At 69.7% G+C, this 57,010-nt stretch carries 49 protein-coding genes and 1 pseudogene (1 of these 50 cut by a window edge); 27 read left to right on the top strand and 23 right to left on the bottom strand.

The features are described 5' to 3' along the window. A pseudogene (locus AX750_RS08230) lies at positions 1–198 on the bottom strand (hypothetical protein); the annotation flags it as partial. Then, entirely contained in the window at positions 198–974 is a 777-nt protein-coding gene (locus tag AX750_RS08235) for an ABC transporter permease (RefSeq protein ID WP_066722346.1), read from the bottom strand. The gene AX750_RS08235 and the pseudogene AX750_RS08230, both read right to left, overlap by 1 nt. A 164-nt stretch (positions 975–1,138) precedes the next feature. Here AX750_RS08235 and AX750_RS08240 point away from each other — a divergent pair, with 164 nt between their 5' ends. Then, entirely contained in the window at positions 1,139–2,152 is a 1,014-nt protein-coding gene (locus AX750_RS08240; RefSeq protein WP_197426655.1) for a substrate-binding domain-containing protein, read from the top strand. Positions 2,153–2,214: 62 nt separating this feature from the next. Here AX750_RS08240 and AX750_RS08245 read toward each other — a convergent pair whose 3' ends face one another. The 5 genes from AX750_RS08245 to AX750_RS08265 all read right to left on the bottom strand — a co-directional run bounded on the left by AX750_RS08245 (position 2,215) and on the right by AX750_RS08265 (position 9,036). Then, on the bottom strand, positions 2,215–3,252 hold the full coding sequence (locus AX750_RS08245; protein ID WP_066722342.1) for a TRAP transporter substrate-binding protein: 1,038 nt from the start codon (positions 3,250–3,252) through the stop codon (positions 2,215–2,217). Positions 3,253–3,289: 37 nt separating this feature from the next. Further along, positions 3,290–4,594 carry a TRAP transporter large permease gene (locus AX750_RS08250; RefSeq protein ID WP_066722340.1) on the bottom strand — a complete coding sequence of 435 codons (1,305 nt, stop codon included), beginning with the start codon at positions 4,592–4,594 and terminating at the stop codon, positions 3,290–3,292. Further along, positions 4,591–5,205, bottom strand: coding sequence for a TRAP transporter small permease (locus tag AX750_RS08255; protein ID WP_066722338.1), 615 nt, complete (start codon positions 5,203–5,205; stop codon positions 4,591–4,593). The genes AX750_RS08250 and AX750_RS08255 overlap by 4 nt, the downstream gene beginning before the upstream one ends. Before the next feature lie 133 nt (positions 5,206–5,338). Further along, positions 5,339–6,982, bottom strand: a complete 1,644-nt coding sequence (locus AX750_RS08260; RefSeq protein WP_066722336.1) for a hydantoinase B/oxoprolinase family protein — start codon at positions 6,980–6,982, stop codon at positions 5,339–5,341. Continuing rightward, positions 6,979–9,036: a hydantoinase/oxoprolinase family protein gene (locus AX750_RS08265; protein ID WP_066722334.1), complete on the bottom strand. Its 2,058-nt coding sequence runs from the start codon at positions 9,034–9,036 to the stop codon at positions 6,979–6,981. Before AX750_RS08265 ends, AX750_RS08260 begins: the two co-directional genes overlap by 4 nt. Positions 9,037–9,391: 355 nt before the next feature. Between AX750_RS08265 and paoA the strand changes: the two genes are divergently transcribed. The 5 genes from paoA to AX750_RS08290 all read left to right on the top strand — a co-directional run bounded on the left by paoA (position 9,392) and on the right by AX750_RS08290 (position 15,996). Then, positions 9,392–10,039 (top strand): aldehyde dehydrogenase iron-sulfur subunit PaoA, encoded by a 648-nt coding sequence (paoA, locus tag AX750_RS08270; protein WP_197426654.1) that lies wholly within the window; start codon positions 9,392–9,394, stop codon positions 10,037–10,039. Continuing rightward, positions 10,036–10,986, top strand: a complete 951-nt coding sequence (locus tag AX750_RS08275) for a xanthine dehydrogenase family protein subunit M (RefSeq protein ID WP_066722329.1) — start codon at positions 10,036–10,038, stop codon at positions 10,984–10,986. Before paoA ends, AX750_RS08275 begins: the two co-directional genes overlap by 4 nt. Positions 10,987–10,990: 4 nt before the next feature. Continuing rightward, the gene (paoC, locus tag AX750_RS08280; protein ID WP_066722327.1) at positions 10,991–13,198 is read left to right on the top strand and encodes an aldehyde oxidoreductase molybdenum-binding subunit PaoC; all 2,208 of its coding nucleotides are present in this window, start codon (positions 10,991–10,993) and stop codon (positions 13,196–13,198) included. Positions 13,199–13,420: 222 nt separating this feature from the next. Further along, positions 13,421–14,071 carry a response regulator transcription factor gene (locus tag AX750_RS08285; protein WP_066722325.1) on the top strand — a complete coding sequence of 217 codons (651 nt, stop codon included), beginning with the start codon at positions 13,421–13,423 and terminating at the stop codon, positions 14,069–14,071. Positions 14,072–14,118: 47 nt separating this feature from the next. Continuing rightward, positions 14,119–15,996 (top strand): ATP-binding protein, encoded by a 1,878-nt coding sequence (locus tag AX750_RS08290; protein WP_066722365.1) that lies wholly within the window; start codon positions 14,119–14,121, stop codon positions 15,994–15,996. Positions 15,997–16,002: 6 nt separating this feature from the next. Here AX750_RS08290 and AX750_RS08295 read toward each other — a convergent pair whose 3' ends face one another. Continuing rightward, positions 16,003–16,296 carry a hypothetical protein gene (locus AX750_RS08295; RefSeq protein ID WP_066722319.1) on the bottom strand — a complete coding sequence of 98 codons (294 nt, stop codon included), beginning with the start codon at positions 16,294–16,296 and terminating at the stop codon, positions 16,003–16,005. A 194-nt stretch (positions 16,297–16,490) separates the two neighbouring features. Here AX750_RS08295 and AX750_RS08300 point away from each other — a divergent pair, with 194 nt between their 5' ends. From AX750_RS08300 to AX750_RS08320, 5 genes are all read left to right on the top strand, one after another. Then, positions 16,491–18,410 (top strand): mechanosensitive ion channel domain-containing protein, encoded by a 1,920-nt coding sequence (locus AX750_RS08300; RefSeq protein WP_066722317.1) that lies wholly within the window; start codon positions 16,491–16,493, stop codon positions 18,408–18,410. 121 nt (positions 18,411–18,531) lie between these two features. Further along, positions 18,532–18,759, top strand: coding sequence for a hypothetical protein (locus tag AX750_RS08305; RefSeq protein ID WP_066722315.1), 228 nt, complete (start codon positions 18,532–18,534; stop codon positions 18,757–18,759). Between the two features lie 66 nt (positions 18,760–18,825). Continuing rightward, entirely contained in the window at positions 18,826–19,932 is a 1,107-nt protein-coding gene (locus AX750_RS08310; RefSeq protein WP_066722313.1) for an alpha/beta hydrolase, read from the top strand. After that, positions 19,929–21,086 (top strand): efflux RND transporter periplasmic adaptor subunit, encoded by a 1,158-nt coding sequence (locus tag AX750_RS08315; RefSeq protein WP_066722312.1) that lies wholly within the window; start codon positions 19,929–19,931, stop codon positions 21,084–21,086. The genes AX750_RS08310 and AX750_RS08315 overlap by 4 nt, the downstream gene beginning before the upstream one ends. Then, positions 21,083–24,247 carry an efflux RND transporter permease subunit gene (locus AX750_RS08320; protein ID WP_066722311.1) on the top strand — a complete coding sequence of 1,055 codons (3,165 nt, stop codon included), beginning with the start codon at positions 21,083–21,085 and terminating at the stop codon, positions 24,245–24,247. Before AX750_RS08315 ends, AX750_RS08320 begins: the two co-directional genes overlap by 4 nt. A gap of 23 nt (positions 24,248–24,270) precedes the next feature. Here the strand turns inward: AX750_RS08320 and AX750_RS08325 are convergent, their stop codons facing one another. Then, complete coding sequence (locus tag AX750_RS08325; protein ID WP_066722310.1) at positions 24,271–25,020, bottom strand: SDR family oxidoreductase; 750 nt, start codon at positions 25,018–25,020, stop codon at positions 24,271–24,273. Between the two features lie 183 nt (positions 25,021–25,203). On the opposite strand from AX750_RS08325, the gene AX750_RS08330 reads away from it, so the two are divergent. The 3 genes from AX750_RS08330 to AX750_RS08340 all read left to right on the top strand — a co-directional run bounded on the left by AX750_RS08330 (position 25,204) and on the right by AX750_RS08340 (position 28,398). After that, positions 25,204–26,733 (top strand): bifunctional aminoglycoside phosphotransferase/ATP-binding protein, encoded by a 1,530-nt coding sequence (locus AX750_RS08330; RefSeq protein ID WP_066722363.1) that lies wholly within the window; start codon positions 25,204–25,206, stop codon positions 26,731–26,733. 61 nt (positions 26,734–26,794) lie between these two features. Further along, complete coding sequence (gene adhP, locus AX750_RS08335; protein WP_066722308.1) at positions 26,795–27,868, top strand: alcohol dehydrogenase AdhP; 1,074 nt, start codon at positions 26,795–26,797, stop codon at positions 27,866–27,868. Between the two features lie 38 nt (positions 27,869–27,906). Next, complete coding sequence (locus AX750_RS08340) at positions 27,907–28,398, top strand: hypothetical protein (protein ID WP_156446582.1); 492 nt, start codon at positions 27,907–27,909, stop codon at positions 28,396–28,398. On the opposite strand, the gene AX750_RS08345 is transcribed toward AX750_RS08340, so the two are convergent. Further along, a complete protein-coding gene (locus AX750_RS08345; RefSeq protein WP_066722304.1) occupies positions 28,374–29,096 on the bottom strand; it encodes a response regulator in 723 nt (240 codons plus the stop codon). The two genes, AX750_RS08340 and AX750_RS08345, sit on opposite strands and share 25 nt — an antisense overlap. A 138-nt stretch (positions 29,097–29,234) precedes the next feature. Here AX750_RS08345 and AX750_RS08350 point away from each other — a divergent pair, with 138 nt between their 5' ends. From AX750_RS08350 to AX750_RS08390, 9 genes are all read left to right on the top strand, one after another. Next, entirely contained in the window at positions 29,235–29,990 is a 756-nt protein-coding gene (locus tag AX750_RS08350) for a helix-turn-helix domain-containing protein (RefSeq protein ID WP_082737633.1), read from the top strand. 20 nt (positions 29,991–30,010) lie between these two features. Beyond that, positions 30,011–31,924, top strand: a complete 1,914-nt coding sequence (locus AX750_RS08355; protein WP_066722303.1) for a PAS domain-containing sensor histidine kinase — start codon at positions 30,011–30,013, stop codon at positions 31,922–31,924. A 215-nt stretch (positions 31,925–32,139) separates the two neighbouring features. Beyond that, positions 32,140–33,201, top strand: coding sequence for a tonB-system energizer ExbB (gene exbB / locus AX750_RS08360; RefSeq protein ID WP_082737635.1), 1,062 nt, complete (start codon positions 32,140–32,142; stop codon positions 33,199–33,201). Positions 33,202–33,204: 3 nt separating this feature from the next. Continuing rightward, positions 33,205–33,657 carry a TonB system transport protein ExbD gene (gene exbD, locus AX750_RS08365; protein ID WP_066722301.1) on the top strand — a complete coding sequence of 151 codons (453 nt, stop codon included), beginning with the start codon at positions 33,205–33,207 and terminating at the stop codon, positions 33,655–33,657. Next, positions 33,654–34,532: an energy transducer TonB gene (locus tag AX750_RS08370; protein ID WP_245282346.1), complete on the top strand. Its 879-nt coding sequence runs from the start codon at positions 33,654–33,656 to the stop codon at positions 34,530–34,532. Before exbD ends, AX750_RS08370 begins: the two co-directional genes overlap by 4 nt. Before the next feature lie 481 nt (positions 34,533–35,013). Beyond that, complete coding sequence (locus tag AX750_RS08375; RefSeq protein WP_245282352.1) at positions 35,014–36,225, top strand: ABC transporter substrate-binding protein; 1,212 nt, start codon at positions 35,014–35,016, stop codon at positions 36,223–36,225. A 152-nt stretch (positions 36,226–36,377) separates the two neighbouring features. Beyond that, entirely contained in the window at positions 36,378–38,267 is a 1,890-nt protein-coding gene (locus AX750_RS08380; RefSeq protein ID WP_066722297.1) for an ABC transporter permease, read from the top strand. Further along, complete coding sequence (locus AX750_RS08385; protein ID WP_066722296.1) at positions 38,264–39,070, top strand: ABC transporter ATP-binding protein; 807 nt, start codon at positions 38,264–38,266, stop codon at positions 39,068–39,070. Before AX750_RS08380 ends, AX750_RS08385 begins: the two co-directional genes overlap by 4 nt. A gap of 1 nt (position 39,071) precedes the next feature. Beyond that, positions 39,072–39,782, top strand: a complete 711-nt coding sequence (locus tag AX750_RS08390) for an ABC transporter ATP-binding protein (RefSeq protein ID WP_066722294.1) — start codon at positions 39,072–39,074, stop codon at positions 39,780–39,782. A 104-nt stretch (positions 39,783–39,886) separates the two neighbouring features. Here AX750_RS08390 and AX750_RS08395 read toward each other — a convergent pair whose 3' ends face one another. The 5 genes from AX750_RS08395 to AX750_RS08415 all read right to left on the bottom strand — a co-directional run bounded on the left by AX750_RS08395 (position 39,887) and on the right by AX750_RS08415 (position 46,640). Beyond that, positions 39,887–40,756 carry a hypothetical protein gene (locus AX750_RS08395; protein ID WP_066722292.1) on the bottom strand — a complete coding sequence of 290 codons (870 nt, stop codon included), beginning with the start codon at positions 40,754–40,756 and terminating at the stop codon, positions 39,887–39,889. Positions 40,757–40,860: 104 nt separating this feature from the next. Continuing rightward, a complete protein-coding gene (locus AX750_RS08400; RefSeq protein WP_066722357.1) occupies positions 40,861–42,369 on the bottom strand; it encodes a 6-hydroxynicotinate reductase in 1,509 nt (502 codons plus the stop codon). Positions 42,370–42,383: 14 nt separating this feature from the next. After that, the gene (locus AX750_RS08405) at positions 42,384–45,173 is read right to left on the bottom strand and encodes a molybdopterin cofactor-binding domain-containing protein (RefSeq protein ID WP_245282347.1); all 2,790 of its coding nucleotides are present in this window, start codon (positions 45,171–45,173) and stop codon (positions 42,384–42,386) included. After that, on the bottom strand, positions 45,170–46,048 hold the full coding sequence (locus AX750_RS08410; protein WP_066722291.1) for a xanthine dehydrogenase family protein subunit M: 879 nt from the start codon (positions 46,046–46,048) through the stop codon (positions 45,170–45,172). Before AX750_RS08410 ends, AX750_RS08405 begins: the two co-directional genes overlap by 4 nt. 97 nt (positions 46,049–46,145) lie before the next feature. Further along, a complete protein-coding gene (locus tag AX750_RS08415) occupies positions 46,146–46,640 on the bottom strand; it encodes a MarR family transcriptional regulator (RefSeq protein WP_066722289.1) in 495 nt (164 codons plus the stop codon). A gap of 157 nt (positions 46,641–46,797) precedes the next feature. On the opposite strand from AX750_RS08415, the gene AX750_RS08420 reads away from it, so the two are divergent. The 4 genes from AX750_RS08420 (at position 46,798) to AX750_RS08435 (ending at position 50,019) form a co-directional block, all read left to right on the top strand. Continuing rightward, a complete protein-coding gene (locus AX750_RS08420; RefSeq protein WP_066722288.1) occupies positions 46,798–47,988 on the top strand; it encodes an amidohydrolase family protein in 1,191 nt (396 codons plus the stop codon). Between the two features lie 10 nt (positions 47,989–47,998). Beyond that, the gene (locus AX750_RS08425) at positions 47,999–48,586 is read left to right on the top strand and encodes an amino acid synthesis family protein (protein ID WP_066722286.1); all 588 of its coding nucleotides are present in this window, start codon (positions 47,999–48,001) and stop codon (positions 48,584–48,586) included. A 150-nt stretch (positions 48,587–48,736) separates the two neighbouring features. After that, the gene (locus AX750_RS08430; protein ID WP_066722280.1) at positions 48,737–49,321 is read left to right on the top strand and encodes an amino acid synthesis family protein; all 585 of its coding nucleotides are present in this window, start codon (positions 48,737–48,739) and stop codon (positions 49,319–49,321) included. Between the two features lie 98 nt (positions 49,322–49,419). Further along, positions 49,420–50,019 carry a hypothetical protein gene (locus AX750_RS08435; protein ID WP_066722279.1) on the top strand — a complete coding sequence of 200 codons (600 nt, stop codon included), beginning with the start codon at positions 49,420–49,422 and terminating at the stop codon, positions 50,017–50,019. Positions 50,020–50,054: 35 nt separating this feature from the next. On the opposite strand, the gene AX750_RS08440 is transcribed toward AX750_RS08435, so the two are convergent. The 8 genes from AX750_RS08440 to AX750_RS08475 all read right to left on the bottom strand — a co-directional run. Beyond that, entirely contained in the window at positions 50,055–51,476 is a 1,422-nt protein-coding gene (locus AX750_RS08440) for a M20 family metallopeptidase (protein WP_066722278.1), read from the bottom strand. 117 nt (positions 51,477–51,593) lie between these two features. After that, positions 51,594–51,998 carry a Cu(I)-responsive transcriptional regulator gene (cueR, locus tag AX750_RS08445; RefSeq protein ID WP_066722276.1) on the bottom strand — a complete coding sequence of 135 codons (405 nt, stop codon included), beginning with the start codon at positions 51,996–51,998 and terminating at the stop codon, positions 51,594–51,596. Continuing rightward, the gene (locus AX750_RS08450) at positions 51,995–52,411 is read right to left on the bottom strand and encodes a LysR family transcriptional regulator (RefSeq protein WP_066722348.1); all 417 of its coding nucleotides are present in this window, start codon (positions 52,409–52,411) and stop codon (positions 51,995–51,997) included. Before AX750_RS08450 ends, cueR begins: the two co-directional genes overlap by 4 nt. A gap of 76 nt (positions 52,412–52,487) precedes the next feature. Next, on the bottom strand, positions 52,488–53,582 hold the full coding sequence (gene modC / locus AX750_RS08455; protein WP_066722274.1) for a molybdenum ABC transporter ATP-binding protein: 1,095 nt from the start codon (positions 53,580–53,582) through the stop codon (positions 52,488–52,490). Beyond that, positions 53,579–54,277 carry a molybdate ABC transporter permease subunit gene (modB, locus tag AX750_RS26820; protein ID WP_066722273.1) on the bottom strand — a complete coding sequence of 233 codons (699 nt, stop codon included), beginning with the start codon at positions 54,275–54,277 and terminating at the stop codon, positions 53,579–53,581. Before modB ends, modC begins: the two co-directional genes overlap by 4 nt. Further along, positions 54,274–55,056 (bottom strand): molybdate ABC transporter substrate-binding protein, encoded by a 783-nt coding sequence (modA, locus tag AX750_RS26825; protein WP_245282348.1) that lies wholly within the window; start codon positions 55,054–55,056, stop codon positions 54,274–54,276. The genes modB and modA overlap by 4 nt, the downstream gene beginning before the upstream one ends. A gap of 140 nt (positions 55,057–55,196) precedes the next feature. Then, the gene (locus tag AX750_RS08470) at positions 55,197–55,715 is read right to left on the bottom strand and encodes a cupin domain-containing protein (RefSeq protein WP_066722269.1); all 519 of its coding nucleotides are present in this window, start codon (positions 55,713–55,715) and stop codon (positions 55,197–55,199) included. A 60-nt stretch (positions 55,716–55,775) separates the two neighbouring features. Further along, a protein-coding gene (locus AX750_RS08475; RefSeq protein WP_245282349.1) for an MFS transporter crosses the window boundary here: on the bottom strand, positions 55,776–57,010 show its 3' portion. Its footprint extends 310 nt past the window's final position; 1,235 of the gene's 1,545 nt are visible here — the last part of the coding sequence; its start codon lies beyond the right edge, outside the window — the gene reads right to left on this strand; its stop codon occupies positions 55,776–55,778.

Below are 57,010 nucleotides of genomic sequence, written 5' to 3' on the forward strand. Positions count from 1 at the left end.
GAACAGTGGCCGGTTAATTATTGGATTACCCGGCCGGTCGCGTCGGAATCTGCAGGTCAGGACATCGAGCGGCGAGGGCAGGAACTGGCGCGGCACGATGCCGAAGGCCGACAGCGCCGCCCAGAGCCCGAGAAAGCCGACGAGGCCGAGAGCCCCCCAGGCGCACTTCTCGCTCAGGCGCAGGGGAGACGACTGCATCAATCTCTCCCCGCGACGTTCCAGGCCAGCGCACGGCGCTCAGCCAGGCCAAGCGCGTAGGTCGTCGCCCAGCCGAGCACGCCGACCGTCACCATCCCGACGAGGATCATCCCCGGATAGATGTCCTGCTGGGCCATGTTGAGCACGAAGCCGATGCCGGCGAGCGCGCCGACGAGTTCGGCCGCGACAAGTGTCGTCCAGGAGGCCTGGAGCGACAGGCGCAGGCCGGTGAAGATCATCGGGGCGGCGGCCGGCGCGATCACCTCCGTGACCATCCGCCCGCGCGGCGTGCCCAGCATCTGCGCGGCCTCGATGATCGGTCGATCGATGTTGCGAACGCCGGCGAAAGAGTTGATCACCGAGGGTACGAAGGCGGCAAACCAGATCACCATGATCTTGGCGCCATCACCGAGGCCGAGCCAGAGGATCGCGAGCGGAATCCAGGCCAAAGGCGGGATCGGCCGGATGATCAGGAAGATCGGGTTGATCGCGGCCTCGGCCCTTCGGTCCCAGCCCATCCACAGGCCGAGCGGAACACCGGTCGCGATGGCGACGAGGAAGCCCATCACGACGAGCTTCACGCTCTGCAGCGCATGGGCTGCAAGTGCGCCGCCGGCATAGCCGCGGGTCGCGATCTGGTTCAGCGAAGCCCAGAAGTCGGCCGGCGAGGGGAAGCGACCGGGGGACACGAAGCCCGTGACCGTGGTCAGGCCGAACCACAGCAGCAGCACAGCCGCCACCGAGCCCAGGCCGATCCATCCCCGTCTTCCGATCATGGCGTTTCCCGGCGCGCTCTTCTGATGAAAGCGCTTTCAGTTAACGTTCCAGACTCTCGAAGATGTGTCAACCATAGCGAAATTGGCCGCAATATTGGTTGGTCGGCTTGCGAGCCCTGCGATGATGCAGCTATAAGCATGAAAGAAATTTCATGGGGGCGCCGGTGAGCGCTGCGCGCGTCAAGCTGAGCGATGTGGCCCGGGATGCCGGCGTATCCGCTGCCACGGTGTCGCGTGCCATCGCCCAGCCCGAGCTGCTCTCGCCTGACACGCTCGCCCGGGTCAGGGCCAGTGCCCAGCGCCTCGGCTATTTGCCCGATGGTGCGGCGAGGGCGCTCGCCTCGGGCCGATCCATGACGATCGGCGCGATTGTCCCCACTCTCGACAGCGCCATCTTCGCGCGTGCCCTCCAAGCGATGCAGGCAACGCTGGCCCAGTCGGGTTATCTGCTGCTCGTCGCCTCGCACGAGGCCAGCCCAGCGGCCGAGACGCAGGCGGTGCGCGCTCTGCTCGGACGCGGTGTCGACGGCCTGATGTTGGTCGGGGCCGAACGGGCGCCGGAGACGACGGCTCTGCTGCGCAGCTCTCGCCTTCCTGTGGTCCTGACCTGGTGCGGCGACGGTCATTTTACCGCCGTCACCATCGACAACGCGATGGCGGGCCGTTTGGCGGCGGAGCATCTGATCAGCCTCGGACACCGCCGCATCGGCATGATCGTCGGCCATACACAGTTCAACGATCGCCAGAGGGCCCGGCTCGCCGGTGCTCGGCAGGCGCTGGAAGAGGCTGGCCTTTCGCTGCCGGACCCCCTCGTCGTCGAGCAGTCGCTGACCCTCGCCGGCGGGCGGGCCGGATGTGCGATGCTGCTCGACCTCGAGGATCGCCCCACCGCGCTGATCGGCGGCATCGACGTTTTCGCGATCGGCTGCCTCGAGGAAGCCCACGCTCGCGGGATGGCGGTTCCCGAGGACCTCAGCGTCATCGGCATCGATGGGCTGGACATGTCCGCCCATGTCTCGCCGGGCCTGACGACCGTCCATGTTCCCACGGGCCGGATCGGCAACCTCGCGGCGAGGACGTTGATGGCTATGGTTGCGGGTCAGCCGGTGGAGCCGCAGCAGCTCCTGCCGGTCGAACTGGTCGTCCGTCGCTCGTGCCGACGGCTCGCGGCATCCTGAACCGATCCTGCGATAGGCACCATGCACCGCCCTTGGGCAAGCGGTGCATGGCGGTCTCTCGACTAGATCTTGATCTTCAGGAAGGCGCCGATCGTCCCGTTCCAGGTGGTGACGCAGTCCGCGCCGCAGCGACCGGCGAAGGCTGGCAGGATGACCTTGGTCAGCGCGTCCTTGCGCAGCGCCTCGTCCTCCGGCGTCACCGGCACGAGTTTCATATTGGCGGGCGTGCCCTCGCTGCAGGCCTTGCCGGTGTTGCAGTCGAGACCGGTCTGGGTCTCGGTCTTAGCCTGGTCGAAGATCGAATCCTCCAGCTTGCGCAGATGGGTGGTCAGGAAGGCCTGCACCTTCGGATCGAGCGTGTTCCACCACTTCAGATTGGCGAGCTGGGCGGAGAGGCCGAAATTGATCGGCATCGGCGAGATGAACTTCGCGCTCTCATGCCATTTGGAACGATAGCCGGAAAGCGCGCCGGTGATGGCGCAGTCGATCACGCCGCTGGCAAGCGCCGGCTGGACTTCGGCGAAAGCGAGGTTGATCGGCGAGCCGCCGATATGGCTGACGAAGGCCTGCTGCGAGGCGCCCGAGGCGCGGATCTTGCGGCCCTTGAGGTCGGCCACCTTGGTGAAGGCGTCGCGGCAATAGATCACCTGCGCCTGATAGGTGCCGAAGCCGAGCAGCTTGAGGCCGTGCTTCTCCTCGAGGAACTTGGCGTAGGTCGGGCGGAAGACGTCGACGACCTTCTGCAGCTCCTCGACCGAGCCGACGAGACCGACCAAATCGGTGGCCTCGTTCATCGGGACCTCGCCCGAATTGTAGTTCAGCACCGTGGTGGCGAACTGCAGCGTACCGGCCGAGACGAGGCGGAAGATCTCGGGCCCCTTGAAGCCGAGCTCGGTGAAGGGCTTGACCTGCACCTTGATGGCGCCGCCGGATTCCTTCGGCACCGTCTCGTTCCAGAACGGCACCTCGCGGTTGGTGTACATCGACAGATTGCCGATGCTGCCGACGACGTTGAAGCTCGTCGCAGGCAGGCCCTGGGCGTGCGCGGCGCCGCAGAGGAGGGTGCCGGCCAAGGCGGCGATCGGGATCAGGCGTTTCATCGCAAGCTTCTCCTTCTTCGGGCGGGTTCTGGCGGCCTCAGCCGCCGGCTTTCGGGTTCAGGATGGTCGGTAGCCAGAGCGCCAGCTGCGGGAAAGTGATCAGGATCGCGATCATCGCCAGCATTGCCAGGACGAAGGGCAGCGCGCCGATGCACAGATCCATGAAGTTGCCTTTGCCGCGCACGGCCTGGACGACATAGAGGTTGAGCCCGACCGGGGGCGTGATCAGCGCCGCCTCCATCAGGATCACGAAGATGATGCCCCACCACACGGGGCTGTAGCCGAGCGCCGTGATCACGGGGACGACGACCGGCGTCGTCGCGATCATCATCGACAGCGTCTCCATGAAGCAGCCGAGGATCAGATAGAACACGACGATCGCGATCAGCATGCCGAGCGGCGGCCAGCCCAGCGCCAAGACGAGATCGGTGATCGCCTTCACCAGCCCGATCGAGACCATCACGAAGTTGAGGAAGAAAGCTGCGATGACGATCAGCATCACCATGCAGGTCGTCCGCACCGTGCCCTCGAAGGCGCGCAGCAGCACTGGCAAGGTCAGCTGGCGGTTGGCGGCGACGAGGCCGAGCGTCGCCATCAGGCCGAGCGCGGCGGCCTCCGTCGGCGTCGCAATGCCGGCATAGATCGAGCCGACGACCACGAGGAACAGCCCCAGCGGCGGGATGAGATGGCGCAGGCCCGAGACGCGCTGGCGCCAGAGATCAGCACTGTCGACTTTCGGGCCGGCCCATTCCGGCCTGTAAAGCGCCAGGCCCAGCACCATCAGCGAGAACAGCCCGGCGAGTAGGAAGCCGGGAATGAAGCCCGCCGCGTAGAGATCGGCCACCGAGGTGTCGGTCAGCACCGCATAGATGATCATGTTGATCGAGGGCGGGATCAGGATGCCGAGCGTGCCGCCGGCCGCGATCGAGCCCAAAAATAGAGGCCGGTTGTAGCCACCCTTGTCCATATTGGGGATCGCGACCGTGCCGATCGTGGCGGCAGTGGCCACCGACGAGCCCGAGGTCGCCGCGAAGATCGCGCTCGCGGCGATGTTGGTATGGATCAGCCGGCCGGGAACGCGGGCGAACCAGGGCGAGAGCGCGCTGAACAGGCGCTCGCTCATGCCTGAGCGGTGCATCAGCTCGCCCATCATGATGAACATCGGCGCGGCGATCAGGATGAAGTCGTTGGAGGAGTTCCAGGCCAGTTCGCCCACGGCGCCGGTCATCGGGAAGAAGGCGTAGTTGGCCTGCAGCACATAGGCCATCAGGGCGAGGGCGGCGGCGACGGGGATGCTCAGCGCGACCAGCGCGACGAGCAGGGACAGTGCAGTCCCGATCACGAGCGCGACTCCGCGCCGGCGGCCGGGTTCTCGACGCCGGACTGCTCGATCTCCTCGGTCACCCGCAGCGAACCGATCAGCGCGTCGAAGCCGGCCCGGTCATGCGCAATCAGACGGGCGATCGCCTGGATCGGGATCAGCACCGCCATGCAGGCGAACCAGACCAGGCCGACGCACCAGATGCCCTGCGGGATCACCATCGGCGTCTGCAGCTGCGACACCGATTTGGCATTCAGGGCCCAGGATTGCGCCAGCGTGCCCCAGGCGAACCAGGCCAGCGCCGCGGCGATCAGCGCCAGCGCCAGCGAGGCGATGATGTCGCAGACGATCCGGACCTTGCCGGGCAGCACGTCGAGCAGGATGTCGACACGGATATTGGCCTTGGAGGTCACGGTGAAGGCCAGCCCGAGCCCGATGCAGGCCGCCAGCGCATAGCCCGAGATCTCGAAGCTCTCGACCATTCCGCGCTTGAACAGGAAGCGCGTGATCACGTCGATGGTGATGAGGAAGCTGCAGCCGACGAGAACGATCGCGCCCGCGGCCCAAGCCAGGATGCGCGAGATGCGCTGCGGCAGCGGCTCGTCGGGCAGCAGGCGGACGAGGTCGCTCATGGACGCGCCGGGCTGCGCGGGCGGGTGGTCGTCGTCATCAAGGCCGGTCTCCGGTGCGCCCGCTGCGCGTCACGACGCATGTGACCACGCGTCAGGCCTGCCATGCAATAGTCCCGCCACCCGGGCGCGCCGGTCACGACACGTACCCGTCGGCCCTGTCGGCGGCGATGGCCGCGGGATCGCGCTCGCGGGGGTCGCCATGGCCGCCGCCGCCCGGCGTCTCCATGCGGACGATGTCGCCGGTCTTCAGCACGCAGCCGATCGTTTTGGCCGCCAGTTCCGTGACCTGTCCGTCGCGGATCAGGCTGAGGCGCCCGCCGCGCCCGGGCTCGCCGCCGGCCAGCCCGTAAGGCTGCGAGGCGAAGGCGTCGAAGGAGGCGTTGAGCAGGCCGTGCTCGGCGATGAAGCGCCATTCTCTGACCAGCCCGAGGCCGCCGCGCATCTTCCCAGCACCACCCGAACCAGGCAGGAAGCCGTAATGGGTGAAACGGAGCGGGAAGATCGCCTCGATCATCTCGATCGGCGTGTTCTGGCCGTTGTGGAAGCCGGCCGAGAGACCCGAGGGGCCGTCAGCTTCGGGATGGCCGCCCCAGCCGCCGATCTCGGCGTCGAAATAGACCTGCCGGCGGCCATCGGCATGGCGGATATTGACCGCGTGATTGAAGGTCACGCCGTAATAGGAGGCGGGAATGCGCTCGGGGATCGCCTGCGCGAAGGCCTTCAGCACCGCGGTCGCGATCCGGTGGCCGGTCAGCATGCGCATCGAGACCGGCGCGGGAAACTGGGCGCTGACGAGCAGCCCATCGGGCGCGCTGACGGTGATCGGCCGGTAGCAGCCGGAATTGGCGGTCGCCTCGATGCCCGACGCCGCGATCACGGCGTAGTAGACCGCCGAGCGGGTCGTCGCCATCGTCGCATTGATAGGCCCGCGCGCCTGGGGCGAGGAGCCCTCGAAATCGACCGTCAGGCTGTCGCCCGCGATCGTCAGCGTCACCGCAATGCGCTTCTGCCCGGCCTCCATGCCGTCGCCATCGACGAAGTCCTCCGCCTGGTAGATCCCGTCGGGCAGCGCGGTCAGCGCGGCGCGCATCGCCGTCTCGGAATGGTCGAGCAGGGCCTGCCCGACCTGGCGCAGCGTGTCGACGCCATAGCGCGCCGCGAGCTGTCGCATCGCCCTGGCGCCGACCTCGAGCGCTGCGATCTGGCTGAGGAAATCGCCGCGGAAGGTCTCGGGCTCGCGGACATTCTGCAGGATGGTGGCGAAGAGATCGTCCTGCATTTCGCCTTTGCGGACGATCTTCACCGGCGGCAGCCGCAGGCCCTCCTGGAAGATCTCGACGGCATGGGCGTTGTAGCCGCCGGCCGCGCCACCGCCGACATCGACATGGTGGATCAGCACGCAGGTGATGGCGATGCGCCGCCCCTCGACGAACACCGGCTTGAAGGCGAGGAAATCCGGCAGATGCTGGCCGCCGCAATAGGGATCGTTGGTGACGACGACATCGCCCTCGCGCCAGCGCTCCAGCGGCAGATGCCGGGTGATGATCTCCTGCAGGCAGAGCTCCATCGAATTGAGATGGACCGGCATGCGCGCCGCCTGGGCGATGTTGCGGCCTTCGCCGTCGAACACCGCCGTCGAATAGTCGAGCAATTCGCGCACCGTCGTCGAGCGGCTTGTGCGCCAGACCGTGATCGACATCTCCTCGGCCGCCGAGACCAGCGCATGCGAGACGATCTCGAGGAGGACGGGATCAACCTTCGAAACGGCCTGGCTCATGACTGCGTCTCCCGGGTCGCGACCAGGTCGCCCGATGGCCGCACGGTGACCCGCCACCCGCTCGGGATGATCAGGGTCGTATAGGCCTGTTCCACGATGGCCGGCCCATCGAGTTCGGCGCCGGATCCGAGCCGCCCTTGCTCGAAGACCGGGGCGGTCGTCCAGGCTCCGTCGAGATGGACCGCGCGCTCGCGGAGGGGCGCCGCGACGCCGGAAGCGGGCGCCCGGGCTGCCGCCACACCGCCGAGCCGGCCGATCGCGGCCAGCCGCAGCGTCACCAGTTCGACTGTCTCGTTCTGGTCATCGAAGGAGAAGCGCTGCCGATGCGCCTCGTGGAAGCGCCCGCAGAGCCGCGCGAGCGCGGCGTCGTCCTGCGGGACCTCGTCCAGCGGCACCAGAAGCTCGAAGGCCTGGCCGCGATAGCGCAGATCGGCCGCGAGTTCGAGACGGCGCTGCTCCATGGGCAAGCCGTCTGCCGCCAGAAGCGCCTCGCCCTCGCGCAACAGCTCGCCGGCAAGCGCGGCGAAAGCCGGCGCGGCGCCGGCCTTCAGCTGCAGCACGCGGGTTCGCGCGAGATCGTGGACGATGTCGGATTGCAGGATGCCATGGGCCGAGAAGGTCGAGGGGTCCTTCGGGAAGATCACCGTGGTCATGCCGAGTTCCTCGGCGACCTCGACGGCATGGAGTCCGCCGGCCCCGCCGAAGGACATCAGCGCGAAGTCGCGCGGATCGAGCCCGCGCTCGAACAGCGACAGCTTGATCGCCCCGGCGAGCTTGGCGACGACGACGGCGAGGATGCCGGCTGCCGCGCGGTCGCGGTCGAGCCCGAGCGGGCCGGCGATGCGAGTGTCCAGCGCCGCGCGGGCCCCGTCGAGATCGAGCGCGAATTCGCCGCCGAGGAAGGTCACGGGGTCGAGCCGACCGAGGATCAGGTTGACGTCGGTGACGGTCGGCTCGGTGCCGCCGCGGCCATAGCAGACCGGGCCCGGCCTCGCGCCGGCGCTGCGCGGCCCGACCTGGAGGCGGCCTGACGCGTCGAGCGAGGCGATCGAGCCACCCCCGGCCCCGATGGTGCGCATGTCGACCATGGGCACGCGCACCGGCAGGCCATCGATGTCGCCCTGCGCGACGACGGCTCGGCGGCCCTCGCGGATGACGGCGACGTCGTAACTCGTGCCGCCCATGTCGACGCCCACGACATTGGGGAAACCGAGCTGGCGCGCGACGCCCTCGGCCGCCAGCACGCCGCCGGACGGGCCCGAGAGCAGGAGCTTGACCGGCGCCTCGCCGGCCGCGCGCGGCGTGGTCGCCCCGCCATTGGACTGCACGAGATAGAGCGGCGCGGTCAGCCCCTCGGCCGCGATGCGCGCCAGCAGCGCGTCGATATAACGTCGCACCACCGGGATCAGCAGCGCGTTCAGGACCGTCGTCGAGGTCCGCTCGAACTCGCGAATCTCCGGCGAGACCTCATGAGAGCAGGACACCGCCAGATCCGGCAGCCGCGCCAGCAGCCGGTTGCGGATCGCGATCTCATGGGCGGGGTTGGTGAAGCCGTTGAGCAGCGCGATGGCGCAGACGCTCGTGCCCGAGGCCGCGACGCGGTCGATCGCCGCCTCGACGCTGGCCTCGTCGAGAGCGGTCAGCACCTCGCCGGCGGGCCCGATCCGCTCGACCACGCCGAAGCGCCGCCGCCGCGGCACCAGCACGGCCGGCGGCTCGGGCTTGAGGCGGTAGATCTCCTTGCGGGCGTGACGGCCGATCTCGAGCACGTCCTCGAAGCCGGCCGTCGTGATCAGCGCGCCTTCGGGCAGGTTGCGCGTCAGCACCGCATTCGTGGCGATCGTCGTGCCATGCATCAGGAAGGCGACATCGGAGAGCGCAAAGCCCCAGCGCGACGCAGCCCCATGAATCGCATCCATCAACCCCCGCGACGGGTCGTCGGGCGTTGTGGCGGCCTTGAAGCTGTGGGTCTCGCCGCTCGCTTCGTCGTAGAATTCCAGATCCGTGAAGGTGCCGCCGATATCGACCGCGATGCGGATCCGTCCTGGGGTCATGGCGATCTAACGTCCGAATCAGCGTGGGGTGCGGTGCTGCTCCTGCAAGATGCAGACCTCCCGACGCTCGCGATACTCCCGCAGGGCATACGCCCATGCTGTTGTCGAGCGCGCCGGGCAGCGGCGGCCGGTGGCTTGGCGTCGGCTTGCGGTCGGCGAAGCGGCTGGCAGCCTCTCGGACGGCGGCGGTGCAGGAGGGCGACGCCCAAACCGGTTCCTGCGTCGGGTGAGGCGTGCGCTCTGACGAACTCGTGTGCGGCGCAGCGACGCAACACAATGAACCAGCCGCGATCTCGGTGGTTCACCTTCGCGAACGACACCGCCGTCAGACCCTTCCCACCGTTCTTGACCGACATTGGAGCCGGATATGCCCACTCCGGGAGACATCACATTGAACAGGCGCGACCTCATGGTCGTGGCCGGCGCCTGCGCGGCACTCCCCGCGACGACCGGGCCGACGCGGGCGCAACCCGCTCCGCGTGGAGAGCCCGTTACCGCCGCGGTGTCGCTGCGGGTCAACGGCGAGCAGCGCTCTCTTTCCGTCGATACGCGCACGACCCTGCTGGACCTGCTGCGGGAGCAGTTGAAGCTGACCGGCACCAAGAAGGGCTGCGACCATGGCCAGTGCGGTGCCTGCACGGTGATCGTCGACGGGCAGCGGATCAATTCCTGCCTGACGCTCGCGATCATGAACCAGGGCGCCGAGGTCACCACGATCGAGGGGCTCGGCAGCGTCGATGCGCTGCACCCGATGCAGGCCGCCTTCGTGAAACATGACGGGTTCCAGTGCGGCTATTGCACGCCCGGGCAGATCTGCTCCGGCGTCGCCGTGCTCGACGAGATCAAGGCCGGTATCCCGAGCCATGTCACCACCGACCTGACCGCGGCGCCGGCCGTGACGGAACTCGAGATCCGCGAACGCATGAGCGGCAACATCTGCCGTTGTGGCGCCTATTCCAACATCGTCGAGGCCATGACCGACGTGGCGGGGAGGCGGGCATGAAGGCCTTCAGCTACGAGAAGGCGACGTCGCCGGCCGAGGCCGCGACCGCAGCTGCGAGCAAGCCTCACGCGCGCTTCATTGCGGGCGGCACCAATCTGCTTGACCTGATGAAGCTTCAGATCGAGACGCCGGACCATCTGATCGACGTCAACGGACTCGGCCTCGACACCATCGAGCCGACGCCGGAGGGCGGGTTGCGGATCGGCGCGCTGGTGCGCAACACGGCCCTGGCAGCCGATGAGCGGGTGAGGCGCGACTACGGCGTGCTGTCGCGGGCGCTGCTGGCGGGAGCGTCCGGCCAATTGCGCAACCGCGCAACCACGGCTGGAAACCTGCTGCAGCGGACGCGCTGCCCCTATTTCTACGACACAGCCCAGCCCTGCAACAAGCGCGAGCCCGGCAGCGGCTGCTCGGCGATCGGCGGCTTCACGCGCCAGCTCGGCGTCGTGGGGACCAGTGACGCCTGCATCGCGACGCATCCCTCCGACATGGCCGTGGCGATGCGGGTTCTGGACGCGCAGGTCGAGACGGTGAAGCCGGATCGCTCGACCCGCTCCGTGCCGGTCGCCGATCTGCACCGGCTGCCTGGCGATACGCCGCATGTCGAGACCGTTCTGGAGCCAGGCGAACTCATCACCGCCGTGACGTTGCCGAAGCCGGTCGGCGGGGTGCAGATCTATCGCAAGGTGCGCGACCGGGCCTCCTACGCCTTCGCGCTGATCTCGGTCGCCGCGATCGTGCAGCGGGACGGCAGCGGGCGCGTGGCCGTAGGCGGCGTTGCGCCCAAGCCCTGGCGCGTGGAGGCGGCGGAAGCCGAACTGCCGCGCGGGGCGAAGGCGACCACGGCGGCGCTGCTCGCCGACGCGAAGCCGACCCATGAGAACGCATTCAAGCTGCCGCTGGTCGAGCGCACGCTCGCGGCGGTGCTGACCCAGGCGAGGGGCTGAAGCCATGAAGTTCGACAAGCCTGCCACCGAGAACCCGATCGACCGGCTGAAGGTCGTCGGGCATCCCCATGATCGCATCGACGGGACACGGAAGGTGACCGGCACGGCGCGCTATGCCTATGAGCAGCACGATGTCGTGCCGAACCAGGCCTATGGCCATGTGATCGGTGCCGCCATCGCCAAGGGCCGGATCACCGCGATGGACACGGAGGCCGCGCGCCGGGCGCCGGGCGTGATCGCCGTGCTGACGGCCAAGGAGGCCGGACCGCTCAAGAAGGGCAAGCGCAACACCGCGCCGCTGCTCGCCGGCCCCGAGGTCGCCCATTATCACCAGGCCGTGGCGCTGGTCATCGCCGAGAGCTTCGAGCAGGCGCGCGCGGCGGGAGCCCTGGTCAAGGTGAGCTACGAGACGGCCGAAGGTGCTTTCGACCTCGCGGAGGCGAAAGACGGGGCCGCCAAGCCCGAGGGCGACGATCCCAGCCTCGACGACACGCAGGTCGGCGATTTCGCGGGCGCCTTCGCGCAGGCGCCGGTGACGCTCGACGCAACCTATACGACGCCCGACGAGAGCCACGCGATGATGGAGCCGCATGCCACGCTCGCGGCCTGGGAGGGCGAGCGGCTGACGCTCTGGACCTCCAACCAGATGGTCGCCTGGGGCGTGACCGACATGGCGACCACACTCGGCATCCCCGAGGACAGGATTCGCATCGTCTCGCCCTTCATCGGCGGCGGGTTCGGCGGCAAGCTCTTCCTGCGCTCCGACGTGCTGCTGGCGGCGCTCGGCGCGCGGCTGGCAAAGCGGCCGGTCAAGGTCGCGCTGTCGCGGCCGCTGATCGTCAACAACACGACGCACCGCCCGGCCACGATCCAGCGCATCCGCATCGGCGCGACCCGCGACGGCAAGATCACCGCGATCGGCCATGAGAGCTGGTCCGGCGACCAGCCGGGTGGCGGACCGGAGGTCGCGGTGCAGCAGACGAGGTTGCTCTATGCCGGGGCCCATCGCATGACCGCGATGCGCCTCGCCGAGCTCGACCTGCCGGAGGGCAACGCCATGCGCGCTCCGGGCGAAGCTCCGGGGCTGATGGCGCTGGAAATGGCGATGGACGAGATGGCCGAAAAGCTCGGGCTCGATCCGATCGCCTTCCGGGTGCTCAACGACACCCAGGTCGATCCCGAGAAGCCGGAGCGCCCGTTCTCGATGCGCCGCCTCGACGAATGCTTTCGGGTGGGGGCCGAGCGCTTCGGCTGGTCGCGTCGCTCGGCGCGGCCGGGAGACAGGCGCGAGGGCAACTGGATGATCGGCATGGGCGTCGCCTCCGCCTTCCGCAACAACATCGTGATGAAGTCCGGTGCGCGCGTCCGCCTCGACGCGAACGGCATCGTCACGGTCGAGACCGACATGACCGATATCGGCACCGGCAGCTACACCATCATCGGCCAGACCGCGGCCGAGATGCTCGGCGTCGGTCTCGACCGTGTCGTGGTCAAGCTCGGCGATTCGACCTTTCCCGTTTCCGCCGGGTCCGGCGGCCAATGGGGCGGCAACAGCTCGACGGCGGGCGTCTATGCGGCCTGCATCAAGCTGCGCGAGGCCGTGGCGCAGAATCTCGGGATCAACTCGGCCGAGGCGGTCTTTGCCGACGGTACGGTGAAGGTCGGCAATCGCAGCCTGTCGCTGGCCAGCGCGGCGGAAGGCGGGCCGCTCAGCGGCGAGGACACGATCGAGTTCGGCGAACTCGACGAGACGCATCAGCAATCGACCTTCGGGGCGCATTTCGTCGAGGTGGGCGTCGACGCCTACACCGCGGAGACCCGTATTCGGCGGATGCTGGCGGTCTGCGCAGCGGGGCGGATCCTGAATCCGAAGACGGCCCGCAGCCAGGTCATCGGCGCCATGACGATGGGCGCAGGAGCGGCGCTGATGGAGGAGCTTGCGGTCGACAAGCGCCGTGGCTTCTTCGTCAATCACGACCTCGCCGGCTATGAGGTGCCGGTTCATGCCGACATCCCGCATCAGGACGTGATCTTTCTCGACGAGGTCGATCCGATGTCCTCGCCAATGAAGGCCAAGGGCGTCGGCGAACTCGGCATCTGCGGGGTCGGCGCGGCTGTCGCCAACGCCATTTACAATGCCACAGGCGTGCGCGTCCGCAACTATCCGATCACGCTCGACAAGCTGCTGCAGCACATGCCGGACGCCGCCTAGCCATTGCGATTGACGCTTCCGGCGGAAGGTTCCCTGGCGCAGGCTTTGCCGATCGGCAAGTTTTGGCTGGGGAGGGGCCGGGGAACGACTGTGCCAAGGCCCGACCGCTCGCCCCATGAACATGGGCTGTCGCGCGAAACGGCGCGCCGCTAGAGTAACCGGACGGGGGCTGCTTCGCAGGGGGCGTCGGCGGACCGCCCGGCGAGGGGAGCGAGCCGGCGCATGATCTCGGTGCTGCTGGTCGAGGACGACGCGCCGACGCGCTGGCGCCTGCAGGACGCGCTCGGCGCCGGGCAGGAGTTCGCCGTCACCGCCGCCGCGACTCTTGGCGAGGCGCGGGCGAGCCTGGCGGAGTGCGCGCCGCGCGTGCTGCTCACCGATCTGCAACTTCCCGATGGGCACGGCCTCGAGCTGATCCGCGAGACGCGACAGCGCCACCCCGACACCGAGATCATGGTGATCTCGATTCTCGGCGACGAGGAGAGCGTCATCGCGGCGATCCGCCAGGGCGCGACCGGCTATCTGCTCAAGGACGCCGTTCCGACCGACATCGCGGCGACGGTGCGCGACCTCGTCGCGGGCCATTCGCCGATCTCGGCCTCGATCGCGCGCTTCATCGTGCGCCGCACCCAGACGCAGCCTTCCGCCGCGCCCGCGCCCAATGCCCTCAACACGGCCAGGCTGACGCCGCGCGAGATCGACATCCTCTGGGGCATCGCCAAGGGCTTCAGCTATGCCGACATCGCCGGCCATCTCGGCCTGTCGCGCCAGACGGTGCCCGGGCACATCAAGAACATCTACCGCAAGCTCGAGGTCAACACCCGCGGCGAGGCGGTGTTCGAGGCGTTGCAGCAGGGTCTGATCCGGCTGTGACCGAGGCGGCGACCGGCCGGGAGGCGCCCGAGGCGCCGGCGGCGCCGATGGGCGCGCCGCGGATCGCGCTCTGGCTGACAGGCTATCTGGCGCTGCAGGCGCTGATCGTCGGGCTCTGCCTCCTGCTCGCCACGCTGCCGGCGCCCGAGCCACCGGAACGCTACGGCCTGTCGCAGGCGCGGCTGGAGCCGGCCGGCCGGGCCGTGACGCTGCCGCATCACCTCGACACCCGCTACACCATGGACGATCCGCCGCTGTTCCGGCTGAGCTTCGGGGGACCTCCCGCGGCCCCGGCGAGAGAGGCCTGGGCGGTGATGCTGCCCCGCTTCACCAACGGGGTCGTGGTCGCCGTCAACGGCGTCGAGATCCTCGACAGCCGCCGCACGCCCTCGGCCAACCGGCCGGACCGCAGCACGCCGGCGATCGCGGTCGTCCCCTCCGTGTTGCTGCGACCCGGCCCCAATGAGCTGACGGTTCGCCTCCTCGTCTGGGGGCCGCTGACCGGTTTCCTCGACCGGGTCTATGTCGGCCCGGACGCAGCGCTGCGGCCGGCCTATGAGCGGCGGGTGCTGCTCTTCGAGACGCTGCCCGTGGTTCTGGCAGCCTGGCAGAGCATCCTGGCCGTCATCCTCGGCATGATGTGGCTGATGCGGCGGCACGAGCCCGAATATGGAGCGCTCGCCGCCTCGATGGCGCTCGGCGTGACTCAGACCTTCATTTCCGCGCCGAGCGGCCAATCGCTTTATGGCGGGCTCAATGCCGTGCTGATCGCATCGGCACCGCTCGAGAGCGCCTTCGCTGTGGTGTTCTTCGTTCTTTTCCTGGGGCTCAAGCTGCCGCGGGCCGCAGCACTGCTGTTCCTACCGGGGCTGATCATCACCGTCGTGGGCCTGTTGGCTGGTCCCGTGCCGGTTCGCAGACTCTATCTCCTGCTTGGGCCGTTCACCGTCATGTTCTGTCTCGTGTCGACGGCGGTGATCATCGCACTCGTTTTCCTGCGGCGGCGCGACATGATCACCCTCCTGCTCGGGAGCGCGGTGACGGTGGTCCTGTTCTTCTGGGCCTTTGACATCTTCTCGATTCTCGATGTCGCGTCGGACCGGCGGATCTTCTTCTCGCGCATCTCCTACTCGGCCATGGTGATCGCCATCGGCATCGGCCTCACCTGGCGCTTTGCCCGCGCCCTGAATCAGGTCGACGGCTTCGCCTCGCGCATGGTCGGACTCGTCCGCGAAGCCGAGGACAAGCTGCGCGCGACGCTGGCCCGCGAGGAGGAGCGGGCCCGGGCGATGGCGCTCTCGAACGAGCGCACCCGGCTGATGCGCGACCTGCATGACGGTCTCGGCGGCCAGCTCGTCAGCATCGTCGCCCTGAGCGAGCGCCAGCGCAGCGGCGGTGCGCCGATCGGCGAGGCGGCCCGGGCGGCATTGCGGGATCTGCGGCTGGTGATCGACGCGATGGACGACATCGGCGGCGATCTCATGCTGGCGCTCGGAGCGTGGCGGGAGCGGATCGCGTCGCAGCTCAGCGCCCACCGGATCGCGCTCGACTGGACGGTGCTGACTCCACAGGGATTGCCCGTTCATCCGGAATTGCGGCCGGGCCACGTCATCCAAGTCCTGCGCCTGCTCGACGAGGCGGTCACAAATGCCGTGAAGCATGCGGGGGCCGGCACGATCCGCGTCAGCATCGAGACACTGATGGGCGAAGCGGGCGAGCATGGCCGCATCACCGTGGCCGATGACGGCCGTGGCTTCGCCGGATTGGGCGGGGGCGATGCCGGTCCGCCCGGGCGCGGCCTCGCCAACATGAAGCGGCGCGCCGAACGCTGCGGCGCGCTGCTGGAGATCGTCTCGGGTCCGGAGGGGACGCGCGTGACGCTCGACCTGCCGGCCCGCTTCGCCGATCTGGAAACGGGCGGCTGAGCCGTTTCAGCGGCGCCCGACGCGGTTGACCGGGCCGCCGCGGTTGGCGGGCGTGCCGGGCCGCACGCCGACGCCGCGCGCGCCGGCCCCAACGCCGCGATAGGGCGTCGCCACCGCTGCCCGAGCTGCCGGGGCACCGACAACGACCGGGGCGCCCGGGCGGGCCACGCAGCCCTTGGGCACGCCGACCGTCTTGCAGTAGACGACCGCCGCCTGCGCCGGCGCCGGCTCCAGCGCGGCCAGCGCGGAGAGTGCCGCCAGACCGAGCGCGGCGCGCGTGATTCCTTGAATGCGACCCATGGGTTGTGTCCTCCGCCATCCTCGCGTCCGCGTCCTGACCGACCGGCCAGGCATCGCGACACATCCCAATCTGGCCGGTTGCCCCTGCCGGCGACATCCCATGAAGATGGGGTGGCCGGGGCGCCGCCGAGGGGCTCTGGTCGAGCGTGGCGGCGCAGGGGCGAAAAGCCCCGCGGCCGCGCGGGGGAGGGCGCATGTCGGGAGAAGCAGCGGCTCAGGCGATCGCGGCCCCGGTTCAGGGGGAAGGCAGCGGCATAGGGCCTCTGGACGCGCTGCGCCGACTCGTCGAACTGGCCGACCGCGAGTTCGTCTCGGCATTGACGACGGCGCCGCGGCTGCCCGGCGAGGTGGGCGGGGTGGTGGCGCGCGCCCTGCCGGATGCGCCGCTCGCCTTGGCGCAGACGCTGGCCGTCTGCGCGGCGGTCGTCCTCGCCTATCTCGGGACCCGCCTGATGCTCGCCGGCCCGCGCCGCCGGGCCGGGGCTGCGCGCAGTGCCCTCGCCGGCATGGCCGGGCTTGCCGGGCTGGAGGTGCTGGCGCTGCTGGCGGCGGCGATCACGGGGCGGGTGCTCCTTGTGCGCGGGCTCGGCATCCTGCCCGGCAGCGAGCTGCTGCCGCGCGACATGGTGATCGCGCTGGTGCGCTGGCTGATGGGGCTGACGCTGCTGCTCATCCTGTTCCAGCCCCAACTCCGTCGCTTCCGCCTGGCGCGGGTGGACGATGCCGGAGCGCGCAAGGCGGTGCGCCGCTTCGCCGTGCTCTTCGCGCTGGCGCATCTGCACATCGTCCTGCTGGCGGCGGCCCAGCGCGCGGGCCTGAGCACAGAGTCCGCCAAGCTCATCTCCTGCCTCGTCGCTGCCCTGCTGACGGCCGGGGCGGTGCAGCTCTTTGCCTCGCTCGGGCGCCATGGCACCGGCGCCGCGCCGCGCTTCGTCGCGATCACCCTCAGCCTGCTGGCCTTCGCCTTCTGGCTCTGGGGCTGGGTCGACGGTGGCTTCGCGCTCTTTCACGGCGCGGTCGGCACGATGGTCGTGCTCCTGGTGGCCCTCTCGCTCGACCGGGCGATCGCGGTGAGCATCCGCGATTCGCGCCAGCCGGCCGAGATGCGGCGGCTCTTCGTGCTGCGCGTGCTGATCGACAGCATCGCCCTGGTCACGATCCTGCGCATCGGGCTCGAATTCTGGATCGTCGGCGCCTTCGGCTGGCTGCCGGCGGAGAGTGGGCGGCTGTTCGGCTACCGCCTGAGCTTCGCCTCGCTTCTCTTCGTGCTGGGCGCGACCGGCGCGGCGATCGTCCATGTCTGGACGGAAGCCGCGCTGATGCCTGGGGAAGGCGAGGGGACGCTGCAAGAGCGCGACGCGCGCCTGGCGCGGCTGTCGACCGTGCTGCCGATCCTGCGCGCCACCACGATCACGCTGATCTGCGTCGTGTTCTCGCTGGTGGCGCTGTCGGCGCTCGGCGTCGACATCACGCCGCTGATGGCCGGCGCCGGCATCGTCGGTCTGGCGATCAGCTTCGGCTCGCAGGCGCTGGTGAAGGACGTCGTTTCCGGCGTCTTCCACATCGTCGACGACGTCTTCCGCATCGGCGAATCCGTCGAGGTCGGCTCGCGGCGGGGCACGGTCGAGCAGATCAACCTGCGCAGCGTGAGGCTGCGCGAGGAGGATGGGCGGCTGCACACGATCCCGCTCGGCGAACTCGGCGCCGTCACCAATCACAGCCGCAAGCTGATGCGGATGAGCGTCAGCGTCGCGCTCGACCGGACGCCGGACCGAGACGGCATCGTCCTGTTCACCCGCCAGGCCGCGGCGGCGCTGCGCAGCGAGCCGGCGATCCGGCAGGCGATCGTCGGCGACATCGCCGTCAAGCTTAACGCGCCCGGGCCGGGTGAGGAGCCGGAACAGGACGCGCGCGGCTCGCTCGTCTTCACCTTCAGCATCGGCGCCGCGGCGGCGGAGCGCGCCCGGCCCCTCATCCGCCGCCTGATCGAGGAGACGATCGACGAACTCGCCGTGGCGGGGCTGCTGCGCGAGGTCGCGATCGCGACGGACGACCTGTCGAGCGCCGCTGCTCCGGCCGCGGCGACGGCGCCGAGCCCGGCCGCTGCCGGCTGATATCCCGCCCTTGGGACACCCATGAACATGGCATGGGCGACGCGGGGGCGCCGGGCCATGCTGAACAGGCCCGAGGATCGCCGATCGCCGGGTCACCTTCCCAGCCGAGAGGGCCTTTTCCATGAAGACATCGACCTTGCTCGCCTGCGCGCTGCTGCTCGCGGGCACCGGCCTCGCGGGTGCCCAGTCGGCGCCGACCCGTGCGGAACAGATGGCCTGCCGTTCGGATGCGCAGAAGCTCTGCGCCTCCTTCATTGGCCAGCCGCAGCCAATGAACGCCTGCCTGAAGGACAACAAAGCGAAGCTCTCGAACGACTGCCGCAAGGTCGTCGAGGCGCGGGGCGGGTGAGCGGCGCCGGCGGGGATCGACGGCGGCGGGGGGATGCCGATGCGATGCAAGCTAGGCCAGTTGGCTGTGACGGGAATCGCGCTCGTGGCGCTGGCGGCAGGGGGCTGCGCCGGCCCGGGCCGCGGGCTGCTGGTGCCGGTGGCGAAGCCGCCGGCCGAGGCCAAGACCCGCACCGTCCTGGCGGTGACGACGCGGGACAGGGCCGACGGGGCGAGCGGCCATCTCTTCTCGGGCGAGCGCGGCGACACGGCCCGCTATGCCAGCCTCACCCTGTCGCTGCCGAAGGGGCGGGCGGCCGGATCGGTTCCGACCGATGCCGATAGCCCCGACCCCGACAAGCACATCGCGCTCGTCGCCGCGCGCGAACTCGACGCTGCGGCGTTTGCCGGTCTCGCCCGCAGCGAGTTGAAGACGCGGCGCCGGGCGCTGGTCTTCACCCATGGCTACAACACGCAGTTCGACGAGGCGGTCGTGCGCCTCGCCCAGATCGTCGACGACACGCACTATCCCGGCCTGCCGATCCTGTTCAGCTGGCCTTCGCGGGGAGAGATCCGCGACTACGGCTACGACAAGGATTCCGCCAATTTCAGCCGGGACGTGATGGCCGATCTGCTAGCGCGGCTGGCGCGCGATCCCGGCATCGAGGGGATCGACATCTTCGCCCATTCGATGGGCAACTGGCTGACGATGGAGACGCTGCGGCAGCTCGCGATCGCGGGCGACGCGAAGACGCTGGGGCGGCTCGGCACCATCGTGATGGCCGCGCCCGACATCGACATGGACGTGTTCCGCACGCAGATCGCACGGCTGCGGCCGCTCGCCGCCCGCATTGTGCTCTACGCCTCGCGCGACGATTATGCGCTCGACCTGTCGCGGCGGCTGTTCGGCGGCAAGATCCGGGCCGGCGCCAACACCGATCTCGGCCAGTTCCGCGCGCTGGGGATCGAGGCGCACGACCTCTCCGAGGTCGCGGGCGGGATCGGCCGCAACCACAACAAGGCCTTCGGCGACGGCACCACCATCGCCGCGATCGGGCGAGCGATCGCCGGCGGGGCCGGCGCGACCAAGGCTGGCGGCTCGACCCTGAACGAGCGCTTCGAGACGCTGGGCCGCTCCGTGACGCTGCTCGGCGACGCCCTCATTCCCGGCCCACCTTTGGGAGCTTCGCGATGACCGTCCCTTCGCCGATCGGGCCGCGGCTCGCGATGCCGGCGCTGCTGTCCCTCGCCGCCCTGCTCGCCGGCTGCAACGAGAAGCCGGCGGCCTCGGCACCACCACCCGCCGAGGTCCGCGTCGCCGCGCCGGTCGCGCGGCCGGTGACGCGCTATCTGGAGCTGACGGGCCAGACCGCCGCGGCGAAGCGGGTCGATCTTGTGGCGCGGGTTTCGGGCACGCTGAGCGAAATCCGCTACCGCGACGGCGCTTCCGTGAAGCAGGGCGACGTGCTCTTCGTGATCGAGCCCGACAATTACCGGCTCAGCCTTCAACTCGCCGAGGCAGCCGAGGCCCAGCAGAAGGCGCTGCTGGTCCAGGCCGAGGCCGATCTTGCCCGCCAGAAGCAGCTCGCGCTGCGCCAGGCCGCCTCGGAAGCCGCGCTCGACAACGCCCAGAGCCGGCGCGATTCGACCGCCGCGGCCCGCGAGCAGGCCGCCGCCCAGGTGGCACAGGCGCAGCTCAACCTGGCCTATACCGAGGTCAAGGCGCCGTTCGACGGCACCGTCTCCGCCCATCTCGTCGATCAGGGGGCGCTGGTCGGCGTCGGCGGGCCGACGCTGCTGGCCTCAATCGTCCAGAGCGATCCGATCAAGGTACGCTTCTCGCTCGACGAGCAGACCGTGCTGCGGATCCGCGAGGCGATGCGCCAGCGCGGCCTGACGCTGGCCGGGCTCGGCAGCGTTCCGGTCGAGATCGGGCTCGACACCGATGCCGGCTATCCGCATGCCGGCCAGCTCGATTATGTCGCGCCGGAACTCGACATGGGCAGCGGCACGCTGGCGGTGCGGGCCTCCGTGCCGAATCCGAAGGGCGTGCTGCTGCCGGGGCTCTATGTCCGCGTGCGGCTGCCGCTGCAGAAGGACGTGCCATCCCTGCTGGTGCCGGAGGCGGCGCTCGGCGCCAGCCAGACCGGGCGTTATGTGCTGGTCGTCAACGGGCAGGAGCGCGTCGAGCAGCGCGCGGTCGAGATCGGCGAGGCCAGTGAGGGCGGCCTGCGCGTCATCCGCTCCGGGCTGTCGGCGGGCGACCGCGTCGTCGTCGGCCTGATGCAGAACGCCATTCCCGGCAGCCGGGTGCGTCCCGTCACCGATGTCGCGAAGGCGGCGCGCTGATGGCGAAATTCTTTATCGAGCGGCCGGTCCTGGCCAATGTCATCGCGGTGCTCACCGTCATCCTCGGGCTGGTGGCGCTGCTGCGGCTGCCGGTCGCGCAATATCCCAATGTCGTGCCGCCGACGGTGCAGGTCACGGCGCGCTATCCCGGCGCCAGTGCCGCGGTGATCGCGCGCGAGGTCGCGCTGCCGATCGAGCAGAAAGTCAATGGCGTCGAAGGCATGATCTACATGTCCTCGACCAGCACCAGCGACGGGCTCTACACGCTGACGGTGACTTTCGCGATCGGCACCGATGCCGACAAGGCGCAGATCCTGGTGCAAAACCGCGTCGCCGCGGCGCTGCCGCAGCTGCCCTCCGTCGTCCAGACGCAAGGGGTGCAGACCAACAAGCGCTCGACCGCGATCCTCCAGATCGTCGCGCTCACCTCCGATCGCGCGGGCCATGACAGCCTGTTCCTGTCGAATTTCGCGACGCTGAACCTGCTCGACGAGATCGCGCGGCTGCCGGGTGTCGGCGCCGTCAACGTCTTCGGCGCCGGGCAATATGCCATGCGGATCTGGCTCGATCCGCAGAAGATGCAGCTGCGCGGGCTGCTGCCCTCCGACATCGTCAATGCCGTCAACCAGCAGAATCGCTCGGTCGCCTCCGGTCAGCTCGGCATGGCGCCGACCGCCGGCGACCAGGCCTTCCAGACGACGCTGCTGACGCCCGGCCGGCTCGACGAGGTCGAGGCCTTCGAGGCGATCATCGTGCGGGCCGACGGCAACCGCATCACCCGCCTGCGCGACGTCGCCCGCGTCGAGCTCGGCGCCCAGGCCTATGGCCAGGATTTCCGGCTGAACGGCCAGCCCTCGGCCGGGCTCGCCATCTTCCAGCTGCCGGAGGCGAACGCGCTCGAGGTGGCGAAGCTCGTGCAGACGCGGATGACCGCGCTCTCGGCGCGCTTTCCGGAAGGGATGGGCTGGAGCGTGCCCTTCGACACAACCCGCTTCGTCGAGGCCTCGCTGGGCGCGGTCTACAAGACGCTGGTCGAGGCGGCGGTGCTGGTGTTGCTGGTGATCCTGATCTTCCTGCAGGACTGGCGCGCGACGCTGGTCCCGGCCACGACCGTGCCGGTGACGATCATCGGCGCCTTCGCGGCGATGGCGGCGCTCGGCTTCACCGTCAACATCTCGACGCTGCTGGCGGTCGTGCTCGCCATCGGGATCGTCGTCGACGACGCCATCGTCGTGGTCGAGGGCGCCGCCCATCACATGGAGCGGGGCCTGAGCCCGCATGACGCGACGGTGCGGGCGATGGAGGAGCTGATCGGCCCGATCATGGGCATCACCCTCGTTTTGATGGCGGTGTTCCTGCCGGCCGCCTTCCTGCCGGGGCTGAGCGGCGAGATCTACCAGCAATTCGCCCTGGTGATCGCCGCCACTGCGCTGATCAGCGCCGTCAACGCGGTCACGCTGAAGCCCGCGCAATGCGCGCTCTGGCTGCGGGCGCCCAGGCCCGTCGCGCAGCGCGCCTGGATCTACCGGATGTTCGAGCGCGGCTATGGCGCCTGCGAGCGCGCCTATGTGCGGCTGGTGCGCCGGCTCGTGGCGCGCAGCGGGATGGTTTTCACGGTGACGCTGCTGCTCGTCGGAGCGTCCGTCTATGCGCTGAGCCGCATCCCGACCTCCTTCCTGCCGGTCGAGGACCAGGGCTACATGCTGGTCTCGGTGCAACTGCCGGACGGGGCCTCGCTGTCGCGCACGACGGCCGCCCTCGACGAGGTCACCAAACGGGCGCGCGCCGTGCCGGGCGTGGACAAGGTCATCGCCATCGCCGGCCTCTCGGCCCTCAACGACAATGCCAGCCTCGCCAATGCCGGCGTCGCCTATGTGATGCTGACCGACTGGAAACTGCGCCGGAAGGGCGAGGACCTGCTTGGCCTCTATGGTGCGCTCAACCGGGCGATGGCCGATCTCGAGGACGGCGCGGCGCTGGTGCTGCCGCCGCCGCCGATCCAGGGCATCGGCAACGCCTCGGGCTTCACCATGAAGGTCGAGCTGCGCGACGGCAGCTTCGACTACGCCAAGCTCCAGCGCCTCGCCGACGCGATCGCCGAGCGCGCCCGCGCGCAGAACCGCTTCCAGGCGGCGCGCAACACCTTCAGCGCCCAGGCGCCGCAGGTGGAACTGGCGATCGACCGCACCAAGGCCGAGGCCCTGGGCATCTCCTTCGGCGCCGCCACCGATGCACTCGGCGCCTATGTCGGCTCGGCCTATGTCGGGCAGTTCAGCAAGGGCGGCCGCGTCTTCCAGGTCTTCGTCCAGGCGCAGGCCGAGGCGCGGATGGAGGCCGAGGGGCTGCGGACGCTGAAGCTGCGGGCCAAGAGCGGGGAGATGGTGCCGCTCGGCGCCATCGCCGACATCCGTCCCGGTATCGGTCCGTCCCTGATCAGCTTCCACAACCTCTACCCGGCGGCGACGCTGATCGGCGCGCCCAACCGCGACGTCAGCTCGGGCGAGGGGCTCGACATCCTGGCCGAGATCGCGCGCCAGATTCTGCCGCCCGGCACCGGCTACGAGTGGTCGGCCCTGTCCTATCAGGAGCGGGAACTGGCGGGGCAGGTCTTCGTCGTCTACGCGCTCAGTCTGCTGCTGGTCTATCTCGTGCTCGCCGGCCAGTATGAGAGCTGGATCGCGCCGCTCGGCATCATCCTCTCGGTGCCGCTGGCGCTTCTGGGGACGGCGGGCGCGATGCTGGCGCTCGGGCTCTCCAGCAATCTCTATACGCAGATCGGGCTCGTGCTGCTGATCGCGCTCTCGGCCAAGAACGCGATCCTGATCGTCGGCTTCGCCCGCGACCTGCATCTGAAGCAGGCGATGCCGCTGGCGGAGGCGGCGATCGAGGCGGCGCGGCTGCGGCTGCGGCCGATCGTGATGACCTCGCTCGCCTTCATCCTCGGGCTGGTGCCGCTGGTGCTGGCGAGCGGGGCCGGCGCCAACGCCCAGAAATCGATCGGCTTCGCCACGCTGACCGGCATGATCGGCTCGACGCTGCTGACCGTGGTGGTCGTGCCCTCGGTCTTCGTCGTGCTCCAGAAGCTGGAAACCCGGCTCCGGGGGGAGCCGCGCGTGCCGCCCGTGGCGGTCGCCGGCAGCGCCGGCCACGGCCACGGCTAAGGGGAGGGGCGCTCCGCGGCGTCTCAGGGGCCGACGAGCTGGCCGCCATCGACGACGATGCTCTGCCCGGTCACCCAGCTCGCCTTGTCGGAGGCGAGGAAGAGCACGACCTGCGCGATCTCCTCGGGCCGGCCCATCCGGCCGAAAGGGATGGTCGCGAGCGTGCTGTTGTAGAGGTCCGGGTTGGAGGTCCTGCGCTCCTCCCAGGTGCCGCCGGGGAACTCGATCGAGCCCGGCGCGACGCAGTTCACCCGGATGCCCTGCCGTGCCAGCATCTTCGCCTGGCTGGCGGTGTAGTGCATCACCGCCGCCTTGACGGCGCCATAGGGCGCCGATCGGGCGCTGGCGCGCAGGCCCGAGATCGAGGAGATGTTCACGATCGAGGAGCCGGGCTTCAGATGCGGGATGGCGGCATGGCTGCCGCGGACCACCGCCATCATGTCGATGCCGAGCGAGGCCTCCCAGCCCGCCTCGTCATCGGAATGGCCGAATCCCGAGGCGTTGTTGACGAGAATGTCGAGCCCGCCCAGCGCTGCGACGGCCTGGGGCACATAGGCCTGGATCGCCTCGGCCTGGGCGAGGTCGAGCGCGGCGGCATGGGCGGTGACGCCGTGCGCCTCGATCTCGCGCCGTGTCGCCTCGAGCGGCCCCGGCGTGCGGGCGCAGATCGAGACGGCGGCGCCGCCGGCGGCGAAACCGAGGGCGATGGAGCGGCCGATACCGCGGCTGCCGCCCATCACCACGACATGTTTGCCGGCAAATTCTTTCGTCATGATGCGGGTCTCTCTCGCTTGGCAGGCTCGGGCGGGGCATGAAGGCAACGTCGGCCCCGCCGATGGTCTAGCGCAGGCGGGCCCAGCGGTCGAACCGGCCAACGTTCTCCCGCTTGCTCTTGATCCAGCGCAACGCGATGCGAGGGCGGGCCGGCGACGATGGAGGGGAAGCGGGAGACGGCGATGACAGGCTGCGGGCTTGAACCGATCCTCGCCCTGCTGGCCGAGGCGGCCGGCACGAGGCGACAGGACGCCCGCATCGTGACGACCCATATCTCCGTCATCCTGCTGGCGGGCAAGACCGCGTTCAAGCTGAAGCGGCCGGTGAGGTTGCCCTATCTCGACTTCTCGACGTCGGAGAAACGCCTCGCTGCCTGCGAGCGCGAGCTGTGGCTCAACCGCCGCACGGCGCCCGCGCTCTATCGCCGGGTGCGGCGGGTGACACGCGAGGCCGATGGCGAACTCGCACTGGACGGCGCGGGCGTGCTGGTCGAGGCGGTGGTCGAGATGGGTCGCTTCGGCGACGACGCCCTGTTCGACCGCATAGCCACCGAGGGGCGGCTGACGCCGGCCCTGATCACGACGCTCGCGCAGCGGATCGCCGCCTTCCATGCCGGTGCCCACATCGATGAGCGGCGCGGCGGAGCCGAGACGATGGCGGCCGTGCTGGCGATCAACGCCAAGGGATTCGCCCTGACCGACCGGCTGCCGGCGGACGATGTCGTGGCGCTGAACGCCGCCTGCGAGGCCGCGCTGGTGCGCCACCGCAGGCTTCTCGACCGGCGGGGGCGGGAGGGGCGCATCCGCCGCTGCCATGGCGATCTGCATCTGCGCAACATCTGCCTGCTCGATGGCCAGCCGACCCTGTTCGACGCGCTCGAATTCGATGAGGATCTGGCGACCACCGACGTCCTCTATGATCTCGCCTTCGTCCTGATGGATCTCTGGCATCGCGGCCTGGCCAGCCTCGCGAACCGGCTGATGAACCGCTATCTCGACGAAACGGGCGATGAGGGCGGCCTTTCGCTGCTGCCCTTCTTCATGGCGGTGAGGGCGTCCGTCCGGGCGCATGTGCTCGCCGTCCAGGCCGGGGCCGATGCGACGGTCATCGCCGAGGCGCGGGCCTATCTCGCTCTGGCCGGCCGATGCCTCGCGCCGCCCGTCATCCGCCTCGTGGCGGTCGGCGGGCTGTCGGGCTCCGGCAAATCGACGGTCGCCGCCGCCCTGGCCGACCGCGTCGGGCCACCGCCCGGCGCGCGGGTGCTCGCGAGCGACCGCATCCGCAAGCGGCGCTTCGGCGTGGTGGCCGAGGCGCGGCTGCCGCCAGACGCCTACCGGTCGGCCGTGTCCGAGGCGGTCTATGCCGAGCAGGCCAGTCGGGCGGCGGCGATCCTGAAGGGCGGGCACGGTGTTGTCGTCGAGGCGGTGTTCGATCGCGCGCCGGATCGGGAGCGCATTGCGCAAGCCGCCCAGACCGCGCAGGTGCCCTTTCAAGGCATCTGGCTGGAAGCGCAGCCCCAGACCCTTATGGCGCGTGTCGAAGCGCGCCGCGGCGATCCGTCCGACGCCACGGCGGCGGTGGTGCGCACCCAGCTCGCACAGGCCGAAGCCGTCAGGGACTGGACCCGTGTCTCCGCCGAGGCGGATGCCGAGACGGTCTGCCGCCGCGCCTGCGAAATCGTCGATGCCGCCGCCCGGCCCGGTGCGGCTTGATCTCCGTCAAGGCTGTCGCCCGCGGGCGCCCTAGAATGGCGGCTCAAAGAGGGAGCGTGCCATGGCGACGACGATGAAGGCTGCGGTGGTGCGGGCGCTCGGCCGGCCGCTCGAGATCATGGATCTGCCGATCCCGGTCCCGGGGCCGGGCGAGCTCCTGGTCAAGGTTCGCGCCTGCGGCGTCTGCCATACCGATCTCCACGCCGCCGAGGGCGACTGGCCGGTGAAGCCGGTGCCGCCTTTCATTCCCGGCCACGAGGTCGCCGGGACGGTCGCGGCGCTCGGGCCGGGCGTCACCGATTTCAAGCTGGGCGATGCGGTCGGCATCGCCTGGCTGCACGATTCCTGTCTGCGCTGCGAATACTGCGAGACGGGCTGGGAGACGCTCTGCGAGCACCAGCACAACACCGGCTACAGCTGCAATGGCGGCTTCGCCGAATATGCCATCGCCTCGGCGGCCTTCGCGGCACGGCTGCCGGCCGGAGTTGATTTCGCGGCGATGGCGCCGATCCTCTGCGCCGGTGTCACCACCTATAAGGGCCTGAAGGAAACCGAGGCGCGGCCCGGCGAATGGGTCGCGATCTCGGGGATCGGCGGGCTCGGGCAGGTCGCGATCCAGTACGCCAAGGCGATGGGGCTCAAGGTCGTCGCGCTCGACATCGCGGCGGAGAAGCTCGATCTCGCCCGTCAGACCGGTGCCGATGTCGCGATCGATGCGCGTTCGGCTACCGCCGTCGAGGAGGTTCTGGCGGCGACGGGCGGCGGCGCCCATGGCGTCCTCGTCACGGCCGTCTCGCCGCCGGCCTTCGCCCAGTCGGTGCGGATGGTCCGGCGCAAGGGCACGGTCGCGCTGGTCGGGCTGCCGCCGGGCGAGTTCCCGACGCCGATCTTCGACGTCGTGCTGAAGCGGATCACGCTGCGCGGCTCGATCGTCGGCACCCGCCGCGATCTCGACGAGGCCATCGCCTTCGCCGCCGAGGGCAAGGTGCGTGCGAAGATCGCGACCGTGCCGCTGAGCGACATCAACGCGGCCTTCGACCGGCTGCGGCGTGGCGAGATCGAGGGGCGGATCGTGCTCGATCTCTCGCTGCCGATCGCGGGCGCGGCGCCGGGAGACGAGCGCGCGGCGGCATGAATCCGGCCAACGGCGACAGCGGGGAAAGGAACCTCGCCATGCAGGCAGCCTATACCATCGCCGGGATGAAGCCCGAGCAGGTCGATGCCGCCTATCTGCTGGTGGAGGCGGTGAGCCCGCCGCCCGACATCGAGAGCTGGCGGGCCTATTGCGATACCCCCGGCGGTGTGGCCGGGGCGCGGCGGGACCTGCGCGTGGCCACGAATCCGCGCGGTCACGTCAAGGGCCTGTGCCTGTGCCGGCAGGCTCGCCATGCCGTCCATGGCGCGATTCTCGACGTGCCCGTCTTCGTCGTCGCGAGCGCGGCCGACGAGCCGGGCGTCACCTCGGCGATGGTGGAGGATCTCTGTGCGCTGGCGGGCCGGCTCGACTGCGCCGCCGTGCGCATCCGCACCGGCGCCGCGGCGCGCTCCTTCACACGGATGGAGGTGCCGCGGCGGATCGGCGGCGGCGTCGCGCTGATCCTCGATCCGTCGCCGATGGCGGAACCGCCCTGGCCCGTGGCTCAGGGCTTGCCCGTGAAGACATAGCCGACGCCGCGGACCGACTTGATCAAGGTCGGCCGGCTGGGATCGGGCTCGATCTTCTTGCGCAGCCGCGCGATCTGGGCGTCGATGGTGCGGTCGAAGGCCTCCAGGCTGCGGCCATGGGTCAGGTCCATCAGCACATCGCGCGAGAGCACGCGCCCGGGTGCGCGGGCGAGGGCAGCCAGCATGTCGAACTCGCCGGTGGTCAGCACGATCTCGGTGCCCTCGGCGGTGACGAGTTGGCGGCGCGCGAGATCGAGCCGCCAGCCGTCGAAGTGGATCGCATCATCCGGCTCGGCCCTGGCCGGGGCGGCAGGCTGGCGCCGGCGCAGCACGGTGCGCAGCCGGGCCAGGACCTCGCGCAGGTGGAAGGGCTTGGCGATGTAGTCGTCGGCGCCGACCTCGAGGCCGACGATGCGGTCGACCACGTCGTCGCGGCCGGTGAGCATGATGATCGGCGTGTCAGAGCGGGCGCGGACCTCGCGCGCTAGCATCAGCCCGTCCTCGCCGCCGGGCAGGACGAGATCGAGCAGGATGATGTCCACCGACTGGCGCTGCAGCGCCTCGCGCATAGCGGCGCCGTCTGCGACAGCCGTCACACGGTAGCCTTCGTCCTCGAAATAGGTGGTCAGCATCTGCCTGATGCGGACATCGTCATCCACCACCAGGATCTGTTCGCTACGGCCGGGCAACTCGGGCATGGCAGGCAGGTCGGTTCTCCCACGATCGCGGCTGTTACAAACCGTCACATCTTCGCACGAAGCGTCACCGTCGCGGCGTTCCGGCGTTACCGGGATCGTTTCAATTCGGCTCGTCGATCACAAGAGGATGACGCGCCGATGCTCTCGCAAGCCACCATGTCACAGCCGCACGGAGCTGTCAGGCGATTCGCGACGGTCCCGAGCCAGCCGGTTAGCCTGAACAGCCTCTTCGGCGGCCAGCCGGTCGAAACCTTCGAGCCCGGCACGGCCGTGTTCTGGGAGGGCGACGAGGCCCGCCATGTCTTCGAGGTGGTGGAGGGCGCGCTGCGCATCTTCCGCATCCTCAGCGACGGCCGCCGCGTCATCACCGGCTTCCTCTATCCCGGCGACCTGCTCGGCGTCTCGCTGAAGGACCAGTATCTCTATACCGCCGAGGCGATCACCCGGACGAAGCTGCGCCGCTACGAGCATGGCCGCTTCCAGGAGGAGATTAACCGTTCGCCGGAGCTGCGGCCGCAGCTCTTTGCCTGCCTCTGCGACGAGATGGCGGCGGCCCAGGACCAGATGGTGCTGCTCGCCCGCAAGAGCGCCGAGGAGCGCGTCGCCAGCTTCCTGCTGCTGATCGCGCGCCGCCTCGGCGGCGACGAGCGCCAGCCGGTGATCGAGATCCCGATGACGCGCCTCGACATGGCCGACTATCTCGGGCTGACGATCGAGACGGTGTCGCGGACGATGACGCGCCTGACCAATTGCGGCGTCATCGCGCCCAGCAGCCGGCATGCGATGGTGGTGCGCAAGCTCGGCAAGCTCGCGATGCTTGCGGGCGAGGCCGATGCCGGGGATAAAGACGCCCTTGGCGGCCGCAGCATCCAGCAGGCGGTCTGGCCGAACTGACGAGACCATCGAGGGAGCGCATGCCGGCGACCGTCACCAGCCCGTCCACGCTGGACGAAATCGCCCATGTCCTCGACAGCGCCAACCTCATCGTCCACGGATTCGACGGTGTCGTCACGCGCTGGACCAGCGGCTCCGAGGCCCTCTATGGCTGGAGCCGCGACGAGGCGCTGGGCCGCGTCGCCCATGACCTGCTCGAGACGGCCTTTCCCGAGCCCTTCGCCGACATTGTCGCCCATTTGAAGCAGGAGGGCGTCTGGACCGGTGAACTGACGCAGCGACGCAAGGATGGCACGCCCGTTTCCGTCGCGAGCCGCTGGGTGGTCGCGGGCGCTGAGGCGGGCTCCGAGCCCGCCATCGTCGAGACCAATGTCGATGTCAGCGATCTGCGCACCATGCAGGCGCATCTAGTCGCACGCGAGGCGCATCTGCGCTCGATCCTCGACACCGTGCCGGAAGCCATGGTCGTGATCGACGAGAGCGGGACGATCACCTCCTTCAGCGCGGCGGCGGAGCGTCTCTTCGGCTTCAAGACGGGTGAGGTGATCGGGCACAACGTCAAGATGCTGATGCCCGAACCCGACCGCGGCTCCCATGACGGCTACATGGAGCGCTATCTCGAGACAGGCGAACGCCGCATCATCGGCTATGGTCGTGTCGTCACGGGGCAGAAGAAGGACGGCACGCATTTTCCGATGGAGCTGGCCATCGGCGAGGCCCGTGCCGCCGGCCGGCGCATCTTCACCGGCTTCATCCGCGACCTGACCAGCCGCCACCGCATCGAGGAGGAACTGCGCCAGGCCCACAAGATGGAAGCGGTCGGCCAGCTCACCGGCGGCATCGCGCATGACTTCAACAACCTCCTGACGGTCGTCAGCGGCAATCTCGAAATGATCGAGCGGCGGCTGACCGACGACCGGGCGCGGGCCCTGCTGCGCGAAGCGCAAGGTGCGGCCGAGGACGGGGCCAAGCTCACGGCCCAGCTGCTCGCCTTCGGCCGCAAGCAGCCGCTCAACGCCAAGCTCGCCGATGTCGGCCAACTCGTCTCGCGCTTCTCGGACCTGCTGCGCCGGGCGCTCGGCGAGACGATCGAGCTGCGCACCATCGTCTCGGGCGCGCCGGGCGCGGCCCTTGTAGACGCGTCGCAGCTGCAGAACGCGCTGCTCAATCTCGCGCTAAATGCGCGCGACGCCATGCCTCGCGGCGGGCGGCTGACGGTCGAAGTTTCCGCCGCGAAGCTCGATGCCGATTACGCCAGCATGTATCCCGAGGTTCGCACCGGCAGCTATGTGCTGATTTCGGTGACAGATACCGGCGCGGGCATGCCGGCCGAGGTGCGCCAACGTGCTTTCGAGCCCTTCTTCACCACCAAGGGCGTCGGGGCCGGGACGGGGCTGGGGCTGAGCATGGTCTACGGCTTCACCAAGCAGTCGGGCGGCCATGTCCAGATCTACAGCGAGGTGGGGCAGGGCACGAGCGTGCGGTTGTTCCTGCCGGCGGCCAGCATGGTGGCGCCCCAGGCCGAGCCGGTATCTGCGGATGGCCATCTGCCGCCCTCGGGGCTGCCCGGCGGCAGCGAGACGATCCTCGTCGTCGAGGACGACGCCCGCGTCCGCCGCGTCGCCGTCGCACGGCTCGAGGACATGACCTATCGCGTGCTCCAGGCCGAGACGGCCGCCGAGGCGCTCGCCGTCCTCGGCGCGCATCCGGAGGTGGCGCTGCTGTTCACCGACATCGTCATGCCGGGCGGCATGTCGGGCGACGAACTGGCCCGCGAGGCGCGCAAGCTCCGGCCCGGTCTCAAGATCATCATGACCTCGGGCTTCGCCGAGCCCAGTGTCGCCGTGCGCGAACTCGCCGCCGAGGCGAGCTGGCTGAAGAAGCCCTACAGCGCGATGGAACTGGCGGTGCGCATCCGCGAACTGCTCGACTAGGCGCCCGGCGGCGATCGGCCGCAGCGACCGCTGCGCACTTGCTCGCGCCGAAGCCGGCCCGGTGTCCCGGGACCACCGACCCTTGCCGTTTTTCCTTGCCATGCCCCCTCCCGCCCTGGCTCGCCTTGACATGCGCAAGCGCATGAGGGAGGCGTAGCGCCACGCGCATCTCATTGAATGCAAACGTTTTTTTGAATTATTCCAAGGAGAAGGCGGTGTCGTCCTCCCAGTCTCTGCGCCAGGCACTCGCCGGCCGGCGCGCGCTTCCGCAACTGATCGCACTTGTTCTGGTGGCTGCGGTCTGCGTCGCCCTTCCGCTTGCAGCGCAGACGGCACCCGGCGCGCCGGCCCCGGCTGTTGCGCCCACCACGGCACTGCCGCCGGCACCGCCAGTCTTCGGCATCGCGCCGCCAAGCGCGGCGCATCCGGCCGCACCGGTCGTCCAGCCTCTGCCTCCTACGGAGATCCAGGCCGTGCCGGCTCCGGCTCCCGCGACGGCCGTCGCTCCGGCCCTGCCACATGACCTCTCGCCCTGGGGCATGTTCATGGCGGCGGACATCGTCGTGAAGGCGGTGATGGTCGGGTTGGCCTTCGCCTCGGTGGTGACCTGGACGATCTGGCTCGCCAAGGCGCTCGAACTCGCCTCCGCCAAGGCGGCGGCGCGGCGGGCGCTGCGCCGACTCGAGGACGCGGACAGCCTCGCCGAGGCGGCCGAGGGCGGGGCGGGTCGTAAGGGTCGCCTGCGCGGTCCGGTCGCCACCCTCCTGGGCGCCGCGCTCGAGGAGACGCAGCGCTCGGCTGATCTCGGCGAGGAAGGGATCAAAGAGCGAGTCGCCATCGCGCTGTCGCGCATCGAGGCCCGGGCCGGGCGGGCGATGGCGCGCGGCACCGGCCTGCTCGCCACGATCGGCTCGACGGCGCCCTTCGTCGGCCTGTTCGGCACCGTCTGGGGCATCATGAACTCGTTCATCGGCATTAGCCAGGCGAAGACGACCAATCTTGCCGTGGTCGCGCCCGGCATCGCCGAGGCGCTGCTGGCGACGGCGATCGGGCTCGTCGCGGCGATCCCGGCCGTGATAATCTACAACGTCTTCGCACGCGCCATCATGGGTTATCGCGCGACGCTGTCGGATGCGTCGGGCGAGATCCTGCAGCACCTCTCGCGCGATCTGGAGCGGCACCGCCGGCAGGCCTCCGCCGCCGGCCGCGCCGCCCTGCATGCGATGGCCGGGGCGCACCAGCCGGCACCGGCCCTCGCGCGCGTTCCGGCGGAGTGAGTCATGGGCGTTTCCCTGAAGGACGCGCAGGACGGCGATCTCGGCGAGGTCAGCGACATCAACGTGACGCCGTTCATCGACGTCATCCTGGTGCTGCTGATCATCTTCATGGTCGCGGCGCCGCTCTCGACGGTCGATGTCGCGGTCGACCTGCCGGTTTCGAACGCGCAGCCTCAGCCGCGGCCCGAGACGCCGATCTTCCTGACGGTGAAGGGCGATCTCAGCCTCGCGCTCGGCAATGACGGGATCGCACGCGAGGGCCTGGGCCCGACGCTAGACCAGCGGACCGGCGGCGACCGCGAGCAGCGCATCTTCCTGCGCGCCGATGGCGGCGTGGCCTATCGCGAGCTGATGGAGGTGATGAACCTGTTGCGGCAGGCCGGCTACCTCAAGATCGGCCTCGTCGGGCTTGAGGATACCGGGCAGGCCGCGGCTGCGGGAGGCCCGAAGCCATGAGCGGGCAGGGGATGCTGACCGGCCGCTCCTCCGGCTTCGCCGCGCGGCTGGGGCCATCGCTGCTGCGCTGGTCGCTGGCGATCGCCGTCGTCGTCGGCGCGCATGGCGTCGCCGGCTGGATGCTGGTGACATGGCAGCGGGCCGAAGCCGCCATGGGCGCGCCGCCGGCCGCGGTGATGATCGAACTCGCGCCACTGCCGGTCGCGCCCGAAGCCCCGGCGCAAGATGTCGCGCCCGGCCCGGAGATGGTCGAGGCTCAGCCCGAACCGCAGCCCCCGCCGCCCGAGCCGGTCGTCGAACCGCCGCCGGTCGAGCCGCCGCCGGAGCCGGTGGTCCAACCGGAGCCCGAGATCAAGATCCCGGAACTGCCGCCGCTGCCCGATGCCGCAGCCGTGCTGGCGCCGCCTCCGCCGCCACCGCCTCCCGCCCGACCGAAGACCGCCGAACGCAAGCCGCCTCCGAAGAAGGTCGTGGAGCGTCGCAAGCCAATCAACCCCGAGAAACCGCCGGCGGAGCGCACCACCGCACAGCCGCGCGCGCTGGCGCCGGTCGCGCCGACCGCCGCCGCACCGGCCGAAGGCGCTGCGACCGCCTCGGCCGCCTCGCGGGCGAACTGGCGCGGCACGCTCGTCGCGCATCTCAACCGCTTCAAGCGGTTTCCGGGTGGCGCGAATCCAGGCACCGTCCAGGTCGCCTTCAGCATCGACCGGGCCGGGCGCGTGCTCTCGGCGCGTCTGGTCGGCGCGTCGGGCGATGCGTTGCTGGACGAGGAGGCGGTGGCGATGATTCGCCGGGCGAGCCCCGTGCCCGCGCCGCCCGAGGGACTGGGCGGGGGCAGCATCTCGCTTTCCGTGCCGGTGAAGTTCTCGCGCTGAGCGACAGGCGTAGCCGGACGTGTCTCTGGCCGCGCCCGCGACGGCCTCGCCGTTTCCGGCCCGGAAAGAAAAAAGGGCCGCGCGTGAGCGCAGCCCAAGTCTAGGGAGGAAACGCCCAAGGAGGGCGACGCAGCATCGCTGCTGCGGTGCGTCGTACATAGGAAACGACGCCCACCCCCACAAGAGGAAAAGGGCAGCATCGTTGTCCTAATTTTTGGGCAGGCCCGATCGAGGCGGCCCTGTGCGGTCCGATCATCCGGAGCCGCCATGGCGCCGGTGAGGCTCGTCGTCGACGCCGCATCCTGCCTGCGCCCTGTCCAGCGCCTGCCGTTTTTTCGCCGTTGACAGCCAGTTTGGGCCTCTTCAAATTCGTAGGCATACAAATGAATTCGCGGCTGACGCGGTTTCGTCGGCATGCGACATCTGTCGAAGAGCGCTGGGGCTTCCGCCACCGGGCCAGACATGGGGAACAGGCATGACGATCGACCGCCGCAGTCTTCTGGCTGGCGCCTCCGCCGGCGCCGCCATCCTCGCCGCCCCCGCCCTTGTCAGGGCGCAAGGGTCCGGACCGATCAAGGTCGGCGAGATCAACAGCTACACCGCCCAGCCCGCCTTCCTGAAGCCCTATCGCCAGGGCTGGGAGCTGGCTCTCGAGCAGGTCAATGCCGCTGGCGGCGCGCTCGGTCGCAAGATCGAGACGATCTTCCGCGACGATGGCGGCAAGCCCGAGGACGCCGTGCGCCATGCCGGCGATCTGATCAATGCCGAGAAGGTCGATCTGCTTTCGGGCGGCTTCCTCTCCAATGTCGGCCTCGCGATCGCGGATTTCGCCAACCAGAACAAGCGGCTCTACGTCGCCTCCGAGCCGCTGTCCGATGCGCTCGTCTGGGCCAAGGGCAACCGCTACACCTTCCGGCTGCGCCCCTCGACCTATATGCAGGCGGCGATGCTGGTCGAGGAGGCTGCGAAGCTCCCGGCCAAGAAATGGGCCGTCGTGGCGCCGAACTACGAATACGGCCAGTCGGCCGTGAAGTGGTTCAAGGAATTGCTCAAGAAGGCCAAGCCCGACGTCGAATTTGTCGCCGAGCAGTTCCCGGCGCTGGGCCGCATTGATGCCGGTGCCACTGTGCAGGCGCTGGAAGCTTCCAAGCCCGACGCGATCTTCAACGTCACCTTCGGCGGCGACCTGACCAACTTCGTCCGTCAGGGCAATACCCGCGGGCTGTTCGAGGGCCGCACCGTGGTCTCTATGCTGACCGGCGAGCCGGAATATCTCGATCCGCTCGGCGCCGAGGCGCCTGTCGGCTGGATTGTCACCGGCTATCCGCAGGCCGACATCAAGACGCCCGAACACCTCAAGTTCCGTGAGGCTTACGTCAAGAAGTTCAACGACTACCCGCGGCTCGGCTCGGTCGTCGGCTTCGACACGATGAACTCGATCGCGGCCGCCCTGACCAAGGCCGGCTCGACCGACACCGAGAAGCTGGTCGACGCGCTCAAGGGGCTGAAGTTCCCCTCCGCCTTCGGCCAGGCCGAGTACCGCGCCATCGACCATCAGTCGACGCTCGGCGCCTTCGTCGGCAAGACTGCGCTGAAGGACGGCAAGGGCACGATGGTCGATTGGCGCTATGCCGACGGCGCGAAATACCTGCCCAGTGACGATGTGGTGAAGACTCTCCGCCCGGCGGGGTGAGCTGCACCTTCAGTCTTGAACCGCGGTCATCCCGGATCGGCGCGAGCCGCGCCGATCCGGGATCCGTTCCTGAACCGTTCCGGCATGGATCCCGGGTCGCCGCTGCGGGGCGCCCGGGATGACGGCGCAGTTTGGTCTCCGGGATAGCCAGAATGATCGACCTCATCCTCACCCAGACGCTGAACGGCCTGGCCTCGGCCTCCTCGCTGTTCCTCGTGGCGTCGGGGCTGTCGATCATCTTCGGCGTGACACGGATCGTGAACTTCGCCCATGGCTCGCTTTACATGCTCGGCGCCTATCTGGCCTGGACGCTGGTCGGGCGCTTCGGACCGGCGGAGGCGCTCGGCTTCTGGGGCGGCGTGCTGGCGGCGGCGGCGCTGACCGGACTTATCGGCGTCGTCATTGAGGTGCTGATCCTGCGCCGGATCTACCAGGCGCCGGAGCTGTTCCAGCTGCTCGCGACCTTCGGCGTCGTGCTGATGCTGCAGGACGTGGCGCTGGCGATCTGGGGGGCGGAGGACAAGATCGGCCCGCGTGCGCCCGGCTTCAAGAGCTTCGTCGTGATCTTCGGCAACCGCTTTCCGACCTATGAGCTGTTCCTGATCGCGGTCGGACCCATCGTGCTGCTGATCCTCTGGCTTCTGTTCCAGAAGACGCGCTGGGGCACGCTGGTGCGGGCCGCGACGCAGGACCGCGAGATGGTCGGCGCGCTCGGCGTCAACCAGCGCCTGCTCTTCACCTCGGTCTTCGCCTTCGGTTCGATGCTGGCCGGCTTGGGTGGCGCGCTGCAGCTGCCGCGCGAGGCGGTGACGCTGCACATGGACCTCGCGATGATCTCGGAGGCCTTCGTCGTGGTCGTCGTCGGCGGGCTCGGCAGCGTCACCGGCGCCTATCTCGCCGCCGTGCTGATCGGCATCCTGCACGCCTTCGGCATCCTGATCTTCCCCAAGATCACGCTGGTGCTGGTCTTCCTCGTCATGGCGGTGGTGCTGGTGGTCAAGCCCTATGGGCTGATGGGCAAGGCGCCCGTCGGCCACAGCCGCGGCCACGGTCCGGCAGAGCCGCTGCTGCGCCCGGCCGACGGCACGACCAAGCTCGCCGCGCTGATCGGCCTCCTGATCCTGGCGCTGGCGCCGCTGGTCACGCCCGACCACATGCTGGTGACGCTGACAGAACTGGTGATCTTCGCGCTGTTTGCCGCCTCGCTGCACTTCATGATGGGGCCGGGCGGCATGGCCTCCTTCGGGCATGCGGCCTATTTCGGGCTCGGCGCCTATGGCGCGGCGCTGACCGTGAAATGGCTCGGCGCCCCGATGGAGCCGGCGCTGCTGCTCGCCCCCTTCCTGGCAGGGATCGCAGGCGTTGTCTTCGGCTGGTTCTGCGTGCGTCTGTCGGGGGTCTATCTCGCCATGCTGACGCTCGCCTTCGCGCAGATCGCCTGGGCGACGGCCTTCCAGTCGGTCGATCTCACCGGGGGCGACAACGGCATCCTCGGCGTCTGGCCCTCGGCTTGGGCGGCCTCAAAGACGGTCTATTACTATCTGACGCTGGTGATCTGCGCGGCGGCGGTGCTGGCGCTGCGGCTGACCATCTTCTCGCCCTTCGGCTACGGCCTGCGGGCGGGGCGCGACAACGCGCTGCGGGCGGAGGCGATCGGCCTCGACGTGGTGCGCATCCAGTGGGTCGCCTTCGCGGTGGCCGCCTTCTGCGCCGGGATTGCGGGCGCGCTCTTCGCCTTCTTCAAGGGCTCGGTCTTCCCGACCTATATGGCGATCCCGCGCTCGGTCGATGCGCTGCTGATGGTGCTGCTCGGCGGCGTGCAGACGGTGTCGGGCCCGATCGTCGGCGCCTTCGTCTATGCCGGACTGCACGAGCAGCTGATGAAGGCGACGATGTACTGGCGCTTCGCGCTGGGGCTGTCGATCGTGCTGCTCGTCGTGCTCTTCCCGCGCGGGCTCGTCGGCACGATCCTCGCTCTGCGGGAGCGCCGAGCGGGGCCCGAGCCGGCGCCAACGACCCGGCTGGCGGAGGCTGCGCGATGACCGCTCTCGCCCCTGCCGACGTGGCGAGTGCCGTCGCCGCCAGCGAGCCGGTCCTTGTCGTGCGCGACCTCGCCAAATCCTTCGGCGGCGTGCGCGCGGTCGACGGCGTCTCCTTCTCGGTGCTGCCCGGCACGATGCTGGCGCTGATCGGCCCCAACGGGGCCGGCAAGACGACCTGCTTCAACATGCTCAACGGCCAGCTGCGGCCCGATGGCGGGGAGGTGCTGCTGGCCGGCCGCGCGATCACGGGGCTGAAGCCGCGCCATGTCTGGCGCATGGGGGTCGGCCGCACCTTCCAGATCACCGCGACCTTCACCTCGATGACGGTGCGCGAGAACGTGCAGATGGCGCTGATCTCGCATGCCGGCGGGATCTGGAGCCCCTTCGGTCGCGCCCGCGACCGCCATCGCGACGAGGCGGACGGCCTGCTCGCGCAGGTCGGCATGCTCGAGCAGGCCGAGCGCGCCTGCGGCGTGCTGGCCTATGGCGACCTCAAGCGCGTCGAGCTCGCCGTCGCGCTCGCTAATCGGCCGCGGCTCCTGCTGATGGACGAGCCAACGGCCGGCATGGCGCCGCGCGAGCGCATCGAGCTGATGGCGCTGACGGCGGGCATCGCCACCGCCACGGGCATCGCCGTGCTCTTCACCGAGCACGACATGGATGTCGTCTTCACCCATTCCGACAGCGTCATCGTGCTCGATCGCGGCCGGCTGATCGCTCATGGGACGGCGCAGGAGGTGCGCCAGGACCCGAATGTCCGCGCCGTCTATCTCGGCTCCGGTGCGACCTCGGGAGGGCATTGAGATGAGCGCGATGCTCGAGATCACTGGGCTCGACGCCTTTTACGGCCGCGCCCATATCCTGCAGGGCGTGAGCTTTTCGATGCAGCGCGGTGAGGTTCTGGCCCTGATGGGCCGCAACGGCGCCGGTAAATCGACGACGATGAAAGCAGTGATGGGGCTCGTCCCGCCCGCCGGCGGCAGCGTCAGCTTCGAGGGCCAGCGGGTCGACGGGCGCGAGCCCTTCGAGATCGCCCGCATGGGCATCGGCTATGTGCCGGAGGACCGGCGCGTCTTCTCCGAGCTGACCGTGATGGAGAACCTTTCGGTGGCGCAGCGCCCGGCGCGGGCGGACGCGCCGCACTGGACGCCGGAGCGGCTGTTTGCGCTGTTTCCCAATCTCGGGCGCATGCGCGACCGGCCGGGCGGGGCGATGTCGGGCGGCGAGCAGCAGATGCTCACCATCGCGCGCACGCTGATGGGCAATCCCCGGCTCGTTCTGCTCGACGAGCCGTCGGAGGGGCTTGCCCCGGTCATCGTCGAGGAGATGGCCAAGACCATCCTGGCGCTGAAGAGCGAGGGGCTGACCGTGCTGATCTCGGAGCAGAACCTGCATTTCGCCGGCAATGTCGCCGACCGCGCCGCGATCATCGAAAAGGGCATCATCCGCTTCACCGGCACGATGGACGAGCTGAAGGCCGACGAGGCGGTGCGGGCGCAGTATCTGTCGGTCTGACGCGCCCGTTCCGATTCTCCCTGGTCATCCCGGACAAGCGGCGAAGCCGCGCCGATCCGGGATCCCGGGTCTTCGCTTCGCTTCGCCCGGGATGACCTCGCGTTTCACCCCTGACTGATCTGCCTGTCCAATCCCCCGACACTGCGCCACTCGTCGGCCAGCGCCAGCAGCGCGCCCTCGATCAGCCCGTCGCGCCGCAGCGCCTCCGCCATCCGCACGCCCGCTTCGAGCGCCGCGGCGACCGCGTCCGCCGACAGGGGCCCGACCTCGACGGTGACGGGCAGGTCGCGGAGGTCGCTGTCGGGGTCGAGCGTGCAGGCGGGGCGGCGGATGATGGCGGCCTCAGCCACATCGACTGCATTGGCGATGACGGTCGCGGCCGCATCGGCCTCGGCCGCGCTGCGGGCGAGCACGGTCACGGCATCGGCGATGCCGCGCGAGAAGGAGCGTCCCCGCCAGCCGCTGGTGGCGATGCCGCAGAGGTATCGGGCGGTGGGCGAGGGGGCCTCGATTCGGATAAAGCCTTCGGGGCGGGCACGCGCCAGCGACGGCACGACGCCGATGTCCAGCGGATGGCCCGGCGTGACCAGCATGGCGATGTCGCCGCCATTGTTGACATAGGCGCGCTCGAGGCCGGGGACGGCGTGCGCCATCGCGCCCAGCACAGCGTCGGCGACGGCCCCGGCGACGGCGGCCATCGGAGTGATGAACTGCTCGCGAAAGAACCAGCAGGCGCGCGCCATGCGCCTGGCCGTCGCGCCGGCCAGCGGCGGCGGTTGCGGCCCGAGCGGCTGGCGCAGGACCGCCAGTTCGCTGGCGAGCTCGGCCAGCAGGCCGTCGAAGGCGGCCTCGGCGGCGCCATAGGCGCGCTCGATCTCTGCGGGCCGGCCGAAGGCCGCGATGACGAGATCGCTCGGGCCCTCCTGCAGATGCAGGCGGTTGCCCGGCAGCCGGGCGACGCGGTGGGATGTCATCCGACGTCCTTACCCGTCATTGCGAGCACAGCGAAGCAATCCAGTGGGAACGTAGAGCCCGACGAAACTGGATTGCTTCGCTGTGCTCGCAATGAAGGGGCATGTCAGCCCCGCCGCAGCGGCCAGGGGTTCTCGGCCGCGCCACCCTCGATCCGGGCCTGGCCGCCATGGGCGCGCAGGACCTCCTCGACCGGAACGATCTCCTCGGCATGGCCGCCGCAGGCGAGATAGAGCTCGCGCGGCAAGGTGAACTCGATCGGCGCGACGATGGCGGGCGTCGGGACATAGCCGAAGGCGTTCTTCGGCATGCGCAGCACATCGACCATGACGGTGATGCCGCCGCCGGGCCAGACATAGACCGGCGCGCCGCCCATGGTGACGCGCGTCGTGCCACCCTGGACGGAACGGGTGAGCAGGATCGGGTTCTCGGTGACGCCGGCCCGCAGCGAGCCGCCGGCGCCGGCGACGAACATCACGCTGCAGAGCGACGGCTCGCAGTTCTCGCCGATGCGCTCGACGACCTGGCGCACGGCGGCCGGCATCTCCGCCTCCACCGGCAGGAGGTTCTCGTCGAGGATGCAGTAGAGCGAGTCCTCGCCGGTGGTCGAGGTCATCAGTAGCCGCATGCCGGGCCAGGCGGTGCCCGGGTCGATCTTCTGGATGATCGAGAGCGGGTCGGTGATGTCGGTGCCGCCCCAGCCCAGCCCGGGCTGCGCGACCTGGAAGTAGCGGCCGGGCGTCGATTTGCGGCCGCGGACGCGGATGCCGGCCGGCTTCATGTCGAGCACGCGGCCGGCCTGATGCTCGGTCAGCACGCCGGTGATGTGGTCGTCGACGACGATGACCTCGTCGACATGGCCCTGCCACTGCTTGGCGAAGATGCCGATCGTGGCCGAGCCGCAGCCGACGCGCATGCGCGTCTCGGGCTTGCCGTCGACGATCGGCGCCTGGCCGGCCTGGACGACGACGCCATGGCCGCCATCGATGGTGAGTTCGACCGCCTCGCCATTGCCGAGCTTCAGCATCGTCTCGCAGGTGGTGTTGCCCTCCTTCTTGGAGCCACCGGTGAGATGGCGCACGCCGCCGATGGAGAGCATCTGCGAGCCGTATTCGGCGGTGGTGACATGGCCGACCTGCTCGCCGTTGACGCGGATCGCCGCGGTCTCCGGGCCGAGATGGCGGTCGGTGTCGATCTTCACCTTGAGGCCGCAATAGGAGAAGATGCCTTCGGTCACCACGGTCACCGTGTCGACGCCCTCATGCTGCGACGAGACGATGAAGGGGGCGGGCTTGTAGTCGGGATAGGTCGTGCCGGAGCCGATGCCGGTGACGAAGACACGCTCGGCGGGGAGGATCGAGCCGTCCCAGTCCTGTGCGGGCTCCGTGAAGGCGACGAGGGGCTCGCCGCCCTCGACCGCCTCCGCCAGCAGCACGACCGGGTCTGTGCGGATCAGGAGCCCGTTCTCGTTGGCATAGCGCGAGCAGGCGCCTGCTCGGCCCGGCCTGATCCGGCAGAGCACCGGGCAGGCGTCGCAGCGGACGATGCCCTCATCGCCCTCGGCGACGCCGAATTTGCGCGAGCGCTCAGCGAGCACGCTCTCCTGCGTCGTCATCGGGTTGATCTCGTTCACGAGCGACCCTCCTTGGCGCGCAGCAACTCCCAGAGCCGGTGCGGCAGCACGGGCACCTGGCGCGGGGTGACGCCGGTGGCATGGCGGATCGCGCCGAGGATCGCGGGCGCGGTCGGCACCAGCGCCGGTTCGCCGATGCCCTTGGCACCGGAGGGGCCGAGCGGCTCGGGATCCTCGACCAGGATGATGTCGATCGGCGGCACGTCGCCGGCGGTCGGGATCAGGTAGTCGTGCAGGTTTTCGGTGCGGCCGGGGAGGTATTCCTCCATCAGCGCCAGCCCGATGCCCTGGGCGATGCCGCCATGGATCTGGCCCTCGACCAGCATCGGGTTGATCGCACGGCCGACGTCATGGGCGGCGACGATGCGGTTCAGCCTGATCGTGCCGAGATCGAGATCGACATCGAGCGAGGCGATCTGCGCCGCGAAGCCATAGGTGGCGTAAGGCACGCCCTGGCCCATCGCGTCGAGCGGGACGGTCGGCGGGTCGAAGGAGCCGATCCCCTCCAGCACCGTGCCGTCCGGCTGCGCGGGCAGGGCGGCGAGGTCGATCCGGGCGACGACGCCGTTTTCCGCGACCGTGACGGTCGTGCCTTCCAAGGCGAGCCGCGCCGAGGGACCGGCATTGGTCAGGCGCAGGATCTCGGCGCGCAGCGCGGCGGCGGCCGCCTCGGCGGCGCGGCCGGAGACGAAGGTCTGGCGCGAGGCGGAGGTCTTGCCGGCGTCGAAGGTGAGCGCCGTGTCGCCGAGAACGAGGTCAAAGCGCTCGACCGGCAGCCCGAGCGCATCCGCAGCGATCTGGGTCAGGACGGTCGTCGAGCCCTGGCCGATGTCGACGGCGCCGTTCCAGAAGGTCACGCGGCCGTCCTGCGACAGCGTCACCCGCATGGTCGAGGGGTTCGACATGCCGGTGTTGCCGATGCCGTACCACATGCAGCCGATGCCGACGCCGCGGCGGGTGCGACCCTCGCTTGCATTGAAGGCGGCCGCGTCCGCCAGCAACCGCTGCCAGTGCGGCTTCAGCGCCTCCAGGCATTCGGCCAGCCCGGCGCTGGCTTCGAGACGCTGGCCCGACGGCGTCGTGTCACCGGCGCGGATCGCATTGATCAGGCGGAATTCGAGGCGGTCGAGGCCGGCGGCCGTGGCGAGATCGTCGAACAGGCTTTCCTGGGCGAGCGCCGCCTGCGGCACGCCGAAGCCGCGGAAGGCGCCCGAGGGCGGGCCGTTGGTGTAAATCGCCCGCGAGAGATTGCGGACATGGGGCACCCTGTAGGGCCCCGTCGCATGCACCGGCACGCGGCCGGCGACCGTCGGCCCCCAGGAAGCATAGGCGCCGGTGTCGAAATCGCCCTCCATCGCATAGGCGACGAGCCGACCTTGCGCATCGCAGGCGGCCTTCGCCCGGATCGAGGACGGATGGCGCTTGGTCGACGAGATCATCGATTCGATGCGCGAGAAGACGCAGCGCACCGGCCGGTCCAGAACCCAGGCCGCGACCGCCAGCATCGGCTGCAGCGAGACGTCGAGCTTGCCGCCGAAGCCGCCGCCGCAGGCCGAGGGCAGGATGCGGACGCTCTCCAGCGGCAGACCGAGCACGCGGGCGACCTCGTCGCGGTCCATATAGGGCGCCTGTGTGCAGGCGAAGATCTCGATCGTATCGCCGATGCGTTTTGCATAGCCGGCTTCGGGTTCGATATAGGCGTGCTCGACGAAGCCGGTCTCGAAAGCGCCATGAGCGACATGGGTGGCCTGGGCGAAGCCCGCCTCGACATCGCCGCGCTCGACGCGGCCGCGCGTCAGCACATTGTCGGGCACGAAGTCGTGCAGGGTGAAGGCGCCCTCGGCCAGCGCCGCGGCGCTGCCGACCATCGCCGGCAGCGGCTCCCAGGAGATCGGCATGTCGTCGATGCTCAGCGCCTCGACCGCCTCCTTCTCGCCGACCACGGCCAGCACGCATTCGCCGCGATAGCGCGTCTCTCCGGTTGAGAAGACGGGCTGGTCCTTGAGATGCGGATAGATGCCAAAGGAGTTCTCGCCCGGCACGTCCTGCGCGGTGAAGACCCGCACCAGCCCCGGCCGCGCGGCGACGAAGGCCTCGATATCGCCCAGCGTGAAGCCCGCGCGCGGATGCGGGCAGCGGATCGCGCGCAGCCAGAGCGCATCGTCGGGCGCGGTGTCGGCGCCGTAGCGTTCGGTGCCGGCGACCTTGGGGGCGCCGTCGAGACGGGCGAGGCGGCTGCCGATCGAAGGACCTTCGACCTCTGTGACGATCGTCCCGCCGCCCATGAAGCGATGGGCGTCGCGCACCGCCTCGACGATCTTGAGATAGCCGGTGCAGCGGCAAAGCACGCCGCCGAGCGCGTCCAGCGTCTCGCGCTCGCCGGGCTGCGGGTTGCGCCGGAGCAGATCATAGGCGGCCATCAGCATGCCTGGCGTGCAGATGCCGCACTGGGCCGCGCCATGCAGCTGGAAGGCCTGCTGGAGCGCGGCGCCGATCGCCGTCTCCGCCAGCCCCTCGACCGTGAGCACGTCGCGGCCGGCGATCTGGCCGACCGGCACGAGGCAGGCACAAGCCTGCGCCTCGTCGATCAGGACGGTGCAGGCGCCGCAATCGCCGGCGTCGCAGCCGACCTTCGTCCCGGTGGCGCCGAGGCTGGCGCGCAGAACCTCGCTGAGGCGGCTGTCGGGCGCGTCGCCCAGCGCGACATCGGTGCCATTGAGCCGGAAGGCGATGGCGTCCGCGGCATGAGCGGTGGCGGCGAGAGCCGAGCGGTCATGGATGTTCACGCGGCCACCTCCATCGATCCCTCGGCGAGCTGAGCGAGCGCCCGGCGCACCAGCACGATCGCCGCATCGCGGCGATAGGCGGCGCTGGCGCGGACATCGTCGATGGGCGCCAGCGCGGCGAGGTCTTCGGGCTCGACGAGGGCGGCGAGATCGCCGGCCGGCTGCCCGATGAGCCGGGCCTCCAGCGTGCCCAGACGCTGCGGCGCCGCCGAACAGGCGCCGACGGCGATGCGCGCGGCTGTGACCTGGCCCGTATCGTCGGTCGCGATGACCGCGGCGACCGATGCGATCGAGATGACGAGATAGGCCCGCGCGCCGAGCTTGAGGAAGGCCGAGCGGGCGTCAGTCGACTGGGCTGGAATTTGGATCGCGACCAGGATCTCGTCGGGCGCCAGCGCGGTGCGGCGGTTGCCCAGCACAAAAGCGGAGAGCGGCAGGCGGCGCCGGCCGCGCCGGCTCGCCAGTTCGACCTCGGCGTCGAGTGCCAGTAGCGGCGGCACGCCGTCAGCGGCAGGCGAGGCGTTGCAGAGATTGCCGCCTATCGTGCCGCGATTCTGGATCTGCACGCCGCCGACCTGCCGGCTGGCGTGTTTCAGCGCGTCGAAGGCGGGCGGGAGCGCCGCCTCGGCGATGGCGCTCCAGGTCGTGCCCGCGCCGATGCGGGTTCCCGTGGCGCCATGCTGAATGCCTGAGAGCTCCGGGACCGCGCCGAGATCGAGCATGTCGCGGTCGAAGGGCTGAAACCAGGCGCTCCTGTGGGTGCGGACCGGGTAGACATCCGTGCCGCCGGCCAGAGGCGTCAGCGGTGTCCCGCCCGCCTGCGCCCGGAGCGCCAGCGCCTCGTCCAGCGTGGTCGGCCGCAGATAGCGCGCCATGGCCAGCTCCCCTCGAATGTGACGATCCGGAACCCTCGTTGATTATTGTTAGTATACAAACAAGGTGGCGCAAGCGGATTTTGCGGGCAGGCGCTGCTCAATCGAGACGCGCGAGCAGCGCGAGCAGACGCTCCGCCTCCTCGCGGGAGAGCGGCGAGAGGGTGGCGGCCGTGATGGCGCGCGCCTTCTCGGTCAAAGCGGGCATCGCCTCCAGCCCGGCCGTCGTCAGGCGGACGCGGACGCGGCGCTGGTCGTCCGGGTCCGGCCGGCGCTCGACCAGCCCGCGCTCGGCCAGGCGCGCGATCACGCCCTTGATGGTCGCAGGGTCCATCGCGGTCATGCGCCCGAGCTGATTCTGGGAGATTTCCTCGCCCGCGCCCAGCTTGGCCATGGCGGCGAACTGGGTCGGTGTCGGGCCGTCCTCGCCCATGATGCGCTGGAAGATCGCGATGTGGCGCTGCTGCGCGCGCCGCATCAGGAAGCCGACCTGCTCCTCGAGCACATAGGGCTCGGCCGGCTTGCGGCCCCGCCGGGCGGGGTCGGCAGGCGGCTCGTCATCGAGCTCGGCGACAGGGGATTCGGTGCGCGTCATGGCCGTATCCTAGCCTCCTCGGCGGCGTGCCTCCGGGCGCAAGCCGGCGGCCTCGCGAGGGCCTTGCCAGCGGCGGCGGGCCTCTCCATGATTGTTATTACACATTCAATCGCCGCCTGTCCCGTAGGGTGCCGGCGGGAGGGCTGCGGAGATCCAGATGGCTCACGACGTCGCGGCGGGAACGCCCAAGGGCAAGCTGGTCATCCGCAACATCGGCCTGCTGCTCTCGGGCGATCTGAACAAGCCGATCCTCGATGCCGACACGATCGTCGTCGTCGACGGGCGCATCGCGGCGATCGGCCGGGCCTCCGATCTCGATGGCTCCAGCGCCGACAGCGTGATCGACGCGAAAGGCTCGGGCCTGTCGCCGGGGCTGATCGATTCCCATTGCCATCCCGTGTTCGGCGACTGGACGCCGCGCCAGAACCAGCTCGGCTGGATCGAGATGGGCGTGAATGGCGGCGTCACCACGCTGGTTTCGGCCGGCGAGGTGCATCTCCCGGGCCGGCCGAAGGATGCGATCGGCGTCAAGGCCCTGGCCGTCACCGCGCAACGCTGCTTCCAGAATTTCCGGCCCGCCGGCGCCAAGGTGATCGCGGGGGCGCCGGTGGCCGAGCTCGATTTCGGCCGCGAGGTCTTCGAGGAGCTGAAGGCGCTCGGCATCCGCCATATCGGCGAGATCGGGCTCGGCACCGTCGCCAAAGGGCCCGACGCCAAGCGCGTCGCCGACTGGTGCCGCGAGATCGGGCTGGAATCGATCATGCACACCGGTGGCCCCTCGATCGCGGGCTCGCATTTCGTCAACAAGGACGACGTGCTGGAAGCCCAGCCCGACGTCGTCAGCCACATCAATGGCGGGCCGACCTCGATCGCCCATGGCGACATCCGCATCCTCTGCGAGAAGGCGAAGGGCGCGCTCGAGGTCGTCCATAACGGTAACGAGAAATCGGCACTGGTCGCGTTAGAGGCCGCACGCGAGGCCGGGCGGCTGGCGGATGTGCTGATCGGGACCGATGCGCCCGCGGGCTCCGGCGTCCAGCCCAATGGCGTGCTGCGGATGATCACGCTGTTGTCGAGCCTCGGCGGGCTGCCGGCCGAGCAGGCTTTCTGCCTCGCCACCGGCAATGTTGCGCGCCGGCGCTCGCTCGATGCGGGGCTGATCGCAGTCGGCTATCCGGCCGATTTCGTCTTCCTCGACAAGCCGCAGCATTCGTCCGGTAAGGATCTGCTGGAGGCGGTGTCGCTCGGCGATATTCCCGGCATCGGCATGGTGGTGATCGACGGGCTGGTGCGGACCGGACGCTCGCGCTCGACGCCGCCCTCGCACAGCGCCCCGGCCGTGGTTTGAAAGGCGTCCCATGAGCGTGCTCGTCGAGATCCGCTGCATCCAGACCACCGTGGAGGAGATCTTCCACGAATTCGGGCCGCTGCCGGGTCGGACCGAGCGCATTGCCTCCGTCTGCGCCGTGCTGACCAACCCCTATGCCGGCCGCTACGAGCCCGACATCCTGCCGATGATGGAGGCGCTCAAGCCCGCGGGGCTGGAGATGGCGACGCGTTGCCTCAACGCGCTCGGCGGCGATCCCGCGACCGTCGAGGGCTATGGCAAGGGCGCCGTCGTCGGCTCGGCCGGCGAACTCGAGCATGGCGCGCTCTGGCATGTCCCGGGCGGCTACGCGATGCGCGAGATCCTGGGCAACGCCAAGGCGATCGTCCCCTCGACCAAGAAGGTCGCCGGACCGGGGGCGCGGATCGACATTCCCGTCACCCATATCAACGCGTGCTATGTGCGCAGCCATTTCGGCGCGGTGGAGATCGGCGTGCCGGGCTCGCCCCAGGCCGACGAGATGGTTCTCATCCTCGTCATGACTACGGGTGCGCGCATCCATGAGCGCGTCGGCGGCCTGCGCGCCGACCAGATCAGCGTCTGGGACGGGCAGCGGTGATGCAAGAGCGCGGGAAGCTCTCCGTCATGCTCGGCCTCGTGCCGAGCATCCACGCCTCGAGCCCCGATCTCGCCAGATGAAGACGTGGATGGTCGGGACAAGCCCGACCATGACGCGGAAACCTCGATAGAAGACCGCCCGGAGCCCCTCATGCCCGCGACCATCCGCAAGATCCTGACCCAGGTCGACGAAACCCTGATTGAGGGGGGCCGATCCGTCTCGCCGCCGACGCGGCGCGCCGTCTCGGTCGCGGTGATCGCCAACCCGTTTGCGGGCGGCTACCGGGACGATCTCGGGGAGCTGACAGAGATCGGCGTCGAGCTCGGCGATCTCCTGACGAAGCGCTGCCTTGCGGCACTCGGGATCGAGCCCAGCCAGGCCGAGAGCTTCGGCAAGGCGGCGATCGTCGGCGAGGGCGGCGAGCTGGAGCATGCGGCGGCGATCCTGCATCCAAAGCTGGGCACTCCGGTGCGCGCCGCGCTCGGCAAGGGCCCGGCGCTGATCCCTTCCGCCAAGAAGCGCGGCGGGCTCGGCACGCCCATCGACGTGCCGCTCGGCCACAAGGATGCAGCCTTCGTCCGCTCGCATTTCGATGCCGTCGAGGTGCGGGTGACGGATGCCCCGCGCGCCGGCGAAATCCTGGTCGCGATCGCGGTCACCGATTCAGGCCGGCCGCTGCCGCGCATCGGCGGGCTGACCAAGGACCAGATCAAGGGCGAGGACGGGCTGCGCTGAGCGCAGGGGCTGCCTGCAAATCGCAGCGCGAGGAAACCGCATCGCCCGGTGGCGCGACCATAGCGCGGAGCAAGATCGCTCCGCCGGATGGAGCCGCCATGACCTTCACCCTTACACGCTTCCAGCAGGGGCAATTTCTCGACGCGAGCGACCCCGAAACGCGCGGCGGGGTTTGCGTCGCCCTCTGTGATCTCTGGCTGCAGTCGCTGTTCCAGGCGCCCGGCGCGGCGCCGCGGCTACGCCTGCAGGCGCTCGCCGTCGATTTCAGCCGTGCGGAAGCCCATCAGCGCCGCTACGGACGGCTGCGCAATGCCCTCGGCCGCGAGGATGCGCGGCGGCACATGGGCGCGCGCGTCGGCGTCGATTACGAGGAACAGACCTTCGTCGACATGAAGCTGCATGTCGGACGCCAGGGGCTGCTGCGGAAGGTCACCGATGATCTGCGCGAGCCCGGGGCTGCCGCGACCTGGTCGATGCGGTTCTCGGGAGGCGGCGGCCATGCCATCGCCGGCATCAACCGGATCGAGAAGCGTCCCTACGGGCTCGACTGCCGGATCCACATCTTCGATCCGAACATCGGCGAGTATGCCGGCGATTACGGCAGCGCCGGTGCCATCATCCAGAATCTGGTCCGGCGCATCCCGCTCTACGCCACGACGGCAATCTTTCATCGCACGGCGGCGACTGGGACGCGATAGGGCGGACCGACACTGATCCGCCCCTCTTGTCCGTCTCAGCCGCCGAGCGACATGGTCAGCGGCGGCTTGACCTCGGGCGGCAGCGGCGAGGTGTAGCCCTCGGCGCCCAAGCGCTTCTTGTGATCGGCCTTGGCGGCGGCCAGCAGCGCGGGGTCGAGCAGGACGGCGGCGCCGGTCGCGGCCATCGCCTTGGCGACATGGACCATCGCCTTGTGGGCGGCCGGCGTCTTGCCCTGGGCGACGACCTGCCAGGTGTGGAAAGGCGTGCCGATCGCCACCGTCGGCGCATGGGCCTGCACGGTCGGCACCGCCCAGCTGACATCGCCGATATCGGTCGAGCCGATCGCGGGGTTGCGCTGGGCGTCGAGCGGGACGAGGAAATCGGCCAGCGGGGCGCCGGTGTCCTCCATGCCGATCGTGCGCCAGATCGAGGCGATCTCCTGCGGCTGCAGCGTCTTGCGGATTTCCTGGGCGAAGGCGCGGTCGGCGTCGTCGAAATGCGGCGGGCCGAGTTCTTCCATCACGCCATGCATCGCCTGCTCGAGCGGGGTGTTGCCGAGCAGGTCGGAGACGGCGCTGACGATGCGCATCTCCATCTTGGTTTCGGTCATCAGCGCCGCGCCTTCGGCGATCTTCTTCACGCGCTGGACGAGTTCGAGCATGCCGCGCAGGTCCCGCGCGCGGATCGAGTAGCGCACCCGGGCATGGGCCTGCACGACATTGGGGGCGATGCCGCCGGTGTCGAGCAGCGCGTAGTGGACGCGGGCGTCGCTGGGCATGTGCTCGCGCATGTAGTTGACGCCGACATTCATCAGCTCGACGGCATCGAGCGCGCTGCGACCGAGATGGGGGGCGGCGGCGGCATGCGCCGTGCGGCCGGTGAAGACGAAATCGGCGCGAGTGTTGGCGAGTGCCAGCGGCGGCGCCACCTCCCACCAGCTCGACGGGTGCCAGGAGATCGCGACATCGGCATCGTCGAAAGCGCCGGCACGGACCATGAAGGCCTTGGCGGCGCCGCCTTCCTCGGCCGGGCAGCCATAATAGCGAACGCGGCCGGGCAGCTTGTTCTCGGCGAGCCAGTTCTTCATCGCCACGGCGGCGAGCAGTGCGGCGGAGCCCAGAAGGTTGTGGCCGCAGCCATGGCCGTGGCCGCCAACCTCGACGGGTGAATGGCTGGCGACGCCGGCTTCCTGCGACAGGCCGGGCAGGGCGTCGTACTCGCCCATGAAGGCGATCACGGGCCCGCCTTCGCCGGCCTCGCCGATCACGGAGGTCGGGATGTCGGCGATGCCCTTGGTGACGCGGAAGCCCTGATGCTCCAGCTCGGCGGCGTGCTCGGCGCTGGAGCGCGTCTCGGTGTAGCAGACCTCGGGCATGCCCCAGACCCTGTCGCTGAGGGCGATCAGCCGCTCCTTGTTGGCATCGACGTGGCGCCAGAGATCGTTTCGGTTGTCCATGATGGTCCTGCCTTAGTCAGGCCGGCATATGACCAATCGAGCCCGCTCCCGTCCAGCCGGCAGACGCATGGCCGAGGCGAGCCAGGGGCCATTTCATGCATGGCGGACAGGCTGGGCTCAGCAGCAGGCGGCGGGCGGCGCGGCGAGATCGCTGAGGATCGGGCAGTCGGGCCGGCCATCGCCATGGCAGGTTTCGGCGAGATGGCGCAGTGTCTCGGCCATGGCCCGGAGCTCCGCAGCCTTGGCCTCGAGATCGCGGACATGGTCCATGGCGAGCCGCTTCACATCGGCGCTGGCGCGGCTCTTGTCGCGCCAGAGGGCGAGCAGGGCGCGCGTCTCGTCGAGCGAGAAGCCGAGATGGCGGGCGCGGCGGATGAAGCGCAGCGTGTGCAGATCGTCCCGGCCATAGACGCGGTACTGCGCCTGGGTGCGCTGCGGCGCCTCGATCAGGCCGATGCTCTCGTAATAGCGGATCATCTTGGCGCTGACGCCCGATTGCCGCGCCGCCTCGCCGATGTTCATGGCGTCGTCTCCTGCGCTTCCGCCGGCTGCGGCTTGGCCGGGCGTGGTGTCGGATCGATCGCGCCACGCAGCGCCTCGATCGGCGCGGCCGCCGCCTCCAGCACCATGCGCTCGACCGCCCGGTAATGCGACAGGACCTCGTGCCCGAGCGGTGTCAGCCTTGCGCCGCCGCCCTGGGCGCCGCCGGGCTGGGCCTCGACCAGCGGCTGGCGGAACATGCGGTTGAGATCGTCGACGAGCAGCCAGGCCCGGCGATAGGACATGGTCATGGCGCGGCCCGCCGCCGAGATCGAGCCCGTGCGGCCGATGGCCTCGAGCAGATCGGCCTTGCCGGGGCCGAGCCGGCCACCGGGCGTGAAATCGAGCCGCAGGCCGAGCTTCAATGCGGGGCGGGTTGCGGGCGGCTGGGGCATGGTGGAGTTCTCGGGCATGGTTCCGATGATAGGCATGGGAGGCCGAATGCCCAAGGCGACCATCGGCCAAAGCCCTTCAGGGCGTTTCGATGGAAACGCTCTTCACGATCGCCACGACCGGGCTGCCGAGGCCGAGCCCGAGCGTGACGAGCGATTTGCGGGTCAGCCGCGCCGCCAGCCTTTCGCCGCCGCAGTCGATTCCCAGATCGACGGTTCCGGAGCCGTCGCCTCCGCTAGGGGCGATCTCCGCCACCGTGCCGTGAAGCTGGTTGAGCGCGCTGATCCCGGCGACCGGAGCGAGCGCGATCATGACGTCGCCGGCGAGGATGCGGACCCGGATCGCCTTGCCGGGGCGCAACCCCGTTCGCGCGACCTCGATCGCGCCGGCGCGTGTCTCGATCCGCGTCAACCCGAAGGCGGGATCGACCGTGCCGACAAAGCCCTCGATCAGCGAACTCGGCTCGGGCGATCCCGGCCGGAGCGCGAGATCGAGACGCGACAGGATCGTGGCAGCGGGTCCGCAGGCCGTGACCCTGCCGGCCTCGATGATTGCGACCGTCGTCGCCAGCCGCGCGACCTCGGCCAGCGCATGCGAGACATAGACGATGGGGATACCGGCCTCGTCGCGCAGGCGCTCGATATAGGGGAGGATCTCGGCCTTGCGCGCCTCGTCGAGCGAGGCAAGGGGCTCGTCCATCAGCAGCAGGCGGGGGCGCGCCAGCAGCGCCCGGCCGATCGCCACCCGCTGCCTCTCGCCGCCCGAGAGGTCGCCCGGCCGGCGCGCCAGCAGATGGCCGATGCCGAGCAGGTCCAGAACCGCCGCGAGATCAGTGCGATCGGCTTTCCCGCGCGGCGCGAACCAGCGTCCGAAGAGCAGATTGCGGCGCACGCTGAGATGCGGGAACAGCCGCGCCTCCTGGAAGACATAGCCGATCCGGCGGCGATGCGGCGGCACGAAGACGCCGCCCGCCCGGTCGAACAGTGCCTCGCCGTCGTGCCGGACATGGCCGGCTTCGGGACGGATGAGCCCCGCGATCACGTTGACGAGCGAGGTCTTGCCGGAGCCGGAGGGGCCGTAGAGTGCGGTCAGGCCGCCCTGAGAGCGCAGGGTCGCGTCGAGCGTGAAGGCCCCGAGCCGGTGCTGGACGACGATGTCGAGCCCGGTCGTCATGCGGCGCCGACCCGCCGTGAGGCCAGCCGTGCCAGCGCCTCGGAGGCAAACAGCGTCGACACCGAGATCGCGATCGAGATCAGCGTCAGCCGCGTCGCGCCGGCCTCGCCGCCGGGCACCTGGGTGAAGGTGTAGATCGCCGAGGGCAGTGTCTGGGTCTCGCCGGGGATGTTCGAGACGAAGGTGATGGTGGCGCCGAACTCGCCCATCGCCTTGGCGAAGCAGAGGATCATCCCCGCGAGGATGCCGGGCAGGCAGAGCGGCAGCGTCACGGTCGCGAACACCCAGGCCGGGTTCGCGCCGAGCGTGCCGGCAGCGTCTTCCAGCTTGCGGTCGACCGCCTCGATCGAGAGCCGGATCGCCCGCACCATCAATGGGAAGCCCATCACGGCCGCGGCCAGCACGGCGCCCGTCCAGCGGAAGGAGAGCACGATTCCGAACCAGTCATGCAGAACCTGTCCGACCGGTCCGCGTCTGCCGAACCAGATCAGAAGCAGATAGCCGGTGACGACCGGCGGCAGGATCAGCGGCAGATGCACGGCTGCATCGAGGATCGACTTGCCCCAGAAGCGGCCGCGCGCCAGCAGCCACGCCACCGCGATCCCAAAAGGCAGGCTCGCGAGCATGGCTGTGCTGGCGACGAGGAGGCTGAGCCGGACCGCCGCCCATTCTTCCGGGGACAGCCAGTCGGTCACGTCGCGTTGGCGGCCTTGTTCAGAACGGTGAAGCCCTGTTTCTCGAAGGCGGCTTTCGGACCCGCGCCGCGCAGATAGGCGAGGAATGCGACCGCGTCGGGATGGGTCGAATCCCTGGTTACGGCGACGGGATAGAGGATCGGCGGGTGCGAATCCGGCGGGAAAGTCGCCAGCACCTTCACCTTCGGATCGGCGGCTGCGTCGGTGGTGTAGACGATGCCGAGCGGCGCCTCGCCGCGCGAGACCAGCAGCAGCGCCGCCCGCACATTGTCGGCCTGGGCGAGCTTGTCCTTGACGCCATCCCAGGCGCCGAGCTTCTCCAGCGCCGCCTTGCCGTATTTTCCGGCGGGCACGGAGTCGACATTCGCCATGGCCAGGCGGCCCTGGCCGACAACGGCGGCGAGATCGAGGCCCGGCCCCTTGGCGATGGTGGCGGTCGAATCCGAGGGGGCGATCAGGGCGATGCGGTTGGCCAGCAGGGTGACGCGGGTGTCGGGCCGGATCAGGCCCTTCCCGGCGGCATGATCCATCCAGTCGAGATCGGCCGAGAGGAAGAGATCGGCCGGGGCGCCGGCTTCGAGTTGCTTCGCCAATGCGCTGCTCGCGGCATAGGACATCTTCGGTGCCGGCTTGCCGGTCTCGCGGGCCCAGCCGGCGGCGGCCTCGTCGAGCGCGTTTTTCAGACTGGCGGCGGCGAAGATCACGAGTTCCTTCGGCTGGGCGAGCGCCTGGCTGCTGCCCGATGCGAGGCCAAAGGCCGCAGCCAGGGCCATTGCCATAAGAGCGCGCCGCCTGAGCATCCGAGGGTCCTCCGCAACATGGCGCTGTGTTTCGCCGTATACAGCGATGGTCGCAGAGGGCGGCGTGGCGAGTCAAGGCGCGTGCGTCTGGATGGCGATGGTTGAGGTTGTAGTGCGCGTCAGCCCGGCGGATGCTTGTGGATCGGGTCGACCCAGTAGACCGATTCCGGCGCCTCGACCGGGTCGACATCGGTGATGTTGACCACCACCGCCTCGTTGTCCGAGCGGACCAGCACGCATTCGAGCGGGTTGTCGGGATCGGCGTTGATCTCCTGGTGCGGCACGAAGGGCGGCACGTAGATGAAGTCGCCCGGGCCGGCCTCGGCGACGAATTCGAGCCGCTCACCCCAGCGCATCCGCGCCTTGCCGCGGACCACATAGATCACGCTCTCCAGCTCGCCATGATGGTGCACGCCGGTCTTGGCATTGGGCTGGATCGAGACCGTGCCCGCCCAGATCTTCTGCGCGCCGACGCGGGCATGGTTGATCGCCGCCTGCCGGAACATGCCAGGCGTCTGGGCGGTGTTGGGATCGAGCCTGTCGCCGCTGATGACGCGCACGCCATCATGCTTCCAGCGCGGCTCGCCGCCATGCTCATGGTCGTGCGGGTGATCGTGCGGGTGGTCGTGATCGCTCATCGGTCGGCTCCTCTGGCGCCAGGGTAGGGCAGGCGGGGCGCGAGGGAAACCGCGCGGCGCTCAGCCGTGGTGCGAAGCGGCCGTCGCGTTGCGCAGCAGGACGAGGGCGGTCATCGCGGTGACGACGAGCCCGACCATCGCGACCAACGCCGAGAGCTGCATGCCGGCGACGAAGGCCATCCTCGCCGCCGCGAGAAGACTCGATGCGAGATCGGGCGGCAGCCGCGCCGCCTCCGCGACGGCGCCGCCGAGCGTGGCCGCGGCGCTGCGGGCGGCGTCGGGGGCCATACCGCTTGGCTGGGTCAGCGCCATCTGGCTGCGATAGACGGCGGTGACGATGCTGCCGAGGATGGCGATGCCGACGGCGCCGCCGAATTCCAGGCTGGTTTCGGAGATCGCCGCGGCCGAGCCGGCGCGCTCGGGCGGGGCGCTGCCGACGACGAGTTCCGTCGTCAGAGCGACGACCGGGGTGAAGCCGAGCGAGAAGATCACCGAGGCGACGACGACGAGGCTGACGCTCGAGCCCGTGTCGATGCGCGAGAGCAGGGCGAAGCCGAGCGCCGCCATGATCAGCCCGACCGCCATGATCTGGGCCGGACGGAAGCGGTGGGCCAGGACGGGCACGATCGGCGTGCCCAGGATGAAGGCCAGCGCGGAGGGCAGGCTCCAGAGCCCGGCCTCGAGGGGGGTGAAGCCCCTGACCAGCTGGAAGTATTGGCCGATGAAGAGGAAGCTGCCGAACAGGAACAGGAAGCCGAGCACATTGATCGCCAGCGCCGCGCTGATGATCGGATTGCGGAACAGCCGCAGGTCGAGGAAGGGATCGGAGAGGCGGCGCTGCCGGCGCAGGAAAACACCGCCGATGACGAGGCCGGCGATGATCGCGGCGGCGGCCCGCCAGGCGATCCCATGCTCGGCCAGATGCTTGATGCCGTAGATCACCGCCAGAACCGCCGCGAGCGAGAGCGCCGCGCTGGCGAGATCGACCCGGCCGGCGTTCGGGTCCTTGAACTCCGGCAGCAGAAAGGGGCCGAGCACCAGCAGCAGGATCATCACCGGCACGCCAACGAGGAAGACCGAGCCCCACCAGTAATGCTCCAGCAGGAGCCCGCCGACGAGCGGGCCGATCGCGCCGCCGGCCGAGAAGCTGGCGATCCAGATGCCGATCGCGAAGCTGCGCTCCTTGGGATCGAGGAACATGTTGCGGATCAGCGACAGCGTCGAGGGCGCCAGCGTCGCGCCGGCGATGCCGAGCAAAGCGCGGGTCGCGATCAGCATCTCGGCGCTGGTCGAGA

This window comes from Methylobacterium sp. CCH7-A2 (assembly GCF_001557075.1).
Classification (GTDB): Bacteria; Pseudomonadota; Alphaproteobacteria; order Rhizobiales; family Beijerinckiaceae; genus Allobosea; species Allobosea massiliensis.

What these genes read in the sequence shown, in the direction of transcription:
- AX750_RS08235 (WP_066722346.1), bottom strand. Translation starts at nt 974, where the DNA reads ATGATCGGAAGACGGGGATGGATCGGCCTGGGCTCGGTGGCGGCTGTG.
- AX750_RS08245 (WP_066722342.1), bottom strand. Translation starts at nt 3,252, where the DNA reads ATGAAACGCCTGATCCCGATCGCCGCCTTGGCCGGCACCCTCCTCTGC.
- AX750_RS08255 (WP_066722338.1), bottom strand. Translation starts at nt 5,205, where the DNA reads ATGAGCGACCTCGTCCGCCTGCTGCCCGACGAGCCGCTGCCGCAGCGC.
- AX750_RS08260 (WP_066722336.1), bottom strand. Translation starts at nt 6,982, where the DNA reads ATGAGCCAGGCCGTTTCGAAGGTTGATCCCGTCCTCCTCGAGATCGTC.
- AX750_RS08265 (WP_066722334.1), bottom strand. Translation starts at nt 9,036, where the DNA reads ATGACCCCAGGACGGATCCGCATCGCGGTCGATATCGGCGGCACCTTC.
- AX750_RS08275 (WP_066722329.1), top strand. Translation starts at nt 10,036, where the DNA reads ATGAAGGCCTTCAGCTACGAGAAGGCGACGTCGCCGGCCGAGGCCGCG.
- paoC (WP_066722327.1), top strand. Translation starts at nt 10,991, where the DNA reads ATGAAGTTCGACAAGCCTGCCACCGAGAACCCGATCGACCGGCTGAAG.
- AX750_RS08285 (WP_066722325.1), top strand. Translation starts at nt 13,421, where the DNA reads ATGATCTCGGTGCTGCTGGTCGAGGACGACGCGCCGACGCGCTGGCGC.
- AX750_RS08290 (WP_066722365.1), top strand. Translation starts at nt 14,119, where the DNA reads ATGGGCGCGCCGCGGATCGCGCTCTGGCTGACAGGCTATCTGGCGCTG.
- AX750_RS08295 (WP_066722319.1), bottom strand. Translation starts at nt 16,296, where the DNA reads ATGGGTCGCATTCAAGGAATCACGCGCGCCGCGCTCGGTCTGGCGGCA.
- AX750_RS08300 (WP_066722317.1), top strand. Translation starts at nt 16,491, where the DNA reads ATGTCGGGAGAAGCAGCGGCTCAGGCGATCGCGGCCCCGGTTCAGGGG.
- AX750_RS08305 (WP_066722315.1), top strand. Translation starts at nt 18,532, where the DNA reads ATGAAGACATCGACCTTGCTCGCCTGCGCGCTGCTGCTCGCGGGCACC.
- AX750_RS08315 (WP_066722312.1), top strand. Translation starts at nt 19,929, where the DNA reads ATGACCGTCCCTTCGCCGATCGGGCCGCGGCTCGCGATGCCGGCGCTG.
- AX750_RS08325 (WP_066722310.1), bottom strand. Translation starts at nt 25,020, where the DNA reads ATGACGAAAGAATTTGCCGGCAAACATGTCGTGGTGATGGGCGGCAGC.
- AX750_RS08330 (WP_066722363.1), top strand. Translation starts at nt 25,204, where the DNA reads ATGACAGGCTGCGGGCTTGAACCGATCCTCGCCCTGCTGGCCGAGGCG.
- adhP (WP_066722308.1), top strand. Translation starts at nt 26,795, where the DNA reads ATGGCGACGACGATGAAGGCTGCGGTGGTGCGGGCGCTCGGCCGGCCG.
- AX750_RS08340 (WP_156446582.1), top strand. Translation starts at nt 27,907, where the DNA reads ATGCAGGCAGCCTATACCATCGCCGGGATGAAGCCCGAGCAGGTCGAT.
- AX750_RS08345 (WP_066722304.1), bottom strand. Translation starts at nt 29,096, where the DNA reads ATGCCCGAGTTGCCCGGCCGTAGCGAACAGATCCTGGTGGTGGATGAC.
- AX750_RS08350 (WP_082737633.1), top strand. Translation starts at nt 29,235, where the DNA reads ATGCTCTCGCAAGCCACCATGTCACAGCCGCACGGAGCTGTCAGGCGA.
- AX750_RS08355 (WP_066722303.1), top strand. Translation starts at nt 30,011, where the DNA reads ATGCCGGCGACCGTCACCAGCCCGTCCACGCTGGACGAAATCGCCCAT.
- exbD (WP_066722301.1), top strand. Translation starts at nt 33,205, where the DNA reads ATGGGCGTTTCCCTGAAGGACGCGCAGGACGGCGATCTCGGCGAGGTC.
- AX750_RS08370 (WP_245282346.1), top strand. Translation starts at nt 33,654, where the DNA reads ATGAGCGGGCAGGGGATGCTGACCGGCCGCTCCTCCGGCTTCGCCGCG.
- AX750_RS08380 (WP_066722297.1), top strand. Translation starts at nt 36,378, where the DNA reads ATGATCGACCTCATCCTCACCCAGACGCTGAACGGCCTGGCCTCGGCC.
- AX750_RS08385 (WP_066722296.1), top strand. Translation starts at nt 38,264, where the DNA reads ATGACCGCTCTCGCCCCTGCCGACGTGGCGAGTGCCGTCGCCGCCAGC.
- AX750_RS08390 (WP_066722294.1), top strand. Translation starts at nt 39,072, where the DNA reads ATGAGCGCGATGCTCGAGATCACTGGGCTCGACGCCTTTTACGGCCGC.
- AX750_RS08395 (WP_066722292.1), bottom strand. Translation starts at nt 40,756, where the DNA reads ATGACATCCCACCGCGTCGCCCGGCTGCCGGGCAACCGCCTGCATCTG.
- AX750_RS08400 (WP_066722357.1), bottom strand. Translation starts at nt 42,369, where the DNA reads ATGACGACGCAGGAGAGCGTGCTCGCTGAGCGCTCGCGCAAATTCGGC.
- AX750_RS08410 (WP_066722291.1), bottom strand. Translation starts at nt 46,048, where the DNA reads ATGGCGCGCTATCTGCGGCCGACCACGCTGGACGAGGCGCTGGCGCTC.
- AX750_RS08415 (WP_066722289.1), bottom strand. Translation starts at nt 46,640, where the DNA reads ATGACGCGCACCGAATCCCCTGTCGCCGAGCTCGATGACGAGCCGCCT.
- AX750_RS08420 (WP_066722288.1), top strand. Translation starts at nt 46,798, where the DNA reads ATGGCTCACGACGTCGCGGCGGGAACGCCCAAGGGCAAGCTGGTCATC.
- AX750_RS08425 (WP_066722286.1), top strand. Translation starts at nt 47,999, where the DNA reads ATGAGCGTGCTCGTCGAGATCCGCTGCATCCAGACCACCGTGGAGGAG.
- AX750_RS08430 (WP_066722280.1), top strand. Translation starts at nt 48,737, where the DNA reads ATGCCCGCGACCATCCGCAAGATCCTGACCCAGGTCGACGAAACCCTG.
- AX750_RS08435 (WP_066722279.1), top strand. Translation starts at nt 49,420, where the DNA reads ATGACCTTCACCCTTACACGCTTCCAGCAGGGGCAATTTCTCGACGCG.
- AX750_RS08440 (WP_066722278.1), bottom strand. Translation starts at nt 51,476, where the DNA reads ATGGACAACCGAAACGATCTCTGGCGCCACGTCGATGCCAACAAGGAG.
- cueR (WP_066722276.1), bottom strand. Translation starts at nt 51,998, where the DNA reads ATGAACATCGGCGAGGCGGCGCGGCAATCGGGCGTCAGCGCCAAGATG.
- AX750_RS08450 (WP_066722348.1), bottom strand. Translation starts at nt 52,411, where the DNA reads ATGCCCCAGCCGCCCGCAACCCGCCCCGCATTGAAGCTCGGCCTGCGG.
- modC (WP_066722274.1), bottom strand. Translation starts at nt 53,582, where the DNA reads ATGACGACCGGGCTCGACATCGTCGTCCAGCACCGGCTCGGGGCCTTC.
- modA (WP_245282348.1), bottom strand. Translation starts at nt 55,056, where the DNA reads ATGGCAATGGCCCTGGCTGCGGCCTTTGGCCTCGCATCGGGCAGCAGC.
- AX750_RS08470 (WP_066722269.1), bottom strand. Translation starts at nt 55,715, where the DNA reads ATGAGCGATCACGACCACCCGCACGATCACCCGCACGACCATGAGCAT.